Source organism: Planktosalinus lacus, assembly GCF_014640155.1.
In the GTDB taxonomy this organism is placed as follows: domain Bacteria; phylum Bacteroidota; class Bacteroidia; order Flavobacteriales; family Flavobacteriaceae; genus Planktosalinus; species Planktosalinus lacus.
The window spans coordinates 1-57,671 of sequence record NZ_BMGK01000013.1 but is presented as its reverse complement, the minus strand read 5'-3'; the positions used below and the strand labels follow the sequence as shown (position 1 = coordinate 57,671).

The 57,671-nt window shown below is 33.8% G+C and carries 52 protein-coding genes (1 of these 52 running past the window's edge); 16 read left to right on the top strand and 36 right to left on the bottom strand.

Annotated elements, in window-relative coordinates; translation table 11 throughout:
- From IEV69_RS13090 to IEV69_RS13030, 13 genes are all read right to left on the bottom strand, one after another.
- On the bottom strand, positions 1–1,292 hold the 5' portion of the coding sequence (locus IEV69_RS13090; protein WP_188443178.1) for a fasciclin domain-containing protein. 547 nt of this gene lie to the left of the window's left edge; the window shows 1,292 of its 1,839 coding nt (coding positions 1–1,292); the start codon lies at positions 1,290–1,292; its stop codon lies off the left edge, out of view.
- 155 nt (positions 1,293–1,447) lie between these two features.
- A complete protein-coding gene (locus tag IEV69_RS13085; protein ID WP_188443177.1) occupies positions 1,448–2,665 on the bottom strand; it encodes a glycosyltransferase family 4 protein in 1,218 nt (405 codons plus the stop codon).
- Between the two features lie 50 nt (positions 2,666–2,715).
- Positions 2,716–3,933 carry a hypothetical protein gene (locus IEV69_RS13080; protein WP_188443176.1) on the bottom strand — a complete coding sequence of 406 codons (1,218 nt, stop codon included), beginning with the start codon at positions 3,931–3,933 and terminating at the stop codon, positions 2,716–2,718.
- 12 nt (positions 3,934–3,945) lie between these two features.
- Positions 3,946–5,247 (bottom strand): 30S ribosomal protein S12 methylthiotransferase RimO, encoded by a 1,302-nt coding sequence (gene rimO, locus IEV69_RS13075; protein ID WP_188443175.1) that lies wholly within the window; start codon positions 5,245–5,247, stop codon positions 3,946–3,948.
- Positions 5,248–5,347: 100 nt separating this feature from the next.
- On the bottom strand, positions 5,348–6,958 hold the full coding sequence (locus IEV69_RS13070) for an amidase family protein (protein ID WP_188443174.1): 1,611 nt from the start codon (positions 6,956–6,958) through the stop codon (positions 5,348–5,350).
- Positions 6,959–7,016: 58 nt separating this feature from the next.
- Positions 7,017–7,970, bottom strand: a complete 954-nt coding sequence (gene ftsY, locus IEV69_RS13065) for a signal recognition particle-docking protein FtsY (RefSeq protein WP_188443173.1) — start codon at positions 7,968–7,970, stop codon at positions 7,017–7,019.
- A gap of 153 nt (positions 7,971–8,123) precedes the next feature.
- Complete coding sequence (locus IEV69_RS13060) at positions 8,124–8,279, bottom strand: DUF4295 domain-containing protein (protein WP_188443172.1); 156 nt, start codon at positions 8,277–8,279, stop codon at positions 8,124–8,126.
- Between the two features lie 45 nt (positions 8,280–8,324).
- Positions 8,325–8,513, bottom strand: coding sequence for a 50S ribosomal protein L33 (rpmG, locus tag IEV69_RS13055; RefSeq protein ID WP_188443171.1), 189 nt, complete (start codon positions 8,511–8,513; stop codon positions 8,325–8,327).
- A 22-nt stretch (positions 8,514–8,535) separates the two neighbouring features.
- Positions 8,536–8,775 (bottom strand): 50S ribosomal protein L28, encoded by a 240-nt coding sequence (rpmB, locus tag IEV69_RS13050; RefSeq protein ID WP_188443170.1) that lies wholly within the window; start codon positions 8,773–8,775, stop codon positions 8,536–8,538.
- A gap of 78 nt (positions 8,776–8,853) precedes the next feature.
- Positions 8,854–10,101 carry a competence/damage-inducible protein A gene (locus IEV69_RS13045; protein ID WP_188443169.1) on the bottom strand — a complete coding sequence of 416 codons (1,248 nt, stop codon included), beginning with the start codon at positions 10,099–10,101 and terminating at the stop codon, positions 8,854–8,856.
- A complete protein-coding gene (locus IEV69_RS13040; protein ID WP_188443168.1) occupies positions 10,101–10,442 on the bottom strand; it encodes an Hpt domain-containing protein in 342 nt (113 codons plus the stop codon). Before IEV69_RS13040 ends, IEV69_RS13045 begins: the two co-directional genes overlap by 1 nt.
- Before the next feature lie 7 nt (positions 10,443–10,449).
- The gene (locus IEV69_RS13035) at positions 10,450–11,061 is read right to left on the bottom strand and encodes a fumarylacetoacetate hydrolase family protein (protein ID WP_188443167.1); all 612 of its coding nucleotides are present in this window, start codon (positions 11,059–11,061) and stop codon (positions 10,450–10,452) included.
- A gap of 17 nt (positions 11,062–11,078) precedes the next feature.
- Entirely contained in the window at positions 11,079–11,855 is a 777-nt protein-coding gene (locus tag IEV69_RS13030; RefSeq protein WP_188443166.1) for a 3'-5' exonuclease, read from the bottom strand.
- Between the two features lie 151 nt (positions 11,856–12,006).
- On the opposite strand from IEV69_RS13030, the gene IEV69_RS13025 reads away from it, so the two are divergent.
- Positions 12,007–12,432 (top strand): BLUF domain-containing protein, encoded by a 426-nt coding sequence (locus IEV69_RS13025; RefSeq protein ID WP_188443165.1) that lies wholly within the window; start codon positions 12,007–12,009, stop codon positions 12,430–12,432.
- Here IEV69_RS13025 and IEV69_RS13020 read toward each other — a convergent pair.
- From IEV69_RS13020 to IEV69_RS13005, 4 genes are all read right to left on the bottom strand, one after another.
- Positions 12,429–13,742 carry a dihydrolipoamide acetyltransferase family protein gene (locus tag IEV69_RS13020; protein WP_188443164.1) on the bottom strand — a complete coding sequence of 438 codons (1,314 nt, stop codon included), beginning with the start codon at positions 13,740–13,742 and terminating at the stop codon, positions 12,429–12,431. The two genes, IEV69_RS13025 and IEV69_RS13020, sit on opposite strands and share 4 nt — an antisense overlap.
- A 104-nt stretch (positions 13,743–13,846) precedes the next feature.
- On the bottom strand, positions 13,847–14,998 hold the full coding sequence (locus tag IEV69_RS13015; protein WP_188443162.1) for a glycosyltransferase family 2 protein: 1,152 nt from the start codon (positions 14,996–14,998) through the stop codon (positions 13,847–13,849).
- 18 nt (positions 14,999–15,016) lie between these two features.
- The gene (gene recR / locus IEV69_RS13010; protein ID WP_188443160.1) at positions 15,017–15,634 is read right to left on the bottom strand and encodes a recombination mediator RecR; all 618 of its coding nucleotides are present in this window, start codon (positions 15,632–15,634) and stop codon (positions 15,017–15,019) included.
- An 11-nt stretch (positions 15,635–15,645) separates the two neighbouring features.
- The gene (locus IEV69_RS13005) at positions 15,646–18,141 is read right to left on the bottom strand and encodes a T9SS type A sorting domain-containing protein (protein WP_188443158.1); all 2,496 of its coding nucleotides are present in this window, start codon (positions 18,139–18,141) and stop codon (positions 15,646–15,648) included.
- 87 nt (positions 18,142–18,228) lie between these two features.
- Between IEV69_RS13005 and IEV69_RS13000 the strand changes: the two genes are divergently transcribed.
- Positions 18,229–19,677: a sodium:solute symporter gene (locus tag IEV69_RS13000; protein WP_188443156.1), complete on the top strand. Its 1,449-nt coding sequence runs from the start codon at positions 18,229–18,231 to the stop codon at positions 19,675–19,677.
- Here IEV69_RS13000 and IEV69_RS12995 read toward each other — a convergent pair.
- Positions 19,648–20,010 carry a CoA-binding protein gene (locus IEV69_RS12995; protein WP_188443154.1) on the bottom strand — a complete coding sequence of 121 codons (363 nt, stop codon included), beginning with the start codon at positions 20,008–20,010 and terminating at the stop codon, positions 19,648–19,650. The genes IEV69_RS13000 and IEV69_RS12995 overlap by 30 nt on opposite strands.
- 306 nt (positions 20,011–20,316) lie before the next feature.
- Here IEV69_RS12995 and IEV69_RS12990 point away from each other — a divergent pair, with 306 nt between their 5' ends.
- The 3 genes from IEV69_RS12990 to IEV69_RS12980 all read left to right on the top strand — a co-directional run bounded on the left by IEV69_RS12990 (position 20,317) and on the right by IEV69_RS12980 (position 25,333).
- Entirely contained in the window at positions 20,317–22,749 is a 2,433-nt protein-coding gene (locus IEV69_RS12990) for a TonB-dependent receptor (RefSeq protein WP_188443152.1), read from the top strand.
- Between the two features lie 127 nt (positions 22,750–22,876).
- Positions 22,877–24,562: an AbgT family transporter gene (locus IEV69_RS12985; RefSeq protein WP_188443150.1), complete on the top strand. Its 1,686-nt coding sequence runs from the start codon at positions 22,877–22,879 to the stop codon at positions 24,560–24,562.
- Positions 24,563–24,616: 54 nt separating this feature from the next.
- On the top strand, positions 24,617–25,333 hold the full coding sequence (locus IEV69_RS12980) for a DUF4369 domain-containing protein (protein ID WP_188443147.1): 717 nt from the start codon (positions 24,617–24,619) through the stop codon (positions 25,331–25,333).
- A 33-nt stretch (positions 25,334–25,366) separates the two neighbouring features.
- Here the strand turns inward: IEV69_RS12980 and IEV69_RS12975 are convergent, their stop codons facing one another.
- Complete coding sequence (locus tag IEV69_RS12975) at positions 25,367–25,633, bottom strand: hypothetical protein (protein ID WP_188443145.1); 267 nt, start codon at positions 25,631–25,633, stop codon at positions 25,367–25,369.
- Positions 25,634–25,876: 243 nt separating this feature from the next.
- On the opposite strand from IEV69_RS12975, the gene IEV69_RS12970 reads away from it, so the two are divergent.
- The 4 genes from IEV69_RS12970 to IEV69_RS12955 are packed head-to-tail and all read left to right on the top strand — an operon-like array spanning position 25,877 to position 31,049.
- Positions 25,877–28,891, top strand: coding sequence for an ArnT family glycosyltransferase (locus IEV69_RS12970; RefSeq protein ID WP_188443143.1), 3,015 nt, complete (start codon positions 25,877–25,879; stop codon positions 28,889–28,891).
- Positions 28,892–29,596 carry a glycosyltransferase family 2 protein gene (locus IEV69_RS12965; protein WP_188443141.1) on the top strand — a complete coding sequence of 235 codons (705 nt, stop codon included), beginning with the start codon at positions 28,892–28,894 and terminating at the stop codon, positions 29,594–29,596.
- 5 nt (positions 29,597–29,601) lie between these two features.
- Positions 29,602–29,955 carry a DUF2304 domain-containing protein gene (locus IEV69_RS12960; protein ID WP_188443139.1) on the top strand — a complete coding sequence of 118 codons (354 nt, stop codon included), beginning with the start codon at positions 29,602–29,604 and terminating at the stop codon, positions 29,953–29,955.
- Positions 29,952–31,049: a glycosyltransferase family 4 protein gene (locus IEV69_RS12955; protein WP_188443137.1), complete on the top strand. Its 1,098-nt coding sequence runs from the start codon at positions 29,952–29,954 to the stop codon at positions 31,047–31,049. Before IEV69_RS12960 ends, IEV69_RS12955 begins: the two co-directional genes overlap by 4 nt.
- On the opposite strand, the gene IEV69_RS12950 is transcribed toward IEV69_RS12955, so the two are convergent.
- From IEV69_RS12950 to IEV69_RS12910, 9 genes are all read right to left on the bottom strand, one after another.
- On the bottom strand, positions 31,046–31,450 hold the full coding sequence (locus tag IEV69_RS12950; protein WP_188443135.1) for a hypothetical protein: 405 nt from the start codon (positions 31,448–31,450) through the stop codon (positions 31,046–31,048). The two genes, IEV69_RS12955 and IEV69_RS12950, sit on opposite strands and share 4 nt — an antisense overlap.
- 15 nt (positions 31,451–31,465) lie before the next feature.
- Positions 31,466–32,782 (bottom strand): NAD(P)/FAD-dependent oxidoreductase, encoded by a 1,317-nt coding sequence (locus IEV69_RS12945; RefSeq protein ID WP_188443133.1) that lies wholly within the window; start codon positions 32,780–32,782, stop codon positions 31,466–31,468.
- A gap of 30 nt (positions 32,783–32,812) precedes the next feature.
- Positions 32,813–33,958, bottom strand: coding sequence for an acyl-CoA dehydrogenase family protein (locus IEV69_RS12940; RefSeq protein WP_188443131.1), 1,146 nt, complete (start codon positions 33,956–33,958; stop codon positions 32,813–32,815).
- Positions 33,948–35,447 (bottom strand): AMP-binding protein, encoded by a 1,500-nt coding sequence (locus IEV69_RS12935; protein WP_188443129.1) that lies wholly within the window; start codon positions 35,445–35,447, stop codon positions 33,948–33,950. Before IEV69_RS12935 ends, IEV69_RS12940 begins: the two co-directional genes overlap by 11 nt.
- Positions 35,444–35,698, bottom strand: coding sequence for an acyl carrier protein (locus IEV69_RS12930; RefSeq protein WP_188443127.1), 255 nt, complete (start codon positions 35,696–35,698; stop codon positions 35,444–35,446). The genes IEV69_RS12935 and IEV69_RS12930 overlap by 4 nt, the downstream gene beginning before the upstream one ends.
- A 65-nt stretch (positions 35,699–35,763) precedes the next feature.
- Positions 35,764–36,993 carry a cation:proton antiporter gene (locus IEV69_RS12925; protein WP_188443125.1) on the bottom strand — a complete coding sequence of 410 codons (1,230 nt, stop codon included), beginning with the start codon at positions 36,991–36,993 and terminating at the stop codon, positions 35,764–35,766.
- A gap of 16 nt (positions 36,994–37,009) precedes the next feature.
- Positions 37,010–37,834, bottom strand: a complete 825-nt coding sequence (locus IEV69_RS12920) for a sulfotransferase family protein (RefSeq protein ID WP_188443123.1) — start codon at positions 37,832–37,834, stop codon at positions 37,010–37,012.
- The gene (locus tag IEV69_RS12915; protein WP_188443121.1) at positions 37,831–38,688 is read right to left on the bottom strand and encodes a hypothetical protein; all 858 of its coding nucleotides are present in this window, start codon (positions 38,686–38,688) and stop codon (positions 37,831–37,833) included. Before IEV69_RS12915 ends, IEV69_RS12920 begins: the two co-directional genes overlap by 4 nt.
- Entirely contained in the window at positions 38,660–39,685 is a 1,026-nt protein-coding gene (locus IEV69_RS12910; RefSeq protein WP_188443119.1) for a glycosyltransferase, read from the bottom strand. Before IEV69_RS12910 ends, IEV69_RS12915 begins: the two co-directional genes overlap by 29 nt.
- A 189-nt stretch (positions 39,686–39,874) precedes the next feature.
- On the opposite strand from IEV69_RS12910, the gene IEV69_RS12905 reads away from it, so the two are divergent.
- Genes IEV69_RS12905 through IEV69_RS12875 form a run of 7 tightly spaced genes read left to right on the top strand, consistent with a single transcriptional unit; the run spans position 39,875 to position 46,789 of the window.
- The gene (locus IEV69_RS12905; protein WP_188443117.1) at positions 39,875–40,600 is read left to right on the top strand and encodes a class I SAM-dependent methyltransferase; all 726 of its coding nucleotides are present in this window, start codon (positions 39,875–39,877) and stop codon (positions 40,598–40,600) included.
- Positions 40,601–40,614: 14 nt separating this feature from the next.
- The gene (locus IEV69_RS12900) at positions 40,615–41,463 is read left to right on the top strand and encodes an ABC transporter permease (RefSeq protein ID WP_188443115.1); all 849 of its coding nucleotides are present in this window, start codon (positions 40,615–40,617) and stop codon (positions 41,461–41,463) included.
- A gap of 5 nt (positions 41,464–41,468) precedes the next feature.
- Positions 41,469–42,257, top strand: coding sequence for an ABC transporter ATP-binding protein (locus tag IEV69_RS12895; protein WP_188443113.1), 789 nt, complete (start codon positions 41,469–41,471; stop codon positions 42,255–42,257).
- 6 nt (positions 42,258–42,263) lie between these two features.
- Positions 42,264–42,947 (top strand): sulfotransferase family 2 domain-containing protein, encoded by a 684-nt coding sequence (locus IEV69_RS12890; RefSeq protein WP_188443111.1) that lies wholly within the window; start codon positions 42,264–42,266, stop codon positions 42,945–42,947.
- Between the two features lie 3 nt (positions 42,948–42,950).
- A complete protein-coding gene (locus tag IEV69_RS12885; protein ID WP_188443110.1) occupies positions 42,951–43,616 on the top strand; it encodes a sulfotransferase family 2 domain-containing protein in 666 nt (221 codons plus the stop codon).
- 21 nt (positions 43,617–43,637) lie between these two features.
- Positions 43,638–45,689 carry a glycosyltransferase gene (locus tag IEV69_RS12880; RefSeq protein ID WP_188443108.1) on the top strand — a complete coding sequence of 684 codons (2,052 nt, stop codon included), beginning with the start codon at positions 43,638–43,640 and terminating at the stop codon, positions 45,687–45,689.
- Positions 45,677–46,789, top strand: a complete 1,113-nt coding sequence (locus tag IEV69_RS12875) for a glycosyltransferase family 4 protein (RefSeq protein ID WP_188443106.1) — start codon at positions 45,677–45,679, stop codon at positions 46,787–46,789. Before IEV69_RS12880 ends, IEV69_RS12875 begins: the two co-directional genes overlap by 13 nt.
- Positions 46,790–46,803: 14 nt before the next feature.
- Here the strand turns inward: IEV69_RS12875 and IEV69_RS12870 are convergent, their stop codons facing one another.
- The 8 genes from IEV69_RS12870 to IEV69_RS12835 form a co-directional block, all read right to left on the bottom strand.
- A complete protein-coding gene (locus IEV69_RS12870) occupies positions 46,804–49,314 on the bottom strand; it encodes a hypothetical protein (RefSeq protein ID WP_188443104.1) in 2,511 nt (836 codons plus the stop codon).
- 11 nt (positions 49,315–49,325) lie between these two features.
- Complete coding sequence (locus IEV69_RS12865; protein ID WP_188443102.1) at positions 49,326–50,297, bottom strand: type I phosphomannose isomerase catalytic subunit; 972 nt, start codon at positions 50,295–50,297, stop codon at positions 49,326–49,328.
- A complete protein-coding gene (locus IEV69_RS12860) occupies positions 50,297–50,755 on the bottom strand; it encodes a peroxiredoxin (RefSeq protein WP_188443100.1) in 459 nt (152 codons plus the stop codon). The genes IEV69_RS12865 and IEV69_RS12860 overlap by 1 nt, the downstream gene beginning before the upstream one ends.
- Positions 50,756–50,757: 2 nt before the next feature.
- Positions 50,758–51,168 (bottom strand): 6-pyruvoyl trahydropterin synthase family protein, encoded by a 411-nt coding sequence (locus IEV69_RS12855; protein ID WP_188443098.1) that lies wholly within the window; start codon positions 51,166–51,168, stop codon positions 50,758–50,760.
- Positions 51,169–51,170: 2 nt separating this feature from the next.
- Positions 51,171–51,683, bottom strand: coding sequence for an isopentenyl-diphosphate Delta-isomerase (idi, locus tag IEV69_RS12850; RefSeq protein WP_188443096.1), 513 nt, complete (start codon positions 51,681–51,683; stop codon positions 51,171–51,173).
- Positions 51,684–51,798: 115 nt separating this feature from the next.
- Positions 51,799–53,730, bottom strand: a complete 1,932-nt coding sequence (locus tag IEV69_RS12845) for an OmpA family protein (protein WP_188443093.1) — start codon at positions 53,728–53,730, stop codon at positions 51,799–51,801.
- 18 nt (positions 53,731–53,748) lie between these two features.
- Entirely contained in the window at positions 53,749–54,687 is a 939-nt protein-coding gene (locus IEV69_RS12840; RefSeq protein ID WP_188443091.1) for a PorP/SprF family type IX secretion system membrane protein, read from the bottom strand.
- Positions 54,688–54,743: 56 nt separating this feature from the next.
- A partial coding sequence (locus IEV69_RS12835) for a CLIPPER-2 domain-containing protein (protein WP_188443089.1) occupies positions 54,744–57,671 on the bottom strand: 2,928 nt, incomplete at its 5' end.

Genomic DNA, 57,671 nt, shown 5'->3' with positions numbered 1-57,671 from the left:
ATACTTAAATTATTGTCTGTATTTGCATAGGTTGCAAGTGAGTTGGTGTAAGAATTTGTCAATTCAACAGAAAGTATAGAACCACTTAATACGTGATTTAACAGAACTTGTGTCAAAGCTTCAACAGGGATGTCATTCAACGAACTCAATCCATTGGCTGTCAAAAATGCATCGAAAGAAGCGTTTGTGGGAGCAAATACAGTGTATTCTGAATTTCTATCGTCTAAGACATCATCTAAGCCTGTAATTTGGAGAGCTTCTGCTAAAGTGGATAGATCTGGTGTCATCATGGCTAAACCGGCTATGGTGGGGTCAACAATATCAATTGCTGCTTGAGGCAATAAGACCTTATCGATGGCATGTACTACTCCATTATCAGTTTGAACATTTGTAACTACTATGTTAGATGGATTTCCTGTAGCATCAATAATTTTAGCACCCCCATCTAAATCAATAGTGAAACTTTCACCTTGAAAAGTGGTTACAGACTGACCATTTACCAAGTCTTCTACCCTTACGTTGGCTCCAGCAATGACGTGATAATTCAATATTGTTTGTAATAAATCCTGAGGAATGTCTTCAAGAGAAGTGAGTCCTAAGGCATTCAATAGTGCTACAAAAGAGTCATTAGTAGGTGCAAAAACAGTAAATGGTGCAGCTGAAGTACCTGATAGTAAATCTACATAGTTAATATTAGAATCACTTGCCGCTACTAGAGCTTCGACCAAAATCGAAAATTCTGGATTAGCTAAAGCTTGTGTTGTTATATTAGGAATCCCTATCACAGCATCGACCTGGTGAACCACTCCATTATCAGCATTGATATCCGCTTGAGTAACTTCAGAAACACCATTGATTTCTACTCCTGAAGTTGTATTAATAAATAAACTCAGGTTTTCTGTAGAGCTACTTCCGGTTGCTAAAGAAGTAATATAACCGGTTGTTAAATCCCCGGAGGTATTTACTCCTTCTACTACATGATTTAATAAAATTTCTCGTAAAACTTCAACAGGCACCTCATCAAGACTTGCAAATCCATTAGCACTTAAAAAGGTGGAAAAAGCAGTATTGTTTGGTGCAAAAACAGTAAAATTGCCTTCGCTCGCCAAAACTGCGGTTAAACCGGCTGCATCTAAAGCAGCTGCAAGGGATGAATATTCAGAATTGGACGCCACAATATCAACAATTGTGTTTCCTTCAGGCATTGGTGTACCATTGTCATCATCATTAGAACACCCAATGAATGTAAAAGTTGCAATTAAAATTGCAAAAAGGTGGATTAGTTTTTTCATAGCTCTTAATTTTTTGTTTAAACAAATATCATATTAATTAAACAATATTGCAATAAACAAAATATTATTTAAGTAATGTTTAACTTAAAAATAGTTTTAATTAATCATTCTTTAAGAAAAATATTAGAATTTAAATGAAAATTCAAAAGGGAGAATCAACTTTTACTTTTTGCTTCTATCCACTTACTTAAGTATTTTGTGCTCTGCAAGTTATGGTATCGGAGCATGGCACCAATAAAGTTATCCTCGCGATGAGAATTTAAACCTGAGCTTAACTTTTTAAGTTTCTGGAAAAATAAGCTTTCAAAATCTTGATTTAAAAATTGTTCTATGAGGATTTGAAAACCTTCTTTTTGATAATTAGCCCAAAGAAATTCGTCACTATAAAGTTTGATGGCATTTTCTGAAAAGGTTCTTATTTCATCTGTAACTGAGAAAGAAAGGTTAGAATAGTTTCCAAAACCTTCAAATCCAACCGAAGTTGTAACAAATGGAGTTCCGCATTGCATAGCGTCCACGAGCTTTCCTTTTAAACCTGCTCCAAAAAGAAGTGGAGCAAGCATCACCCGTGCATTTTGAATTTGCTGATGTGCATTTTCAGTCCATCCATTTATAAAAAAGCGCTCACCAGCATTGTGAAGTTGTTTGATTTGCTCTCCTGCATATGCACCATAACAATACAAAGCTGCTTGAGGCAGTTCTTTTGAGATAAGAGGCCAAATTGATTTTTTTAGCTCCAGTATTGCGTCCACGTTGGGCTGATGCCTATAATTTCCTATAAATACAAAATGTTGTCGTTGATTAAAACCCGGCAAAACATCTATTTTGATTTTGTTTGGAATAAAAGGAACATATTGTAAAAGTTCGTTATCAATCTTAAATTCTTTTATTAAAACTTCAACTTCTTTAGTAGAAATAATAAGAGACAGATCACAGCGGTAAATACTTGCTAGTTCACGAAGTGCGATCTTTGAATTTTTAAAATTTACCGCTTTCTTCTTTTTTACAGCTTCTTCCCTTGCAAATCTGATAAAGTGAAGATCTTCAGTATCTAAAATCCGGATGGCAAGGGGACAGGATTCTGCTACACGCCAGCCATATTGCTCCTCCGTATAAAACCGATCAAAGACAACCACATCGGGATTAAGTTTTTTTACAAAACTATCAAAAGTAGAATCATTGAGTTTGATTAATTGTTCACGAACTCCAAACGCATTTAAGTCCTCTGAATATTTTGTTTTATCAGCTGCTGAAGCAAATGTTATTTTGAAATCGTGATTTAAAAAAGAGTGGATTAACTGCATCATCCTTACACCGGCACCGGTAGTTTTTGGTTCCGGCCAAGTATAACCAATTATGAGAAGTGATTGCATTTACCTTTTTCTTTTTCTGCTAATAAGACTTACAAGAATATTAGCTTATTTTAAAAGTTTTCTGATGCTAAATATTTCGTTTTCACTGATAGATTTTCATCTTTAATCGAAGTCCACGCAAAATAAACCTTTTCATTTAAGACCGCCATTTGAGGAAATCCAGAAGTTCTGGACGCATCTGCAGAAGTAAGTGTCATCACATTTCCCAGTTTACCATCAACAGTGACTTTTCGGAATTTCACAAATGTATTCTGTCCATCATCTTCCATCCAGCTAATAACTGCATTTTCTGAATCAATAAATGCTACATCCACCCGACCCAAAGGTACACCAGAATTAATTTTTAAAGGTTTTTCAAAGCGTTCACCATAGTTTTTGGAAAATGCCAACTTTACAGCACTTTCTCCATTGGCTGCCGTAAACCAGGCTACAGCAACATTATTATCTTTTGCTGCAATTCTTGGTCCGTTTACCGGACAGCCTGCAATTTCCCAGTTATCTTCATAAACCACAACAGGCTTCGTCCATTTATCACCTTCCATTCTAACAAAAGAGATGTCCCTTACTTCCTTTTCTGAGCGGTCTCTGTAAACAACAACCGGGCCCTTTGAGGTCATTGCAGTTGAAGTCTGGCAACAATCACATACACGATTATCTAATAAATATTCATTTTCAAGAGTTCCATCAGAATTCACAAGTGCTGCTCTTATTGTCATTGCTCCCCCATTGTGGTCGTGACCATTGCCTGAAGTGTTTCTGCCATCGAGCCAGCTAACCAGAAATTGACTTTCGCCGAAAGGAGAATAAGAAACAAAACCATGTTCGGTCTTCGTAGTATCACTATGAATTTTAAAAGGAATTGACCACGCACCTCCCTCCTGCTTTTGCGTGATCATAACATCATAAGCATAGGTGGCCTCATCTGATTTTTGAAGAATATGAGCTATATAACTTTTTCCATTTTTACCAATTTGTGGATAGTCAGCCCAGTTGATAAACCAATCACTGCCTGAGGTTATTGCTTCGGGATTTGACCAGTAGTTGTTAGTTAACTTTGAATAATAAAGTGTTACCAAACTATCCTTTCTTGAAACAAAAGATAGCAACAAATCGTTTCCATCTGAAAAAAGATAAGGCAATGAGCTGTTTTCCATTTCAGGGAGATGAATATTGGTAAAAGGAGATCGTGTTTTTTCCTGTGGTTTTTCTTGAGTTTTTTTACAAGAAAAAAATAAACAAACAAAACCTAGAAAGAGAATTCTATACATAATAGTTAATTTTTAAACCGGCTCTCCATATAAATCAAAATCGGCAGCATCAGTAATTTTTATTTGAGTAAAATCACCTGTTTTTAAATAGTGTTTTGAAGCGTCAATCAGCACTTCATTATCTACATCAGGTGAATCAAACTCGGTGCGACCCACAAAGTAATTGCCTTCTTTGCGGTCGATGACCACTTTGAATTCATTGCCGATTTTCTCCTGATTGAGTTCCCAAGAAATTTGGGACTGAATTTCCATAATTTCGTTGGCACGTTCTTGCTTTACGTCTTCCGGTACATCATCTTCGAGATTGTAAGCATGGGTGTTTTCTTCATGAGAATAGGTAAAACAGCCCAAGCGTTCAAAACGCGTTTCTTTGACCCACTTCTTAAGTGTTTGGAAATCTTCTTCTGTCTCACCCGGATAACCAACAATTAAAGTTGTTCTAATGGCCATTTCGGGAACGGCCTCTCTAAAATCCTGTAATAATTTTGTGGTTTTGGCTTGTGTTGTCCCGCGTCTCATAGATTTTAGAATAGGGTCTGCAATATGCTGTAACGGAATATCGATATAATTACATATTTTAGGTTCATTTCTCATCACATCTAAAACATCCATAGGAAAACCAGTGGGGAATGCATAGTGTAAACGTATCCATTCAATACCTTCAACTTTAACTAAGCTTTGGAGTAACTCGGCCAGGTTTCTTTTTTTGTAAAGGTCCAAACCATAATAGGTTAAGTCCTGTGCAATAAGAATAAGTTCTTTTACACCATTAGCCGCAAGGTTTTCAGCTTCTTTTACTAAATCTTCAATGGGTGTGCTGCGGTGTTTACCGCGCATAATGGGAATGGCACAAAAAGAACAAGGACGATCACATCCTTCGGCAATTTTTAGATATGCATAGTTTTTTGGTGTGGTGGTCAAACGCTCGCCAATGAGTTCATGCTTGTAATCGGCTCCTAAAGCCTTTAACAAGCCGGGAAGTTCAGTCGTGCCAAAATATTGGTCTACAGATGGGATTTCCTTTTGTAAATCGGGTTTATATCGCTCTGAAAGACATCCGGTAACAAATACTTTGTCAACAATACCGGCTTCCTTTTTTTGCACATATTCCAGAATAGTGTTTACGCTTTCTTCTTTTGCATTGGCGATAAACCCACAAGTGTTGATGACAACAATGTTACCTTCTTCTTCATGAACCACTTCTTTATTGTTGGCTTTGAGTTGACCCATCAAGACTTCTGAGTCATACACATTTTTTGAGCAGCCCAATGTGACTACATTTATCTTATTTTTCTTTAAGGTTTTTGTGCGCATATTTTATTTTAAAGGATTGCAAAGATACAATCTTAAACAGATACAGTCATTAATAAAGCACTTTTTGGCAACTTATTCTACAATAGCCATAATTGATACCTTAATTTTTGTATTCTTGGGGAATTTTTCTCAAAGAAGTTGCTTTCTCGAAGGCATAGCCCCACTGGAGCAATTCCATTTCGCCACCGGTCTTTGTAATAAAGGTCAATCCTTTTGGTGTATTGGAATTGTCATAACCCATCGGAACAGTGAGTGCAGGATATTTAGCAACTGCTGCATAACCCGCGTGATAGTTATTTATAGAAAGGATTCCATCAAGGCGGTATTTTTTCATAGGTATGTCAAAAAACTTCCTTCCATTTCTGAATAATGTATCCTTAATAGCTATAAACTCTTTTTCGCTAGCTGTATCAGAAACGACCCCTAGAAATAACTTTTGTCCGTAGGGAGCTCTGTTCAACGAGTCTTTCTGGTTGAAATTTATAATATCATTCACAGTTTTATACCCAAGATTTTGATTGCCATAATATGAAAAATACAATGGAAGGTCCTTTTGCATATCCAGATTTAGCAGACGTAAAAAATTTGGCAAAGAGCTATTTTCTTGCTCAATTTTTATGATTACTCCACCCAGACCTTCTATATGTTTTACAGCATTGGCATATAGTGAATCACCGAGCAAGTGGTTAAACACCCCCAAACGCTTTCCGCTTATAGATGCCTTATTTAGATTTAAATAATAATTTGAAGTGTTTTCAACGGTATATGAGGCCTCGTCCTGAACATCATACCCTGCCATTGCAGAAAGTAAAATTGCATTGTCAACTACAAACTTTGTGATTGGCCCGGGTGTATCGAGCGTTGAAGAAATGGGTATAATGCCACTCCTGCTTAGGAGTCCGACGGTTGGTTTCATTCCCACTACAGAGTTTTGTGAAGAAGGTGAAAGTATAGAACCTGAAGTTTCTGTACCCACCGACGCAACAGCAAAATTCACTGCGGTAGCAACACCACTTCCTGAGCTGGACCCTCCAGTGTCAATGTTTTTTCTTCCGTATGGATTGAGTGTCTGCCCTCCAATTGCCGAATATCCGCTAGGGCAATCGCCACAGAAAAAGTAGGCCCATTCACTAAGATTTGTTTTTCCCAGAATAAGAGCTCCGTGGGCTTTAAGTTGCTTTACAATATGAGCATCTTCAGAAAAGTTTTCGGCTAAAGCTACCGCTCCGGCAGTTGTGGGCATCTCTAGAGTGTTGATGTTGTCTTTAAGCAGAACAGGCATTCCAAAAATGGGATGCATCTCTGAACCATCTTTAAGTGAAGTATCTAAAGAGCGTGCTTCATCTATAACGTTAGGATTAAATGAAATTATACTGTTAAGTGATTTGTCATTATTTCTATCGTAAAGTTGGATGCGTTTAAGGAAAAATAGTGTGAGTTCCTCATAGGAAAAGACTCCATTCGCAATATACTTTTGAATAGTAGGAATATCTTTTTCTAAAATGTATGATCGCAAAGTATGGTATCGTTCGTCTGAAAAACTTTGAAGTTCCTTCTCAAAGGGTTTCCACATAGCTTCGCTATTGAGATATTTCGAGTCTATAACCTTAAATGATAATTCATCTTGAGTGTTTATTTGATCTTTTTGCTTTTCAGAAGAAGCACAGGAAAAAAGAATAAAAGAAACAATTATAAGGCCAACTACTTTCATTAATTTGATTTCTGATTTTATCAAAAATAATGAATATTTTGGTTCTCCTGACAAAAAGCTATTTGAAGAAAGAGTCAATAAATTCAAATTTATTAAACACCTGAAGGTGTTCCATGCCTTCACCAACCCCAATATATTTTACAGGAATTTGAAACTGATCGCTAATACCGATGACAACACCTCCCTTTGCTGTACCGTCGAGTTTGGTAACTGCAAGTGCAGTAACTTCAGTAGCTGCAGTGAATTGTTTGGCTTGTTCAAATGCATTTTGTCCCGTTGAGCCATCGAGTATCAAAAGGACTTCGTGAGGTGCATCAGGCACAACTTTTTGCATCACACGTTTTACTTTTGTGAGCTCATTCATCAAGTTGACTTTATTGTGTAGTCGTCCAGCGGTATCTATAATCACTACATCGGCATTTTGCTTTACTGCACTCTGTAGCGTGTCAAAAGCAACTGAAGCAGGATCGCTGCCCATGCTTTGTTTTACGATTGGAACCTGAGCCCGATCTGCCCATATTTGTAATTGATCGATGGCTGCAGCACGAAAGGTATCTGCTGCTCCCAGCACCACACTTTTTCCGGCTTTCTTAAATTGGTAGGCCAATTTACCTATAGTTGTCGTTTTTCCCACTCCATTCACTCCCACGACCATTATGACATATGGTTTCTTATCTGATGGAGTTACAAATTCAGTTTCTTCACCGGTTTCAATTTCAGATAATAAACCTGCTATTTCTTCACGAAGGATCAGATTGAGTTCATCTGTCCCCAGATATTTATCTTTTGCTACTCTCGCTTCGATGCGTTCAATAATTTTTAATGTAGTGTTTACCCCCACATCTGATGCAACTAGAATTTCTTCCAAATTATCTAAAACCTCATCATCTACTTTAGATTTTCCGGCTACAGCTTTACTTAATTTACCAAAAAAACTAGTTTTTGATTTTTCAAGGCCCTTGTCTAAAGTTTCCTTTTTTTCTGAAGAAAATATTTTTTTAAAAAAACTCATGGTTTATTTTTGATTATTATACAACTGATCAAGAAATAGAAACGGTATATAGTGTCTTAACTAAAAAACTTATAAATTTAGTGAACAAAGATACATAAAAAGGAAAAGCCGTCTCACCAAAAGGTGGACGGCTTTTATATAAATTGTAAGAGTTTATTTTTGCTTGCTTAACCAGTCATTTACCAGTTCAGGAGCAGTAATGGTCTCAACAAATGTATAGGCTCCAGTTTTTGGAGACTTTACCATTTTTATTGCTTTAGTTAAACGTTTTGATCCGGTTTGTAATGATGCTACTGATTTCTTTGCCATGACTTTGGGAATTTATTGACAGTTTTACGTTAGTAAAATGCCTTATTACTTAATTTCTTTGTGAACGGTCATTCTTTTTAAGATAGGGTTGAATTTTTTCAATTCCATTCTATCAGGAGTGTTCTTTTTGTTTTTAGTAGTGATGTAACGAGAAGTCCCGTTCATACCTGACTCTTTATGTTCAGTACACTCTAAAATTACTTGGATTCTATTTCCTTTACTTTTCTTTGCCATTACTTTGAACTATTTTATAAGATTACTTGGTTAAATAACCTTTTTCTCTTGCTTTCTTGATAGTTGCAGAGATTCCGTTTTTGTTGATTGTTTTTAAAGCAGCTGCAGATATACGTAGGGTAACCCACTTGTCTTCTTCTGGTATGTAAAACCTTTTCTTTAGCAAATTTACTTGAAACTTACGTTTCGTTTTGTTCATTGCGTGAGAAACATTGTTTCCAACCATTGCTCTTTTTCCTGTAAGCTCACAAACTCTAGACATTTCTATAAACTTTATTTCGTTATTTTAAAACAGGCTGCAAATTTAATACATTTTTATATGTTGCACAACAATTAAAGATTAGTTTTTTAAAATTTCTTTTCTAAGCAGTTCAAAGCCTTTGTTTGTTGCACTTGTTATAACGCGTTGACGTTCTTTTCCAAAGTTGAATTTTTCTGAAAAAACTCCCTGAGGTGTTGCTATACCAATAAAAACTGTACCAACGTCTTCATTAGCATCTCCTTTAGTTGGTCCTGCTATTCCGGTGGTTGAAATTGCAAAATCTGTTTCATAGAGTTGTTTAGCACTTTTGGCCATGGCTTCTGCTACTTCTGAACTAACAACGGTATGTTTTTTTATCAACTCTTTAGGAACGCCTAAAATTTTAGTTTTGCTGGCGGTTGCATACGTTACAAACCCTCCTGTAAAATATTGCGAAGATCCACTCATCTTGGTTAGTTTGCGAGCCATTTGACCTCCGGTACAGCTTTCTGCCAGACTTAAGGTTTGATGGTTTTTAACTAATAAATTTGCTATTACTTCTTCTATTGAAGTCTCTTCATCAAAACCAATAATAATATCACCAATCAAACCCTGCAATTGCTTGACGTGATTATCGATTGCAGCATGTAATGCAGCCTCATTCAGTCCTTTTGTTGATAATCGCAACCTAACTCTTCCTAATGAGGGTAAATAAGCGAGCTTGATTTCTTGGGGTAAATTATTTTCAAATTCTTCGATTATTTCAGCAATAGCGCTTTCACCCATCCCTGTAGTTAGCAAAGTTTTATGGACAATTACAGGTCTTTTAAACTTTTTCTGAAGTCTGGGCAGTACTTCATTTTGCATCAAACTTTTCATTTCATAAGGCACACCAGGCATTGAAACAAATACTGTATTGTTTTTTTCAAGCCACATTCCTGGGGCGGTTCCAAATTTATTTTCTAGTGCAATTGCTTTTGAAGGAAGTTGTGCTTGCAACAAGTTTTGTTTATTGGGAGTCCGGTTCAGATGCTTTTCAAAAAGATATTTTACATTTTTAAGAGCTTTTTCATTTAAGACCAGTTGATCTTCAAAATATTCACAAAGTGTGTTCTTTGTAATGTCATCTTTTGTTGGACCCAGTCCGCCTGTCAAAAGTACAATTTCTGCTCTTTTTTCGGCATTTGACAAACTTTCGAGTATGTGCTTTTTATCGTCTTGAACTGAAGTAATTTGGACAACCTGAACACCAATTTTACTTAGCTCAGTAGCAATATAAGCTGAATTTGTATCGACAATTTGACCAATGAGAATTTCATCTCCTATGGTGATTATTTCTGCGTGCATTATAAATTAAAATCTTCTTTAAGCTCTTTAAATACTTGTCTTAAAATAGTTTCAATCTTTTCTACCTGCGGTTCTACAGCAGCTTTACTTTTGGAAGTATTGGTCCACGATTCTATTGAAGTTACGTCCTTTGTTAAATTTAACCCTAACATCTCAAGGTTGGGTTTCATTTTATGTGCAAATTGATAAGCGAGCGCTTTATTGTTATCATTGACCGCTTGTATCATTGCATTTAAATCAGGTGGGATTTCATCCAAAAATGTTTTAGCAATTATTGCCATAAATTCTTTATCGCCACCGGCAATTTCTTGTAAACTGTCAAAAGAATATGTTTTACTCATTGTGATTTTATTTTACTTTGATTGAAAAAACTTGCTGATCTTCAATATATCCTGTGAGTTGATCTTCAGGATTGACCTTAGCTACGCCTGCAGGAGTGCCTGTAAAGATAATATCTCCTATCTTTAAAGTAAAGTATTTTGAAATATATTCGATTAAAGCATCAATTTTCCATAACATTAAAGAGGTGTTTCCTGCTTGAACTATTTGTCCGTTTTTGTCTAAACTAAAATTAATGTTATTGACATCTTTAAACTTTGCCTTGGAAATAAAATTACCTACAACTGCTGCTCCATCAAAGGCTTTCGCTTTCTCCCAGGGAAGTCCTTTCTCTTTGAGCTTTGACTGTAAATCTCTTGCGGTAAAATCGATTCCAAGTCCAATTTCATCGTAATATGTATTTGCAAATTTCTCTTCAATGTGTTTGCCCACTTTTTTGATTTTAACTAAAATCTCAACTTCATGGTGCACATCTTCTGAAAATTCAGGGATAAAGAATGGTTGTTTCTTCAATAAGACAGACGTGTCGGGTTTCATAAAAATAACCGGATCTGCGGGTCTTTCATTCTTTAACTCATCTATATGAGCGACATAGTTTCTTCCAATACAAATTAATTTCATTGTCTAAGTTCAAAATGTTAATCTAACTTATTATTCAGTTTTCTTAACTTGATAGCTGTGAGTATTTTTTTGGTATACAATGGAAAATCAGCATTCAGCAACCATCCAAAATAACCAGGTTCATTTTCTAAGATATCTTCTACTTTACTTCCACGGTGTTTTCCAAAAGCAAACACTTCATTGCCTTGTTTATCAAAGCCTATGAAACCCGCAAAATCAGCAAACTTTTTATGAGAGCTGAATTGTGCTAAATACTTTGTATTGTTTTCAAGTGCATCATATCTTTCAATTTGAGCTTCCAGCACTTCAAATGTAGCCATTGTATCAGCTTCAGCACTGTGTGCATTGGTCAAGTCTTTGTTACAGTAAAACTTATAGGCAGCTTCTAGAGTGCGTTTTTCCATTTTATGAAAAATGGTTTGAACATCAATAGAAAGTGTGTTTTTCATTTCAAAATCTACCCCTGCTCTCAATAACTCTTCTGCTAAAAGCGGAATATCAAATCGGTTTGAATTGAACCCTCCCAGGTCTGAATCTTTTATCAGGCTGTATACTTTTGGTGCCAGCTCTTTAAAAGTAGGTTCATTTGCAACCATTTCGTCTGTAATTCCGTGAATTGCTGAAACTACAGGAGGTATGGGCATTTCAGGGTTTACTTTCCAGGTGTGACTTTCTTTATTTCCGTTTGGAAAAACTTTTAAAATTGAAATTTCAACAATCCTATCTGTGGCTATATTGGTACCGGTGGTTTCAAGGTCAAAAAAACATATGGGTTTGTCGAGATTTAATTTCATTCTATAATTATTTTTTAAGAAACAAAATTACTATTAATCATTGATATGGCTGTCCCTATTTTTGAAAAGATTACAAATTGGATGGGTTTTAATTCATTTTCATTTATTTCTGCGAAATATTTTATATTTTTAAAATCAAAACCTAACCATTTTGCTAAAATACCTTGCATACGTAAGCCGTCAATCTTACATTTTAACTAACGAAGATATTTCAAACTTGTTAGTTACATGTAGAACAAACAATACCCGAAATGAAATAACCGGGATGTTAATTTATTTTGATGGCACTTTTGTACAATTCCTGGAAGGGCCTGAAAACACTATCAATTTACTATTTGATAAAATAAAAAATGACAAACGGCATCAGGAAATGATTCTTCTGGTTGAAGGCATTGCAACTCAACGGGAATTTGGTGACTGGTCGATGGCTTTTAAAAAATTAACTACTGAGGACACCACGAGAATTGTGGGTCAAAAAGACTTTAAAAAAGAGGATTTATTTAAAGGAAAAGACCCGAATAGTGAACATCCGGGTCTTGTTTTGATAAAGTCGTTTGTAAATAATTTACATATTTAAATTTCTCTGTTCACATCAAACGCTTCCAGATATTCTGCCACTCGTTTTACAAATTGACCGCCTAAGGCTCCATTAACTACTCTGTGGTCATATGAGTGTGAAAGGAACATTTTATGTCGAATACCAATAAAATCACCTTCGGGAGTTTCAATTACAGCAGGCACTTTTCTGATAGCTCCCAAAGCCAGAATCCCAACTTGGGGTTGATTAATAATGGGTGTACCCATCACACTTCCAAAGGTTCCTACATTGGTTACGGTATAAGTTCCTCCTTGGGTATCATCAGGTTTCAACTTCCCTGTTCTTGCTCTGTCAGCCAAATCATTAACAGCCTTCGCCATTCCAAGAAGATTGAGTTGATCTGCATTTTTAATTACAGGCACTATTAAGTTTCCATCAGCCAATGCTGCAGCCATTCCCAGATTGATATTTTTTCGTTTGATGATTTTATCACCATCAACAGAAATATTAATCATTGGGTAATCTTTGATTGCTTTGGCAACAGCTTCCATAAAAATTGGAGTAAACGTGAGGTTTTCACCTTCTCTTTTTGCAAATGTTGCTTTTACTTTATTTCTCCAGTTCCAAATATTAGTAACGTCTACTTCAATAAATGACTGAACGTGTGCTGAAGTTTGAACACTTTCGACCATATGGTGAGCTATAAGCTTGCCCATCCTAGTCATTTCGATTATTTCATCCTGACCATTGACAGAAACGGGTGTTGCTTTTGGAGCAGGTTGTGTGCTTACAGCTTTTGGCTGTGATGCAACAACAGGCTGAGCTGCCGGTTGATCTGTTCTGTTTTCTAAATAAATAAGTATGTCATTTTTGGTCACTCGACCATCTTTTCCGGAGCCGGCAATTGCATCGAGTTGTTCTTGTGATATATTTTCTTTTTTTGCAATGCTTTTTACCAATGGTGAATAAAATCTTTCAGTAGTGCTTTGCACGGGTGTTTGAACAGATTCTTGGGCAGCAACAACAGTTTTTTCAACTTCAGAAACTAATTCTTTAGAAGGTTCTGCTTCATTGGCTTCTACTTTTTGAACAGCATCTTTACTTTCAGCGGCAGTTTCAATGATTGCTATGGTTTGTCCCACCTGCACTACATCATCTACCTGAAATAAAATTTCAGACAAGACACCTTCAACTTCACTGGGCACTTCAGAGTCAACTTTGTCTGTGGCTATTTCTAGTACTGCTTCATCAAGTTCTACGGTATCTCCAACATTCTTAAGCCAGTTTGTAATAGTTGCCTCAGCTACACTCTCACCCATTTTGGGTAATTTTAATTCGAATTTTGCCATAATTTTTAAAGAAAGTACATTGGTTTATGCGTGTGCAAAATTAATAATTTTTTATCCTTTCGAGCTGTTTTTAGGATTTTATCTCTTGTTTAGGTTTTAAAACACTATTTAGTCACCTGATCATTAGAAAAATCAAAAACATCTCCTTTGGTATTACTGCTGTCGCTTCCAATAATGAAATCTGAATCCACAGGTCTTATTCTAAAAGTGTTTCCTTTATTTTTAAGAAAATCCATTGCTTTGAATATTTTCTCGTAAGAGATGTAATTGGCATCAAAAATAAAGTATGAATTGAATGTTTTCACATCTGTAACAGCACTTTTTGAGAGTGACTTTAATTCAATCTCTGATGCTTTACTAAGCTTTTTTAGAAACCCAATGTTATCGCTTAGAAGGAAATAATTTTCAGGGTTGTTTGAAGTAGATACTGAAGAGGAATTTCTAAATATATTTACAAATTTCGCCATTGAAACACCTAAAAACACTAAGGTTTTAAAGATGCTATTTGATTTAAAATGTTTTTTGTAAAAAATATGCATCGCGCCATAAAAGCGTTTTAAGTACGTTTTATCTTTTGTGGTGCTTTCACCTTTGTAGTGTAAAACTGTTATATCTCCTAAATAATAATTTTTATAACCGGCTTTGAGCAGTTTAAAGGAAAGGTCAATATCTTCGCCATACATGAAGTAATCTTCATCAAAACCATCTACTTCCTTATAAACAGTTGTTTTTAAAAGCATAAAAGCCCCGACCAAAACCGAGACTTCACCGATTTCAGTTTGATCAATTTGAGAAGCGTAATAACTATTTTTTGTTGATTTTATTCCAGTAATTTTATTGAAAACAACTTTAGGTTTAGGAATATTTCTTTTGCTTTCAGGTAGAAAATTTCCAGTTCCATCAATCAAACGAACCCCTAGTGCTCCCAAGTCAGATTTTGTATTTGCAAACTCAAGCGATTTTTTAAACACATTTTTAGGGACCGCTATATCAGGATTTAAAATACAGACATAGGCTCCTTTTGCAATAGCAACACCTTGGTTATTTGCCTTGCTAAAACCAACATTTTCCTTATTTTCAACAAGTTTTATTTCGGGAAAATACTTTTTCACCATAGCACAACTATCATCTGATGAGTGGTTATCGACAATTATAATTTCTGAGTCAATTCCCACAAGTGCTTCTTGAACCGTCAGCACACATTGTCTTAAAAAATAAGAGACATTGTAATTGAGAATGATAACAGATAATTGCATTAAGCGGTGAGTGTTTTGTTATATTTTTAATGAGTTCTCAAAAGGTATCCTGTTGACTATACTTCTTCCCAGGGTAACCTCATCAGCATATTCCAGCTCATCTCCTACTGCAATTCCTCTTGCAATCGTTGTAGTTAAAACATTGAAAGGTTCTATCTGCTTGAAAATATAAAAATTAGTGGTATCACCTTCCATTGTTGAGCTTAAAGCGAAAATCAATTCTTTTATGGTTCCAGATTTCACTTTTTCAACCAATGAATGTATCGTTAAGTCATTAGGCCCAATACCATCCATAGGGGAAATTTTTCCACCCAAAACGTGGTATGTTCCTTTAAACTGGCTGGTATTTTCTATAGCCATCACATCTCTTACATCCTCAACTACACAAACAACTTCTGGATTGCGATTAGGATTTTTACAAATTTCACATAATTCAAAATCAGAAATATTATGGCAACGTTTGCAAAACTTAATTTCACTTCGCAATTTTGTTATTGCTTCTGCAAGGGAAGAGGTGTTTTCTTCCGGTTGCCTTAATAAATGCAACGCAAGCCTTAGAGCCGTTCTCTTGCCAATTCCCGGTAGTTGAGAAATCTCGTTGACTGCGTTTTCTAGTAATTTTGAAGAAAAATCCATTGCAATTTAAACTATTTGACACTTATTTTTTTAGTAAAAATGCCTTTTTCATTATTAATCCTTAAAAAATAAATGCCGGCTGAAAAATCAGCTACACTAATTTGAGGGTTATTGGTAAGGTTTACATCATTTTCAAAATAAACCAATTTTCCGGTACTGTCAAAAACCCTTAATTCTGATAGGTATTCTTCATTCCATTCAATATTTAAATAATTCTTTGCCGGCACCGGATATACTTTTAATGAATTAAAAACTTCTATTTCATTTATACTTAACACTCCATCATATACCGGTGATGTCCAAAGACCCCTCCCATATGTAGCGGCATATATTTTATTTTCAGAATAATTTATTTCCAGTTCGTTGATAATCACATTGGGTAAATTATTATTAAAAACCTGCCACTCATCAAAAGTGTTATCAATATAATAAATACCATAATTCATGCCCAAATAAAGACCATCCAACTGGTTGTCTTGCCAAACTAAAGCCAATGGTTGAAAATTAGGAAGTCCGGAATTATGCGTCTCCCAAGTTTGTCCTCCGTCTTCAGATACAAAAACTTTTAAAACACTAGTGGTTGCTATTGCTACTTTGTCAGGATTTGTGGGATGAATCGCAATTGAGTTTATATTACCACCAAACCCTGAAAGTTGTTGCCAAGTACCGCTTCCTGAAGTTGTTTTATAGAGTTGGCTCCCTCTGGCTGCATACATTACATTTGGATTGCTGGGTGCAATTTTAAGATGGTCGGCTGAGCCACCTAAAAATTGTGAAATGGCTGTCCAGCTTGAACCACTATTTTGTGATTTATAGATACGGTCATAGCCAAGGTAAATTGTATTGGGAGCAATTGGATCTTGCTCTACAGGGGTTACCCAATTTCCTTCTCCGGGTCCGGGCTCACTTATTCCTGTAAAAGTGATTCCACCATTAGTTGTTCTGTATAATTGACCAAACTGTGTGGTGCCATACATAATATTGTTATTGTCTTTATCAATAAAACTTTCCATACCATCTGCACCTAACCAATCCCTCCAGCCCTGGTCTGCTGTATAAAATGAAGTGCCATTGTCTTGAGATCCACCTGAAACCACAACAGGAGTTGTTTGAGAAATTCCAATTTTATAAAATTGTCTGATTCCCAAACCTTCAGTAATATCAGTATAATAGTTTGAATTTATATCTATGGTGTTAGTTGCTTTAAAAATTCCTCCATCAGTTCCGGTGTAGAGTGTGTTGCCATAAAACTCAATAATATCTACATCGGCATGATTATACCCAATGTCATTTGCTGAAGCTGTTCCGGGAACCCAATGAGAGGTTATTGTAAAAGATTGCCCTCCATCTGTTGACATCCAGGTATGAATGCCCGCAATATGAACTTCGCTACTATTATTTGGGTTCACCGCAATGTCCATGTCACGAGGTGCCTGACCGGAAGTGTCATCTGCTTCTAAACTATAACCAAAATAATTATTATTGCCATGGTCTAATTTTAAAAAATTTTCTCCTGCATCGTTTGAAACATATATACCATTAAATCTTGATTCAGTTGCTTCTATGATATAAACAACCTCAGGATTATCTTCAGAAACACCTATCATTTTGGCCCCGGTATTGTCAAACCCTGAGATCACAGAAAATGTATCTCCCCCATCTATCGATTTATGAAAAAATGATCCTGATGCAAAAACAACATTTGGGTCGTCTTGTTTGAATTCAATATCATAGCCCCTGTTGTCAGAAATAACACTAGTCCAGGATTGTCCTCCATCAATTGACTTATAAACTCCTGAATTTTGTGAACTGGCAAACATAATGTTTGAGTTGACAGGATGTATCAGAATTTTATTTACAACTGAATTTCCTGCTGAGCCTATTTGTTCCCAGGTTGATCCACCATCTGGTGATTTATAAATTCTACCCATGTTGGATCCAAAAAAATAAACATTATTGTTTTCTGGCATAATAGCAGTTGAATAGACATAAAGGTTTGAAAAATAATCGGTGAGTGGTAACCAGTTTTGGCCTCCATCAATTGACTTCCATACACCCCCTGTTTCTGCACCAATAATTATATGCTCTTCATTAGCCTCATCTATAGAAAAGGTGGTAATTCTTCCTACACCCGGATTCCAACTAGTTGTTGCATTCCAGCTAACCGGGCCCATTTCTTCCCAATTATCATTTAAAAATAAACTTCTATTTTCATTTAATCGGGCATTCAGCTGTTGCAATTCATTGATATAAAATTCAGGTGCTTTAAGATAGCCTGACTCATCCATCATTCTCAAAGCCATATACTCCCATCGCTTATATTGTTTGTAGCCAGACCCCCTACCTTTAGGCTTATCCATAAAAAATGTCTCGGCACTTTGTTGTACATCAGACACTTTGTGAACACCTTCGTCAATCATTAATTGGTATTCTGCTTGAGCCTGTGAAGTAATAAATGTCAGGGAAAATGTTATTGATAAAAATAACAGAGCTGTAATCGATTTCATTTCAATTTTTTTACCAAAAGTAAAAAATTAATTACCATTAGTGAACAATATTTGTACTTTTATCGCTTCAATTTTATTATCAAAAAAATGCAACCATCTCATATTCTATTGCTTATTCTGTGTTATTTTGGAGTACTACTACTAATCTCACATTTTACAAATAAAGGAGGCAGTAATGCCGACTTTTTCAAGGCTGGAAAACAATCACCCTGGTATTTGGTGGCATTTGGAATGGTGGGCGCATCTTTAAGCGGAGTTACTTTTATTTCGGTTCCCGGTTGGGTTGAAGCTTCACAGTTTGGATATTATCAAGTTGTTTTAGGATATATTTTAGGTTATGCAGTAGTTGGGTTGGTGTTGCTTCCTCTTTATTATCGTTTAAATTTAACCTCAATATACACTTATCTTGGTGACAGGTTTGGAAAAGTTTCACACAAAACAGGAGCATCATTTTTTCTTTTATCACGGTTAATTGGTTCTAGTTTCAGGCTGTATCTGGTCGCTGTTGTTTTTCAAACCCTAATTTTTGATGCTGCAGGTTTCCCATTTTGGGCAACAGTTTCAATAACCATTTTGTTTATTTGGCTTTACACTTTTAAAAGCGGAATCAACACCATTGTTTGGACAGATACCCTGCAAACACTTTTTATGTTGAGTGCAGCAGGCATTGCTATCTATTATTTATCTAATAGTTTAGGAATTGCCGGAAGTGACTTGATTGGCTATGTTAGCGAAAGTGAAATGTCAAAAATGTTCTTTTTTGATGACTTTAAAAGTGCTAATTTCTTTTGGAAACAATTTATCAGCGGTGCATTTATAACAATTGTAATGACAGGACTTGACCAAGATATGATGCAAAAAAACCTAACATGTAAATCATTGAAAGATGCTCAAAAAAATATGTTTTGGTTTACAGTGGTGCTGGTTATTGTTAATTTAATTTTCTTGGTTTTGGGTCTTTTGTTGATTTCATTTGCTCAAGAAAATAGTATCTCTGTTGAACGTCCCGACCTGTTATTTCCAACTATAGCTACTCAATCAGGGCTTGGTCTAACTATGGCTATATTTTTCTGTTTAGGGTTGATTGCAGCAGCTTTTTCAAGTGCAGATGGAACGTTGACTTCACTAACAACTTCATTTTGCATTGATATACTAAATATCGAAACCAAATACAGTCAAGAGCAACAATTAAAAATTAGAAAGCAAGTCCATAAAGTTGTAGCGCTGGTATTTATTGGTACCATGCTCATTTTTGAATACATCATTAAAAATGAAAGCGTCATAGAGCGACTCTTTACATTTGCTGGCTATACTTATGGACCATTATTAGCACTTTTTGCCTTTGGACTTTTTACAAAATGGAATGTAAAAGACCAATGGGTTCCAATAATAGCAATTCTTTCGCCAATCTTGTCTTATATTATTAGCGTCAATAGTTCAATATGGTTTGGTTTTGAGTTTGGATTTTTTATCCTGATTCTAAATGGCTTTCTTGCTTTTATGGGCTTAATATTGATTCGTGCCAAGCAGCACTAAAGTACAAGCAACTTCAACCTCAATATTGTTTTTTTGGAGTAGCTCATAAAGCTCAGGATTTTCTGTTCCAGGGTTAAATATTACACGTTTAGGTTTTAAGTCTAGGATATAATTGTAATATTCCTTCTGTCGTTGTGGGTTTAAATACAATGTAACGGTATCAATATTTTGAAAAAGAATTTTATCTGTTTTAATCTTAATACCTGCAACAGTTCCTTCCTTCAGTCCAATTGCAACTACATCGTGCTGATTCTCGACCAGCCTATTGATTGCCAGGAATGAATATCTCGAAGGGTTTGTACTGGCTCCTATTACTAAAGTTTTTTTGTTCATAATGTAAAGTTAAATAATTAATGTGAGTGTAACACTTTAAAAAAACAATCGTCTTTAATTTAGAAATATATTTCGCTTTACCCAATTTATTTTCGTTGATGGTTAGTGTTAATTATTGGGTATAAGTAGAACTCGGGGGTAATTCCCCGGGTTTATTTTTGTTAATTTTTTCTTAAGCTGTAACAAAACCAAAAAATTGAAGTCATACAATCAAATCTTGTGCTACAATTTTAAAAGCTTTCATCAAGCAATTAGGTATAACAAGGTATTATATTAAACCAATAAATTCATCAAAATCAATCAAAAATGAAACAGTTATTAACTCTATGCATGATTTTAGCATCAATTGGAATTGGTGCTCGACCCACATTAAATGACCATCAATCAAGTGCAAACAGAACAACCATAAGTACAGAAAACATTGGTAAAATTCAAGGCACTGTCATTGACCAAAACCTTAACCAACCTCTTCCTTATGTTACCATTGTAGTTGAAAACATGGCCGGTGAAATTTTAACTGGAGGTATTACAGACGACTTAGGAACTTTTAACATCAACAGTCTAAAATTAGGCAATTACACGGTGAAAATTCAATACATTGGCTACAAACCCTATGTGAACGAAATTGAAGTCACCAAAGAAAATCCTTCCATCAATTTAGGAACTATTGCGCTTGAAGAAGACATTGCTAGTCTCGATGAAGTAGTTGTAGTGGCTGAACGTTCAACAATAGTTCAAAAAATTGACCGCAAGGTAATCAATGTTGGTAAAGACTTAACCACTACAGGGGCTTCAGCAAGTGAGATAATGAATAACATTCCATCAGTAAATATTGATCAAGATGGAAATATTTCCCTTAGGGGAAACCCAAACGTTAGAATCCTAGTAGACGGAAAACCTACAAACATTGATGCTGCACAATTACTTAAACAAATTCCATCAACATCAATCAAACAAATTGAACTCATTACCAACCCATCAGCTAAGTATAACCCTGAAGGGATGAGCGGAATTATAAACATTATTTTACACAAAAATATGAACGACGGTTTTAATGGTGATATCACACTGGGTTTGACCAAATATAATAATGCCCAGTTCAACACCTCTGTAAATTTAAATTACAGAACCGGTAAATTTAATTTTTACACTAACTATGGTGCCCGTGTAGGTAAACAAGCAAATCTTGGTAAAATAAACCGCTTTGATAATCCATCAACGACAGACTATAATGAACGATCAACTGAAAACATCGATATGCTCAATAGCTACAAATCACACTTAATGAAGTTTGGCTTCGATTATTTTATCAATGATTTCAATACACTTTCTGTTTATACAAATCAAAATATTTACAACGATAAATTTCAAGCTCTTTTGCGAATAGATTATCCTGGGCAAGATAGAGAAAGTTTAAGTCAAAATGTGTTTGTTAAAAACGAAAATGACAATGCTTCCTACAACCTTGCTTATAAGCATAAATTTAAAAATGAAGGTCATGAGATTCAACTGGAAGGGGATTACAACACCTTTGAAAATGATGAAGTTGCAAATGCCATCTACCCTGATTTTTCTGATTTAAGTTATACCGACCTTGTTTTTAATGAGCGTGAAAATATCACTTTAAATATAGACTATACAAACCCCATTTCTGAAAACGCTAAACTTGAACTTGGTTTAGAAGCCCGAATTCAAAACACCAAAAACAACTTTGATACAAATAGTTTAAGTTTTACAGATGCACGTTTTTTCTATGACCGTGAAATATTTTCAGGATATGCCACTTTTGGTCAAAATTTCGAAAAATGGTCTTATCAAATTGGAGCACGTATTGAAAACTATACAGTTGATGCCGGATTTACTGAATCCAATGAAGATGAAGTTCCTTTTGAAGATGAAATACTCAGCGTTTATCCTTCAGGGTTTATTTCCTACAACATCAATGAAAAAAACACCCTGCAAATGAGCCTCAGCCGAAGAGTTGATCGCCCGGGAATAAATCAAATCAATCCTATAAGAGAATTCAGTACTCCTCAAATTTCACAAATCGGAAATCAGGAGTTAGTACCACAATTTACCAATTCTGTTGAACTCAATTACACTAAACAATTAGAAAAAGGAAGTATTACCGGCGGTGTATTCTACAGAATGATTCAGGATGAAATCAACCAAAATATTTCAATTGATCCTGAAGACCCAACAAGAATCATACTTTCATATACAAATTTTGAAGACAACAATGCTTATGGAGTGGAAGTCTCAGCAAGTTATAAACCCACAAAATGGTGGAGTTTTAATGCGAGTTTTGATTTGTTCCAACAAACAATGAAAGGTGTTGTTGCCAATGAGCAAACTGAAGTAGACAATACATCATACACGTTCAGGGTCAATAATAGCTTTAAAGCGACAAAAGATTTAACATTCCAGGCATTTGGTTTTTATCGTGGACCTTACAATGGCTTACAGTTTAACAGTAAAGAGTTTTATTTTGTAAATGCTGGTGTTCGTTACAACGTGATGCAGGGCCAAGCAACTATAAGCTTTAATTATAATGATCTTTTGAATACCCGAAAGTTTCAATTTGACACAGATAAGCCAATGCCGGCATCAGGTCAATTCAACCCGGAAAGTCAAGGTTGGAATGTGGGTCTTTCTTATCGATTTGGAGGTGCCAAAAACAGAACGATGGCACGTAAACAAAGAGACAACAATGAAGCGCAAGGAGGCGGTTTGTTTTAGGTCAAAACATAAGAGCTATTCCATTTTATTTTATATTTTAGCTACCTGAAAAATCATATGGGTTGGATATCATTCCAATCCATATACTTTTTATCAGCATTTAAACCATAGCTAAAATTTATCATTTATGGCAACTGAACAACCTGAATCACCACAACAGCAAGAGACCCCTAAAAAAAAGAACTTTTTTACCCGCTTTCTTGATTTTGTAGAATGGATGGGTAATTTACTCCCTCATCCGGTCACTCTATTTGCGATTTTCGCTTTGGGTGTGATTTTAATCAGTGGTTTGGCAGACTGGTTAGGCTGGAACGCAGTTGATCCAAGACCCGTAGGTGCTCCCGGGAGAGCCCCTGATGGTATTATTGAACCAGTGAGTTTATTAAACGGTGAAGGATTAAGGCGCATTGTGGCTAACCTTGTATCTAACTTTACCAGTTTTGCGCCTTTGGGCGTAGTATTGGTCGCGTTACTTGGTGTAGGTGTTTCAGAGAGATCAGGATTAATAAGTGCCTGTATCAGAGGTTTGGTTTTAAAAGCTGCTTCTTTCAAACCTAAATCTACAGGAAAAGGATTTATGGCATTGATTAAAAAACCCATAAACTTTATACTCACACCAAAAAACCTTGTCACCATTGCCATCTGTTTTGCTGCTGTTATTTCAAATACGGCTTCAGAGATGGGTTATGTGGTATTAGTTCCTCTTGCTGCTGTTATTTTTCACTCGATGGGAAGGCACCCGCTTGCCGGACTTGCCTGTGCTTTCGCTTGTGTTTCAGGTGGGTACAGTGCCAATATTTTAATAGGAACAATTGATCCCTTGCTTGCCGGATTAACTCAGGAAGCAGCAAATATCATAGATCCTGAATATATGGTTCACGCAGCGGTAAACTATTACTTTATGTTTATCAGTACTTTTTTGATTACAATAGTGGGAACGTTTGTAACCCTCCGCATAGTTGAGCCTAAACTGGGAGTATATAACCCCAAAGAAGCTTCAGAAGACCTTTCTGATCAATCCATGATGAGTCCCTTGACACCCTTGGAAAGAAAAGGATTGAGAATTACCGGGATTGCAGTTCTAATTATTTTAGGGTTACTGGCACTCACTATTGTTCCTGAAAATGGGGTTTTACGCAACCCCGAAACAGGTGAAATATTAAACTCACCCTTTTTGAGAGGTATTGTAACTTTCATTTTTATTTTCTTTTTGATACCCGGTTTTGTTTATGGAAGAGTAACAGGTAGTATGAGAGATGACAAAGGTATTATTGATGGTATGGCCAATGCTATGTCTACACTTGGACTTTATATAGTAATTGTCTTTTTTGCAGCTCAGTTTGTGGCTTATTTTGGATGGAGTAACCTCGGACAGATATTTGCCGTTAAGGGAGCCGAGTTTTTAACAGAAATCGGGCTCACTGGACCGGCTGTTTTTATTGGTTTTATAGCCGTGTCTGCCATGGTAAACCTAATGCTTGGTTCAGCATCAGCTCAATGGGCAGTAACAGCACCTATCTTTGTGCCCATGTTGATGCTAATTGGTTATAGCCCTGAAGTTATTCAAGCAGCCTATCGCATTGGTGATTCAGTGACTAACATCATCACACCCATGATGAGTTATTTTGGGCTCATATTAGCTTTTGCGGCAAAATATAAAAAAGACATCGGTATCGGAACCATTATTAGTATGATGTTGCCTTATAGTATCTTCTTTTATATTGGATGGATGATTTTATTTTATCTATGGGTTTTTGTTTTGGAAATGCCGGTAGGTCCTGAAGCACCCACATATTATTTAATGAATCAATAAAACTGAATTATTCATTTAAAATATAGATATTTGCGCCCTTTTAAAATTCACTCAATGAAAAATTATTTATTGGTTTTTTCTACAGCATTTTTATTGTTAGTTTCTTGTTCAACCGAGACTAAAAACACTCATATTACCGGAGTTGTAAACGGTTTAAAAAAAGGAACACTATATCTGGAAAAATTTCAGGACTCCACTTTAGTTACTTTAGATTCTGTGGTTTTAAAAGGGTCTTCAGACTTTAATTTTTCTATACATCTTGAAAGTCCTGAAGTAGTTTATATGCTTTTAAGAAAAACTGAAGGAACACAAATAGAAGACGGTATTGAAATATTTGCTGAACCAGGCACTGTTGAAGTTAATACGACTTTAGAAAATTTTGAAAGTGATGCTGAAGTTAAAGGATCCACTAATCATGAAAAACTCGTAGATTATAACAAATTAATGCGGCGTTATTCAGACAGAAGTTTACAGCTATTTGCAGATAATATTCAAGCCGAAAACAACTCTGATGAACTTAGAAAAGTAGAAATCAATAAAGAATATGAATCACTTATAAAAAGCAAATATATGGCTACCATCAATTTTGCTTTAAATCATAAAGATTATGAAGTTGCTCCTTATTTAGCATTGACTGAAATTTTTGATGCAAACGTAAAATATTTAGACACCATTTATTATTCACTCGATGAAAAAGTTAAAGTGTCAACTTATGGGAAACAACTGGAAACTTTTATTCAGGAAAGAAAACAACTCAGCGAAAAACAATAAAAAAAATCCCTTGAAATTTCAAGGGATTTTTTTTTAAAGCTTATTTACTTTATCAATAAGTTTAGAGGCTTTTTCTTCAAGCTCCCTGCTTATTGATTGAAAATGTTTTTTAGAGTTTTCAACATCTTTTTGGTTGATTTTTTCAACTAACTCATCAAACACAACAATGGTTTCATCAATGATTGCCTGAGATTTTTTAGTATCCTTATCAGAGTTTGTCAATTCCCAAACATACACTGCTTCAATGATATCACCCAAAACGTAGTTTATATCTTTCTTTAAATTTTTTACGCTAGCCATAATTAAATATTAAATTGGGTGCAAAATTACCATTTTAATTAAATATCTCGTGAAAAAATCTAAAGAATTAATAATAAGTTTCTTTTTTTTATGACCTATCCATTAAAAAGAAAGAATATATCTTATATTTATTGAATAATTAATCACCTTTATATGTGGACTAAACACTTACATTTTTAAAATTTATGAATTTCATAAACCATAGTATTTTAAATTTTAATACTCCTAATTTTTATTTCTGATATGGCTGAAGTTTTTAATAATTTTAAAAAAAATATCGGAAAGTGGTTGACTGTTTTTTTCTGTGCCTATTGGCTATTCGTTGTTTTTTTTGATTTCATTGCTAGTTCCTCTAGTTATGTTTACGCTGTAAGGTTTTTCAAGTATTGGGATTTTTTAATTGCAGCCTATGCAACCGGGTTTTTATTTTCTATGTTTTTTATCAAAAAAAAATCCAGCTGGAATACCATAAATATTAGTGGTTTTAGAATTATCTATTTCTATCCCATTTTACTGGCTTTTATGACAATGGTAATGTGGTTTTATTTTTATAAAAACGATCTTGAGTTTTCTGCTTTTCAATTTCTTCTAAAAACAGTATTAATTCATATCAGTGTTATAACCGTTTTTGTTTCAGCAATATCATCGGGTGTCTTCATATTGAAAGCAATCAAACTACCTGAGAGTTTTAGTTCAAATATATTTTTACAAATCAGTGTAGGATTTGCAATTATGTGTTTTGGAATTTTTTTATTAGGTGTAATTAACCAACTTAATTTTTTCACAGCTTCAATATGGTTGCTTCTTTTAATTATAACTGGCTGGAAAAGTTTGTTAGATAGCTTAAAAAATAACCTATTCAAAAAACAGCATAAAACCACAATAAAACCATTTTCAATATTCTTGATTATTACTGTAATTATTTTGGCCTCTGTCAACTTAATTACTGTAACCTCGCCTTTCCCTTTAGGCTTTGACTCACTTACCTTGTATATGAATATTCCAAAGTTAGTAAGCAATAATGGAGGATTAATAGAGGTTTTATATCCTTACAATTGGTCATTAATAGTAAGTTTGGGTTATGTCATTTTTGAAAGTAACGCTGTTGCACTTCATTTGGGTTCTGTTTCAAGTATTTTATTGATTTTTTTGATTTTTAAAATTGCGAGAAATTATGTTTCCACCGATTGGGCAATATTTTCTGCAGTACTATTTTACACTTTACCTTTAATTGTTTGGCCATCAAGTATTGAAATTAAAACAGACTTAAGCTTGTTTTTAATTATGCTTACAGTGCTACATATTATAATTGAATTTTACTTTCGGAATCAAAATAGTCAAGTTGAAAATAGTTCAAATAGTATCGTTGACAACGAGTCCAAACTTTGGTTAATTGCCGGTATCTTAGTTGGTTTTTCTTTAGGAATAAAGTATACTTCCCTAATAGCCGTTTTGGGGCTTATAGTCTTTCTATTTTATTTTTACTGCGGAAAATTTGTGGCATTTGCCTCTTTATTAGCTATTATTGTTTTTATTTTTATTTTTAACTTATACACATTTGCAGATTTATCTTTTTCAAATATTGAAATTTTTTCTCTTATACTTGTGTTGGCAGTAGTAGCTTTATTTTTCATTTTTCTTGCAAAAAAAAATGGAAGAATTTCAACTAAAAAACCATTAAAATTAATTTTCATTCTAATGATTGGCTCAGGTGTTGCTCTTTTACCTTGGGGAATAAAGAATACTGTTGATTCAAATTCATTAAACATTTCAGAATTATTAAAAAAGACTGAATCATTATCTGCAAAATTTAATATTGAATTAAATCACTTTCCAAAGCACGAATTATTTTCACCTATACTTACTCAAGTTTTAAATAAAAATGATAATGTTTCAGATGTTAATCAAAATAATCTGGATATTTATACTGCTAAGAAAGAAGAAATAAAACGTTATTTAGGTTATGAAGGAGGTTTTATGAGATTTCTCAGTTTGCCTTATGATCTTACCAATAAAGTCAATGTAGATTTATTTTCAACTGATATTAGTTTTTTATTTTTAGCTTTTATTCCACTTATTTTGTTTGGTCACCAAAGAGCCAGGCTTTTACCAGTATTAATTAGTATTTCATCATTGGTAGTTTGGTTTAGTTTATGTTTTTGGTCTGCTCATAATCCTGATAATTCATTAAGTGTTTACGAGATTAATGAAATATTGATGAACAAAAATTATGGTTTTGCATCTGATTTTTCTGGTCATTTCGCTTCAGTTTACTCAACACTTATTTACCCGTTTTTATTGCTTGGAAGTTATATAGCTCCATTGTATTTGTTACTATCTTTTGATAGTGACATTGCAAGTATAACCGGAGTTTTGGTTTTTTCTGCCTTGTGTTACTTATTGTTTAAAAATGTGCTGTTGAAAAAATTAAATTTAAAATCTAAATCTTTACTTCTTTATGTTGTAACTTGTTTTGTCTTTTGGTTAATACTTTCAAGTGGTATACCCTGGTATGGCATTATTGGTTTTGGATTACTACCCCTAATACTCGCTGTTTTTTTCTTTACAAATCAAAATTCCATTTTTCAAAACAGTCAAATAATAAAAGGAATCAGTTTTTCATTTATTTTTATTTGGATTTTCATCCTTTTACTCTTTAGGTTATCACCACTATTGATGGGAAAAACTCAAAATCCCGAATCAACCGATTTTAGAAATTTATTTTTAAATTCTTCAGCTCTTTATGCTAGTGGTCAAATAACCGAAATAAAGGCATTTAATACTGCTTTTAATCTTGAAACAAGAAAAATTATTCATGAATTAAATAAAAATAAAAACACTAAAATTCTTAATGTAGGGACATTGTTTGCTTTTTTTATAGAGGAGAACGATAAACGAATTTATAACGACAACCAGTTAGATTACTTTTCGACTTTATGGACAAGTTCTGAATTCAATAAAATTACTACAACTCACGGATTAAAGCAACAAGGTTATGACTATATACTTATAGATTTAGAAGCTCACACCCTGGATGTAACTCCTGATCAAACACTTGTAAAAAAAGTGATTGAGCTTTTTGATTATCTAAACGAAAACCCATATGTTGAACTTATTGCTACTGATAGATTATTGGTCCATCCACAAGGTGATAAGCAAATAATGCTAAACGGAAATGTTGTCAAGGCAAAATACGATGTATTTGGATATGAAACTATTGAAAGAGGTAAAACAGCCCTCTTTAAAATAAATTTTTAAGTGATTGAGCAATTGATAAATAAGGATAATATTTTAATAATAATTCCCGTTTTTAATGAATCGGGAAGAATTGGTATTCTTATAGAAAATTTAAAATCAGTGGGGTTTCAAAATATTTTGGTGATCGACGATGGCAGCCTTGATAATTCAATAAGTGAGGCTATTTTTAATGGCGCAATAGTCATCAGGCATCTTTTAAATAGAGGTGCTGGTGCAGCAACTGAAACCGGGCTTGAATATTTTAGAACAAACGAGAAATATAAATTTGCAGTTACCATTGATGGGGATAACCAGCATGACCCCATTGATATAGAGTTTTTATTGGATAAACATATTGAAGAAAATGCTGACATAACCATTGGAAACAGATTTATGTCAAAAGACAATAACATTCCGGGTATTAGAAGGTTTTATAATTTTCTGGCTGATATTTTAACTTCCTTTTTTGTGCTGAAAAAAGTGAACGACTCTCAATCCGGGTTCAAAGCCTGGAGCAGAAAAGCAACAAGAACAATTCATATAGAACAGGATGGATATGACTTTTGCAGTGAAGTGATTATTAAGGCTTATCATAGTAAACTAAAGATTATAAATGTCCCTATAACTGTTTACTATCCTGAGAATTATTCTGATAAGGGTCAAAACTTAAATCAGGGTATAAAAACCGCATTAAATATTGTATATCATTCTTTGTTTAAAAACTAACTACTATGAATTTTGAAGTCTATCAAATTATCGTTCCAATAATAGGTTTGTTTTCAATTGTACTTACTCTAAAAAGCCATAGGGGTGGCAATAACACTTTATTTGAAACGCTTTTTTGGGTCCTTTTTTGGTTAAGTGTTTGTGTACTTGCAATCATTCCAGATCAAATCACTTTCTTTTTATCTGATTTACTTGGAATTAAGGACAATGTAAATGCGATAATTTTTATTGGACTAGCCTTGTCATTTTTCATTCACTTCAAAACCTTTGTAACCATTAAAAAACAAAATAAACAAATAACAGATTTAGTAAGAAAAACAGCATTGGAAATTGAAAAACTTCAAAATTTCAATCAATGAAATTTGTCTTTATTGTTGAGCATTACTATCCATATATTGGAGGAGCAGAAACCCTTTGGAAAAATCTTTCAGAACAATTGGTTATCAACAATCATCAAGTTACTGTAATTACAACAAGATTTCAAAAAAAGTTAAAAAAACAAGAAACTTTGAACGGAGTTGATATCATTCGATTAGCGATTCCCAATCGATTTTTATTTACCATCCTTTCGATAAAGAAGTGTGTGCAGATAGCCAAAAAAGTTGATTTAATACAAACATCATCTTATACTGCTGCAATTCCGGCCTATATTGCATCAAAAATCACTAAAACAAAATGTGTAATTACATTTCATGAATATTGGGGAAAATTATGGTTTAAAGTCCCATTTGCTTCATTGTTTTCAAAAGTTCTCTATTTTAGTTTTGAATGGTTTATACTTCAATTGAATTTTGACAAATTTATAGCTGTATCAGATTTTACAAAAAACAGACTTATTGATGCAGGTGTCAATCAAAACAATATTACACGGATTTATAATGGATTGGAATATAGTCATTTCAATAACTATATTTTGGGAAATTCAAATCAATTTGCATTCTGTTACTTTGGAAGACTAGGCGTTTCAAAAGGTCTTGATATTTTACTTGAAGGGTTTTCATTATTCATAGAAAAAAACCCCGAAGTAAAATTAAAAATGATAGTACCTAACTACCCCAAAAATATTTTTTTAAAAATAAAGAAATTAACCAAATCCCTAAAAATTGAATCCAACCTAATTTGGAAACACAACCTCTCTTACAATGACTTGATTAATGAAGTAAGTGCTACAAATGCAATAATTATCCCATCATTAAGTGAGGGATTTTGTTTTACAGCTGCAGAGAGTGTTGGTTTAAAAATGCCAATAATTAGCTCTGAAAAAGGGGCGCTAAAAGAAGTTACAGGAGGCAAAGTCATTGCTATTAGTAGCTTTTCACCCATAGGTTTGAAGCAAGCTATGGAAAAAGCTTACAAAGACAATTGGGATGAAAAAAAAGTCACTCTTTTCCCAATAGGAAAAACTGTAAAACAATATCAGGATATGTATGATTTGACATTACGCAATTCTTAGTCTTTTATATACCTCAGGTAAATATTTTGTTGGTCTGTATTAAGGAGGTTAACCACATCATTTTTTGTGTTTTTGATAATTTGATGTCTAATTTTCTGTGCTTGATCCCTGACTAAAATATCACCGGTGTTTCCTCCCATAGAGATATAGGCTTCCATATAAATCTTCTGAATTGATGAATTTGTTTTACTGTCAATCTTTAGTCTATACTCTAAGGATTCAACCCAAGTTTCAATGATTTGCTCAATGGATCTGGACGTTTGTGACAGATTTGTTCTGTCATTTCGTTCTACTCTTTCAATATTGTTCTTAGTATTTTCTTCTATGTTTTTATTTCCTTGACAAGAAATCATAAAAACAGTCAATAAAAATAGTAACCCAAAGTTATAAATTTTAGACATAAATTAAAGTTTTAGTTAGTTATTAGAAGTAATTTTTTTTGATTTTATAAAGTTAACATATTTTTGAAACTGATTGTTATCTTTTAAAATATCTACTGCAGCTTGATATTTTTTATGGTTTAACAAAAAGTCTCCTTGCAACAGATAATGATAAATTGTATATGCTCTGTCAAATTGCTCATAACCTGCATCCTTAGCCTCTGTTAAATTTGATAATGACAATGCATTGGGATCATAAAATACTCTAATAAGTTTTTCAATCAATTCATAAGCTCCATCTAGATTATCATAAACGGGTTTCAGATAACTTTCAGGATTTTGATTTTCTCTAAAAGCTTCATCAAGTTTTTCAGCTACAAATTTTGCGCTCATCATACCCACATATATTCCACTTGAGAAAATAGGGTCAAGGAAAGCACTGGCATCTCCAATTATTGCAAAGTTTTTTCCATATTTTGAGTTTGTATAGTATGAATAATCTCCGTGAGCCATAGCCGGCTCTTCTTTGACTGAATTTGAAAGTATTTTATCAAGTAACTTTGATTCACTAAGCTCATTTAAATATATTTTGTCAAGAATTTTTTTCTCTCCTGAAAATCTTTTTCTTTGAGATAAAAAATATGAATTTGACATAACAACTCCAACACTCAGTCTTGTTTTAGATAATGGTATTGCCCAAATCCATCCCATTTTTTCTCCCCCAAGATGAATGATTTCAATACACCCTTCTTCCAGTTCTTTATCATAAGTGGGGTTTTGCCAATGCGAATTAATAGCCACCCGCTCCAATCCATCATAATTTTTTTTATCGTTAAAACTATTTGCCAGAAAGGTGGATTGCCCACTTGCGTCAATAATGAATTTTGTGTAATAATCTTCTTCTACTCCCTCTTTATTGCATGTGGAGACTTTTACAGTATCATTTTCTTGGTTGAATTCGACCTCCTTTACCGTAGTTTCTTCAATAACTTCTACTCCCAATTCTTTAGTTCTATCAAGTAACATATTGTCAAAATGAGCCCTGTCCACGTGAAATGAAAGCGAACTTGGATCTTTAATGGAGTGGTTAAAGTACCAAACCGTGTTTGAGGAACCATCAGAGTTTGTAAATTTTACCCCTGGCTTTCTGTGATATGTTTTTTCCATGGTGTCCAATACACCCAATTCATTGAATAAATGATAGTTGAAAGGCAATAAGGACTCCCCCACGTGAGGCCTTGGAAATTTTTCTTTCTCAAAAAGCAAGACTTTATGCCCTTTCAAGGCAAGAAGTGAAGCAACTGAAGAACCAGAAGGGCCTCCCCCAATTACAATAATTTTATCACTTTTCATAGTTTATGTTTATTGATTCACAAATCTAATTTAAATTTTTAAATATCCTGAAATTATGTTTCGTTGTATTTCTGAAGTTCCTGAATAAATAGTTGAACTTAATGAATCCTTAATGTAATTTTCAATAAAGCTTCCTGATAAATAAGCACTTCCACCCATTATAGAAAAGGCGTCATAACACATAGTCCGATAGGCCTCGCTTATATACAACTTTGCTATAGAAGCTGTTATTCCTGTTTCTTTGTTAGAATCTAGATTGGATGCAGCTTTGTAAAGTATTAATCTTGATGTTTCAATTTTAATTTTCATATCGGCAATCTTGTGTGAAATACTTTGATATTTACTTATCGGATTACCCCCTACATTTCTATTTTTAACAAAAAGGATTAAAAAATCGATAATTTTTTTCATTCTGCCTAAATGAACAGCTCCCAGACAAGCCCTTTCCCACTCCATACTAGACTGGAATATAGGGCCTCCGGAACCTAATTTACCCAGTAAATCTTTTTCGCTAACTTTTACATTTTCAAAACTTTGATTTCCCATTTGAACGCTTTCCAAGCCTAATTTTTTAAGAGCTAAATTGGAATTTACACCGCTTAAACTATGATCGATTATAAAGGCAGAAACACCCCCAAAGTACCTTTTTTCAGGATTTGTAGCAACGTAGACCAAAGACCAGCCAGCCAGTGGTGCATTTGTTATTAATGTTTTTTGAGCTTGAATAATAAAATCACCCCCTTCCTGTTTAGCGGTAGATTTCATTCCATAAATATCAGATCCTGTTTCTTGCTCGGTAATACTGTTTGCAATTATGTATGAACCATCACAAAGTTTTGGTAAAAAATTATTTCTTTGACTGTCACTTCCATTTTTCCAGATTGGAATCAAACAAGATAACATCTGTGCCGCAATAGCAAAAGGCAGTCCACCATCCTCACAGTGATAGCTTAATTCTTCCAAGGCAATAGTTGATGACAGCGCATCAAAGCCTCTCCCTCCAAATTCTACAGGTATAGGTAAACCATGGATTTTGAGATTACCAACTTCCTTCCACTCTTCAGCGTTGAATGGTCTTTTTTTATCAATAAACCCCATTTTATTGATTGTATGCTTTACAAAATGAGAAATTTCATCTTGCAGCTCCAGTTGTGCTTTGGTGTATTCAAAATTCATTTAAGTGATGTAATTTTTGATAGTCAGTTTTATCAGTACTTGTTTTGGGGATATTTTCTAAAATTACAAATACATCGGGTGTCATATAATGTGGCATATTCTCCAAACAATATTTTTTGAGTTCCAATATATTGCCTTCTTCATCATTTATTTGAATAAATGCAATGATTCTGCATTCAAAATCTGAATTGATTTTTCCAATTACTGCAACGTCAATTATTTGCTGATTACTGTTGATGGTATTTTCAATTTCATCGAGTTCAACCCTAAACCCGTTTTTCTTAACCATCCGGTCTTTCCTGCCTAAATAAATGTAGTTTCCTTCTAAATCCTGGTCAACCAAATCACCTGTTTTATACCAATTTACTCCTTCAGAATTTTCAAATGAACTTTTATTCAATCCCTCATTATTCCAATAACCTTGGCTAACATTAGGTCCAGAAATATACAACTCGGGTTTTCCTTCAAATGTGGTTATAGTTTTTGATTTAAGCCCCTCGCAAATTTTACCGATAGGAAAAGGTTCAATTCTGTTTACGTCAACAGGCAGTTTTACTTCATAATATGTACACACGTTTGTTTCGGTTGGTCCATAAAGATTAAAAAATCTAGCGGTACTCCAAAGTAAAGTTAATTTTTTTAATGGATTGACGGGAAAAACCTCTCCGGCAAATAAAACATATTTTAATGAACTGTGGTCGTGTCGTTCAATTTTTCCATAATTAACCATCAGTTTTAATATGGTGGGGGTTGAATACCAGTGAGTTATTTTTTTGGTTTCTATTAAATGAGAAAGAGCTAAGGGATTTTTGGATTCTTTGGAGCTAATCAAAATTAATTTTGATCCGTGCTTTATGGACAGGTATAGGTCTAAAATTGATAAATCAAAATGGAAGGATGCATGGGACGAAAAAACACTGTTCTCATCAGGAAAAAACTGATTTGAACACCAATTTACAAAATGCAGTGCATTGCTGTGTGAAAACATAACCCCTTTTGGTTTTCCTGTAGAACCGGAAGTATATAGCATATAGGCTAAACCATCCGGCTGAATAGGATTAGTTTGTATTGGTAATAATGAAACTTGATTTAAACCGTCAATATTCAAATCCTGTATGCTTCCTGACAAAGATTTTTTTAATGAAGGACATTTATCTGATGTAGTAAAAATTACTGACACCGCACAGTCTTTGATTATAAATAGATTTCTAGATTCTGGAGCTTCATAATCCAAAGGAATGTATGTCCCTCCGGCTTTTAAAATTCCGAAAAGTATCGCAACAGATTCAATGGATTTCGGGTAATAAATAGCAGCTCTAAATTGACTTTCACCAAAAGACTCCTTTAAAGCCCTTGCTATTAAATTTGAAACTTTGTTTAGTTTTTCATAATTGATGGAACGCCCCTCTTCTTCCAGTGCGGTTTTAGACGGCCAATTTTGTGCAGATAGTTCTAATAAATTTTCAAGTCTCTTGATTTGAGGGTTCACTGTTTTTTTGATTTGATAAATTCCCACATCAAATTGACAGAATCTAAATTCTCCTGATCTACTTCGTGATGAAAAAATTCAACTTCAAATTCTTTTTCAATAAAATCAACCAATTGAATGGTTGAAATTGAATCCATAATCCTGCTTGAAACTAAGGGGGTATCTTCATTAAAACCCTCAATTTCTGTATTACTTAAAAATTCTGTTTTAATGTAATCCAGTAAGAATTGTTTATCTTTTACTTGTTCCATAAATCTTGTTTGAAAGGTTACAATTTAAAAATAATTATTATTAAATGAATAAATTTTTTTGTGTTTTAATTTTTAAACTTTTGGCTTAATTTATAAAGAGGCAATGCTGAAACTGTAGTAAAAATAGCTATGGCTACCAAAATGGCATAAAGTGTTTGATCAATCAATCCATACATCATTCCAATATTTGCAATTATTAACTCCATTAACCCTCTTGCATTCATCAGAGATGCTATTGAAAAAGAGTCTTTTTTAGAATAACCCCTTAATCTCATTGACCCAAATAAAGGTAAAATTTTACTTGCAAATGCAAATATCAAAATAATGATCGTTGGCCCAAGAATTCCTGACTTGGAAAGTATAGTCATATCTGTATTAAGCCCCGAAAAAGCAAAAAACACAGGAAGAAAGAGTACTAAAGTAATGTCTTTTACTCTAATTGAAACTGCTTCAATAAAATCTTGTTTTCTTGGCATGGCAAGTCCAAGCATAAATCCTCCAAAAACAGAATATAACCCCAGATAGTCAGTTAAAATAGCACAAACTATTAAGAGGAATATTACCACACTAAATGCGGTATTATCCTGATTTGGATTTTTAGTTTTATTAATAAAATAGGTGAGAAACGGTCTGACCATATAAAACAAAAAGAGAACAAAAATAATGGCCCCAAAAATCATTATTAAAATTTTAGTGTAACTATCACCTATTGACAAAACAGTTACTAAACCCAGTAACATCCAGCTTATAACATCCTGAATACTTGCTGAAACCATGGCAAGTCCTCCAATTTTTGTTTTTATTATATTATTGTCTTGTAAAATTCTTGCTAACATCGGAAATGCTGTTATTGCAAAGGCGGTTCCCATAAATATGGTAAAAGAAAAAGTGGATATTTCTTTAGTATTGAGAGCATCTCCAAAAAATATCATTGCCAAAAACCCAAATATAAAGGGCGTTAATAAGGCAGATGCTGAAATTACACCGGCATCTTTCAAGAGTTTTTTATTGAACAACGACAAATTAATTTCACTACCTACTAGAAACATATAAAAAGATAGACCAATGTTTGCTATTACAAACAAGAATGGCATAACATCTTGTGGAAATACTTGAATGTATAAATCAGGAAAAAGGTTTCCGAAAATTGTTGGACCAAGCATTACGCCCGCTATCATTTCACCTACAACTCTTGGTTGTGAAATGTATTTAGCTAATCCTCCAATTATTTGACAAGCAGCCAGAATTAAAGCAAGGGCAACTGCAACTTTGACAAATATTTCTAAGTAGGTCATTTTATCCAGTATAACTTTATTGATTGTAAAATTTTAATGTATCTAAAATTTCTTGTTCAGTGTAAAAATCCCTCCAGGCTCCTTGATCTCTTAATATTTTGTTTGCAATCATTTCCATTTGATCAAAATTATAACTATTTACTTTGTTTTTGTTAATCAACTTTACCTGTAGTTCGGTTGCTACTTCTGTTATTGCTGATAGCACTTTGCCAGATGAAGTAATAAGGTCTTCATATCTGATAATATTTTTTTCATTTAATAATGAATAGCTTTTTACAATTTCATTATAAAGTGCAATTTGCCTCAAAAACAAGTCACCGATGGTATTTAAATCTTCAAATAAAACCGGATTTAACCCTTTTAAAACGGTTAAATTTCCTTTTGAAACCGGGACATTGATTGAATTCCAGGAGGCTATAGTTGACACTGGATTTCTGATAACTGAATAACAAGGAAAATGGTTTTTGAGTTCTTTTAACAAAAAAGTGAAATGGCCATTATGTTTGATAACAAGAACATAATCTGGTGATAATTGTTTATTAATTTTAAATTTTCCTTTTTTTACAATACTGGTTCTGTTTGATGCTCCTTCTTCAAAAGGGTTGGTCGGTATTACCCCGTCTTTTACTTTTGAAATTGCAAAGCCTTCTTCATCAATCATCGTTCGCATGTTCTCAAAAAAATCAATCGTGTTTTTTAATCCTTCTGTTTTGTCAGGAAACAATTTTAAATTCATAGGCTCATGCAATGCAACTACATTTGGTAACCTGTTTAACAAATTACAAGTCAAAGTAGTTCCTGAACGTGGCGGACCTGTTAGTATGATATTTTTTTTAATCATAAATCAATTTGAATTGCAAAACGCTCAATCTCTTCTATTGAGTAAAAGTCTAAAAATGCTCCTTCGCTACAAGTTAGTAACATTTGGAGATAACTAGCCATTGCTTTTTTATTATATAAAGAATTTTTATTATGATTACTCAATGTATCCTTGGAAAAAGTATCTTTCCCTGAAATAATAGAAAGTTCTGTACCTTGAGATGCTATTATATCTTCATATTTGATGATGTTTTGTGTTGGCAACATTGTAAATTGTGAAAAATACCAATTTAAAATAAATATTTGTTTGTCTTTTAGGGATTTTATTCTTTCCAATTGAATGTGAAAATCGGAGTTTAAAATTTCTGATTTGTAAACTCGTCCTTCACTAACCGGAACATCTACACTATGCCAGGAAGCTAATACTGAGAGAGGGTTTCTCACTATAGCAAAGCATTCATAACTTTTAACCAATTTATCTAAAATTAGAGTAAACTCGGCACAATGTTTTAAAATTAAAGTAAAATCTGAATTTAAGTTTTTATCAAACTCTACCAAAGTTCTCTCAAGCACCTTTTTTCTTGTTTTATTATCTGTGGAATATGCATTGTCTGTAATCTTTCCTGCTCTTGTTCTTATAGGGACGGCTTGATTTTTTAATAGTTGCTTTCTATAGGTTGCAAAGGCATTTTTAACCACTTTTTCAGGAGTTAATTTACTTTTGAAATGGTGTGCCGCAATGGGTTCATTTAAAGCTATTTGATTTTCAACCTCAAGCAGTATTTTACAGCAAAGTGTAGTGCCGGAACGTGGTATTCCCGTCAAAATCACATTACGCCCTGAAGGTCTAAGTTTTGTTAAAAAGCGTTTTATCATTCCAGATAGTATCAACTTGGTTTAAAAGATTAATTAGTGCCTTTTGCTCATTTTCCAAAAGATGGTTTTTCGTAATCTCACTTGCATTTGTAATTAACCCTTCTCTTTCATAGCCAGTCATATTTACAGCCTTTTTAATTGATAAAAGTATGGAGAGAAAGTTATATTTTGGCATAATACAAGTTTTACCATCTACACAAAAATCAATATTTCCTATGGCAAAGGGACAAATAACTAGTTTTTTCATAAACATAGCCTCAAGTGCAGGCAAATAAAATCCCTCAGAACCAAATTTTTCCTCCAAGGGTAAAAAAACAATTGTTTTTGAGTTATTGACTAAATTTAAAAAATTGGCTCGAGTGGGCAGCTTTGGGGGAAGTTGTACCTTTATGACAAGCTTTTTCTTTCTGAAATTATTTAAAAATAGCAGAGATTTATAAATTTTTTGTGCCAATTCAGGATTTTTTAGTCCTACAATCAAAATATCGTTTTCAGGATTTTCATTGGGTGCAGGAATATCTTTAGGATCAATGGCATCTGGTATTAAAAATACTGGACCATTCACTCCATAATTTTCCAGAATGCTTTTGCTCAAGCTGCTTTTTGTTATTCTAATTGCCGGATATTTGAGGAATTCATTTCTTTTATCCTGTAATCTTGCATGACGAGGGTGAGCAATATTTATTACCGGAATGGGAGGATTTAGTTTTTGTTTTTCATTAAGAATCATCCAATCTATTCCTGCCAAAAGAAGAATGTCATTTTTTTTTAATTCCCACGTTTCAATTTCATCTTTAGAATTTCTGTATGAAGTCCAGACATTTCCGGGGTTATCAAACCAGGTGGTTTCGGGATTGAAAAATACTTTTGGTGTAAAACTTTCAGAGTTTTTAAGGTGTTCAAAATAATCTCTTACTTTTATTTGACCCCCACTAGTACCGCCATTATAAATATTAAAAAACCTATGAAAAATTACTCTTCTTTTATTTAATTCCATGTGTTTTTTAAAAATATTACTTATCTAAGTATTAATTCATGAGGCTCATTTAAATATATATAATTCCTATAAGACAAGCTTCTAAAATATTTTGGCCACTAATTTATCAAAAAAAATAGCATTTATAACTTCTTCCATTAAATTTGAGGATATAAAAAACACTAACTTTGTTATTAATCAACCTAAATAATGAACACAGATTCTACTTCACAATATTACAAATCAAATTGGGAGGCCTATTACAAATCAATGGCTAATGATACATCTCAAATTCCCTGGGATGTTACACCGGACAAAGCAAGCAAGCTTGATTTGGATATCATGTCAAGCTATTTCAACCTTTCATTGCCTTTAGTTGATATTGGTTGTGGCATTGGCACACAGTCCATGTTTCTCAAAAAACATTTTGATGTAGTTATCGGAACTGATATTTCTGATGAAGCCATTAAAATTGCGAATCAAAACTATGGAGACCAGGATATTGCATTCTACTATTTAGATACACTGAATTTAGATGAAATAAAAGCATTTTCTAATAATTATGGCCCATGTAATCTTTATATGCGTGGAATGTTGCAACAAATTCTCCAAGACGACAGAAAAACATTTACTGAAGCAATAAAAATACTTCTTGGTGGTATTGGTAAATTGTATTTTACAGAATTATCACCAGACGCCGGTGTGTTTTTTTTAGACTTAAAAAGGAAATTAGGTCAATTTCCACCTCAACTGCAAAGGGTGTTGACTGAAAAAGTAACTAAAATGGAGGGTGTAAACCTCAATGACATTGATCATATTTTTGATGTTGAAAATTTTAATGTTTTAGAAAAGGGAGTAACAACCATTTCATTAAAGATGGATGAAAATAATCACATTGGTGTGCCAGCTGTTTATGGATTGGTTTCTTTGAAATGAATAAAAAAATACTAATGAGAAGAAATGTATATACATCAAAAAGTTATCAGGAGAAAGGCCTGATTGGCAATTTGAAAGAAATATATTTTGATTTAAAACTTTACAGACACCTTCTTTATAGTTTAGTAAAGTTATCGATAACACAACAATACAAAAAATCCTTGCTTGGCTACACATGGATTATTATTTCACCTTTACTTTCTGTTGTAATTTGGGTCATTCTTCAGATTTCAGGATTGTTTGACCCGGGTGACACACAAGTACCCTATCTGGCATTTGTGCTTTTAAGCAATTCCATTTGGGCCTTTTTTATTAGTTTCTACAAGGGAATAAGTGAATCGCTTACTGCAAAAGGGGGTGAAATTATTCAAAATAACTTTCCTAAAATAATCATAGTGGTTGAAAGAATTATAATTTCCTTTTTTGATTTTATGATTCCACTTATTTTGTCCATTTTAGTTTTAATGTTTTTTGGGGTTGAGTTTACCTGGTCTTCACTTTTATTCCTGCCTGCACTATTGCCACTTATAGCCATAGGTATTAGTTTAGGACTTCTATTTTCAGTAATTAAAGTAATTGCTGTTGATTTTAATCTTATTTTCAATAATTTTATGGATGTACTAAAATATTTGACCCCTGTTGTTTATTCAACAGCAGTTGCAAGTGATTTAATTTTAACTATTATAAAGTGGAATCCTTTGACTTATCTTATTGACTTTCCAAGAAATTTACTTCTTGGAGGCGGTATTGAAAATTGGGACATTTATTTATGGATTTCGTTAGGCAGTTTGTTTTTATTATTACTTGCTATACGGTTTTATTATTTAGCAACACCTTGGGTAATTGAAAAAATGACACTTTGATTTAAATGGAAAAAGAGCTATTGGTAGAAGTAGAACACGTGAGCAAAAAGTTTTCCAAAAACTTAAAATGGAGCATGTTGCATGGCATTTCCGATATAACTAAAATTGCAGTAGGAAGTGACTTAAAACGTGATAAACTCAGAAAAGAGGAATTTTGGGCTTTAAAAGATGTTAGCCTAAAAGTGCACAGAGGTGATTTGCTGTGTATTTTGGGGAATAACGGTTCCGGCAAAACAACTTTAATGCGATTGATTTCAGGCATCTATCCGGTTGATAAGGGACAAATTACTGTTAATGGTAAGGTATCCAGTTTGTTTGCAATTAAGTCAGGTATGCACCCCCACTTTAGCGGAAGAGAAAACATTTACATTAAGGGCGGTATGTTTGGACTCACTCTTAAGCAAATAAAACAAAAAATTGACTGGATCATCGATTTTTCAGAGCTTGGAGATTTCATAGATTCGCCTTTAGGCACCTATTCATCTGGAATGAGGTCAAGATTGGGGTATGCCATTGCCGTGGGTACACAACCGGATGTGTTGATTATTGATGAAGGCCTGGCTGTGGGTGATGCCTCATTTAGATTAAAATGTTTTCAAAATCTCAAATCCATTTCAAAAAACTGTTGCATCATTTTTATTACACATAACATCAAACGAGTTAAAGTATTAGCAAACCGAATTATGGTTTTAGATCAGGGGAAATTTGTCTATGAAAGCACAAATATTAAGGAAGGTATGGAGTTTTATATAGAAGAATGTGCCAAACTTGTATCTAGAGAATTTTTAAGTTAATTTAAAATGATATTTTTTAAGAAGAAATACAAACTTGAAGTACTCTCGTTGCATATTCCCAAAACGGCAGGCACTTCTTTTAGAAACATTTTAAAAGAAGTTTATGGTGAAAATGCTGTGGTAAGATTTGATATTAATAATAAAGGGGTTGTGCGGTTAAATCAGGAATTTTATACTAACAAAAAACTCCCTCAAGCAAAGGTAATACACGGTCACTTTACATATAAAGACATCAATACTCAATTTGATTTACCTGAAGATATTCAAAAAATTACCTGGTTAAGAAATCCTGTGGAGCGTGTAATCTCAAACTATTTCTATCTTGAATCAAGATTAAAAACATTATTGAATGAAGAACAAAATAACTTAAATATTCTTAGCAAAATGCAACGTTCATTGATAGAGTATGCCAGAGACGATGTCAATAGAAATCGCCAATCCAAATTTTTGAGTGGTATAACACTAGAAGAATTTGACTTTGTAGGGATCCAAGAGGATTTTGAAAATGATTTAATCGAAATTTCGAAGACTTTAAAATGGGAAAAACTTCCAAACAATCTTCACCAAAACAAAACTACAGTGAAGAAAAATCACTTGGATATAGAAATAATAAAAGAAATCGAGTGGCTGAATCAAAATGATATGGAGTTGTATAAAAACGCTCTGCATTTAAGGGGAAAATCATTGTAAGTAATGTTAGAAATCATTCATATTCATATTCCTAAAACAGCTGGAACCAGCCTATTGAATGTTTTTCAAAAAAAATATTCCTCCAATGAAATTTGTACAATCAAAAGAAAAGAATTGAATGAAAATTCAATAAAAGATAATTCTGAAATAATTAAAAATCATATTTCAAACGAACATAAAATACTGCACGGTCATCTCTATTTTAAAGAAATTGACACCGTTCTCAAAATGAATACAGATGTGAAAATCATCACTTTTTTAAGAAGCCCTGTAGACAGAGTGATATCAAACTATTTATTTTTCAAGCAAAGAATCATTGAGGGAAAAGTAAATAAAAATGAATTGTCAAGAAAAAATGAAACTTTGATGGAATATGCCCGCCTAGAAGAAAGCAAAAACAGGCAAAGTAAATTTCTGGACGGTCTTAATCTTGAAAATATTTACTTTTTAGGAATAATGGAAAGCTTTTCAGAGGATATAAAAACCTTGTGTAAAGGATTGGATATAAATTTAACAGAAATACCTGAACTAAATAAAAACAATCACTTTGAAACCAGTGATTTAAAAGTCACTGAAGCTGAAGTTCAGGAAATAAAATCTTTAAATCAAAAAGACCTGATTTTGTATCAAAATGCACTTGAAATAAGACAAAAATTTAATTTAACTTGAATTGAAAAAATAAAATAATATATGAAATGCTGGATTGCTTCTTTTCCAAGGTCGGGTAATACATTTTTCAGAAATATACTCTACTATGTGTATGGAATAGAATCTAGCACCTGGCATAAAGAAACGACATACCCTGTAGACCAGAATTATGACAAATTTGATTTTGTTAAAACACACCTATTGCCGGAGGAATTAGAGCCAAGTGATGAAAACATTCCGGCGATTTATTTGATTCGAGATGGAAGAGACGCTTTGGTATCTATTGCCCATCACAGAAGTGATATTGTCGAACCGGGTTCCGATTTCAAAACCAACCTGAAAGAAGCCATATTTGCAGATGAAGGAAGCTATTTTGGGGGATGGTCAAATAACGTGACTCAATGGACAAAAAGAGCAGATATAATTATAAAATATGAGGACTTAATTTCCAATCCCAAAAAAGTATTTGAACGGATAGAAAAATTAATTTCACTTCCTCAAGGAAATTGGGAAAACTTACCGGATTTTAAAAGCATGAAGTACGGAAAGCCAAAGTATGGGGGGCAAACAACTTCAAAGATTATAAAAATTGAGGATTCAGATTTTGCTGAAAAATTCTTCAGAAAAGGGGTGTCAGGCACTTGGAAAAGTGAGATGCCCGATAATCTTTTGAATTTCTTTTGGCAATTTCACGGAGAAACTATGGAAAGTATGGGTTATGATCCAAGTCCTTCCAAAACACCTCAAAATAGTTTAATTGACGAATTGGAAATGAAAAAACTGGGACTTCATCCTGAGGGTATTTCCGTTGAAAAAAAGAAAATTAAAGTTTTGATTGAAGGAAATAAACTTTTAGACACAAAAAATGACGGAATAAAAGTGTATCTCTCACAATTATTAAAATATTTTGAAATTCTTGAGCAAAAGGGTAGTTCTCAATTCAGTTTTGATCTTTTGATTGAAAACAAGGTTATTCCAATAATTAACTATTTTGAAACCATTAACTCTCTGAAAAGTACAAAAAAAAACTACGAAATTTATCTTATGTCATTAAAGGGTTTGATAAAAAATTATCTTCCAAAAACAATTTACAATCCTCTTGCTGATATTTACAGAAATAGTCCGGTAAGAGATCTTTTAAGAAAAACTAAGAAAAGCACTTTGATAAAAGAAGAAAAAAAAATCCTTCAGCAACATTCGAAAATATCAGTAGATTATGATATAGTGCATCTTCCTTTACCTCAAAACTATGAAAAAATTAAACATTTTAACAGCAAAGTTGTTGTTACCATTCATGATATAACACACAAACTGTTGCCTCAGTTCCACACCAGACTAAATATTAATCAATCAGAAGAAGGTATATTGTTTTGTAAAGAAAAGGCTGATTCTTTCATTGCCATTTCCAATAATACCTCAAAGGATTTAAAACAATCCTATAATATACCGGAGAGTAAAATTGATGTTATTTATGAGGCATCAGATCCAAATCTTTTTTATCAAAATTTTAATTCAAACCACCTGGAGCACGTTAAAAATAAATACCAGATTTCCAACCACCCCTACTTTCTTTGCCTGTCAACCATTGAGCCCAGAAAAAACATTATCAACACAATCAAGGGCTTTAAAATATTTAGAGATAAACATCCAGCTTCTAACGTGAATCTTGTTATTGCCGGGGAGAAAGGCTGGAAAGTTGACAAGATTCTTGCAGAGAATTCTAAAGGTTCCCAAAACATTATTTTCACTGGGTATATAGAAGATATCGACTTAAAAGCAATTTACTCTGATGCCATTGCTTTTTGTTATTTGTCATATTATGAAGGCTTTGGATTACCCCCGCTAGAGGCTATGAGTTGTAAAACACCAGTAATTCACAGTGGTGTGAGTTCGCTTTCAGAGGTTATTTGTGAAAGTGGCCTTGTCGCTAACCCGGAAGATCCTCTAAGCATTGCAGATAAAATGGAATTATTATTTTTAAATCCAACATTAAGAAATGATTTAGCTATTAAAGGTTTTGAAAAATCACTGACTTTTAGTTGGAGGAAAACAACCTTTGAAACCCTGAAAGTATACAAGAAATGCGTCCATTAAAAATCGCTATAATAGCTGACGCCTTAGACAATCAAAACGCCGGAGTTCATGTCTTTACGAAAGAAATGATCCGTGCAATGATAAAAACAAATACCGTTCACGAAATCCTGCTAATCAGGCAAAAAAAAGGACCAAAAATTGAGGGGGTTAAAGAAATTATTGTCAAAAACACAAAGCTCCCGATAGGTTATGCAAGTTTTCGCTTGTTTTGTATTATTCCTTTTATTTTAGTCCGTCAGAAGGTTGATATCGTCATTGAACCGGCACACTTTGGCCCCTTTAATTTGCCTTCAAATATTAAAAGGGTTACGGTTATCCACGATTTAACACCTATTCTATTTCCAGAGTATCACAGATTTTTCAGTTGGTTTTTACAGAAATTATTTTTAGGTAAAATAATTGCCAAAGCAGATTTATTGATTGCAAACTCAAATTATACCAAGCAGGACATCTTAAAACATTATATCAAATCCAAAGATAAAGTTGTAAAGATTTATCCAGATAGCACTTTGTCAAATAAAAAAGAAATTTTGCCATTAAAAGCTCCATTCAATTTCCCTTATTTTTTAACTGTTGGTACTATTGAACCCAGAAAAAATCATTTATTACTTTTGGACGCCTTCGAAATATTTAAGATGAATAATCCTGAGTATAAACTTATTATTGTGGGAGCTAATGGTTGGAAGTCTAACCCGGTTTTTAAAAATATTTCAAATCATAAGTTTAAAGATGATATTATTGTTACGGGTTTTGTAGAAAATGAAACCCTATGTAGTTTATATCAAAATGCTGCAGCTATGATTTATCCTTCAAAATATGAAGGCTTTGGGCTACCTGTTCTTGAGTCAATCAGATTGGGAACTATACCTATTTTAGCAAACAATTCCAGCTTACCCGAGGTAGGAGGAAAAGATGCATTTTACATACAAAACGAGTCCCCGCAAGAATTAGCAAATGTGATGCATAAAGTTATATCTTTAGATACACAAGAAAGAGAGCAAATCATTCAAAAATTAAAAAATCACGCCAATATATTCTCTTGGAAGAATTTTGGAGAGCAAATTTGGAATGAGTTAAACGTATTGAAAGATTTGAATTAGAAAAGTCAATAATATCAATCCTCTTTATTTTCCATTGAATTTAAAATTTCAGGTGAGTTTTTAATTATTTCAAATAATTTATCAGCTACCAATGAATGACCTAACGCATTGGGGTGCCTGTCTTTAGGCGCAACAAATAAATCAGCCGGTTTATAATCTATATAAACATCCGTAAGATCAATGACTGTAAATCCGATTTCCTTGACCAATAAAGAGATATCCTCAGGATACATTTTTACAAATGGGTGAACATCTGTTGTTGGCCAGTAAACCCAAATAGGCTTGATGTTATTCTGAAGACTAAAATCATATAAATGTTGGTAAAGGCCGGTTACAAGTTCATCAGCAAAGGGTTCTAGTTTATCATAAACAGACATCGAAGATGTACTATTATCTAAATTGCTTTGGTCAATAATTTTCTGTACAAAACCATAAGGAATAGACCTTCCCGACTCTATGGCTGTCGCCAGCGTTCTTATGTTTTTAAATTTGTCTATTCCATGTGAAACATAAATCAAATTGTCAAAATCATATTTGACAGCTTCCTTCATTTCAAAGTCATAAATACATTGTATCAAATCAAATCCGGGATTACCAAAATTCCAGAATTCATAATCTACTTCTTTGTTCAAACTATCGAGTTTTTGTTCTAAAAGTTCGTCAAAAAGGTCGTCATCTGCTATTCCTGATCCATTAACATATGATCCTCCCAAAATACCGGTTCTAATGGTGTTTGAAGGTTTAATCCTGGAATAATTTTGATCTCTTATTCCTAAAAAATTTGTTGAATAAAGTTGGTCTTTAAATGTAAATGATATGTTGGGTTTGCCCAATACAATTCTGATATCATCAACTAATAAGGCACCTTCGGAATGTATAAACCTGCCTCTGTCTCTTCTTTCGACAATTTCACCAACAGGGTTTGTCAATTCATTTCCAATAAGTATTTCTTCATAATAACCATCAACAAGTAAATTTTCATCGGCTATATTTAGTTTAGGCTCTAAAAAACCAATTAAATCAATATTACTCTGTTTTTCAATAAAAGTTTGAACAGGTTGCAATTGAAAGACCAATAATAGAAAAAGCATTGCAATTGACCAATAACTAGCTAGTTTTGTTTTAGGATCTGGATCCATGACTTTTCCTAATTCTTTTAATTCAAAAAACCTGTAAATAACTGTACTTAAGATCCATGTTATAATTAATATGCTAAATAATGAAAGATATTGTAATTGATTTCCAACAAATATATTTTTAACAACATAAAACCAAGACCCCATTGTTGTAGACGACCAAATTGACCACAAAACACTCATAAATAAAAACATTCCCAGAATTTGAGTTGTCATTAAAGCTGAATACTTCCAGGATTTTTTGTCAATTTGATTGGATTTTCTTCTTGATTCCCAAATTGCATTTCCGGCCACTAAAACACCAAATACACCCCAGAAAACAATATCAACCATTCTAAGTGGAAAATAACCCCTTAACCAAAACCACTGAAAAGAATGTAAAAACCAAGTAATAAAAAATATAACTAAGATTGCAAAAACTTTAGCTTTTAAGTCTCCATATTTTCTTAGTTTAAAAAATAATGGGTAATAAAAAAGCTTTATCAAATAATCCCTAAAGTAAATATTAATCCTTCTCCATAAATCGGAAAAACCTGAGGCTAAAAAATAATTATCAAATACTCTTGGCAGATTAAAACCAAATAAGCATAAAACCCCTACAGAAATATGAAATAATCCTGAGAGCCTTATAATTAATAGATAATTGGTTGTCATATAATGCCACAATGAAACTACGTCTGTAACTTCAGTAGGTGGTAATAAAAAGTAATAATAAATTACACGGTACACCAACAGATGAAAAAGCCCCAAAACAATCCATTGTACCCCTTTTTTATAAATTGAAATTGCCGAGTCGTTATAGTAATTTCTTAAAAACAATTTGTAATCGACTGCAGGAAAAAGTAGTATTGCCATGTTTGGCAACATAAAAAAATAGGTGATATCTTTAATTAATTTAGGCCGTTCTTTTTGATACGTTTTATCAAAAAGAAAAATAGATAACCTAAAAATAAACATTGACCCTAAAGTTGAAACAACAACTAAATGAGGCGCTAACCAATCAGGTTTTAAAACCATTAATACTATTAGACCCAGAAAAATTGAAAAAAGTAAAAAGTTTCTTAAATGCTTATCTAGAAAAACTGAAATAAGTGTCACCAAGACCCCAATAGCCATAACACCAATCATTCCTGTTAACCCGGTTATAAGAAACAACAAACACAAACTAAGTAAAAAGAAAAAATACAATCTGTATGGATAAGAAATAAAGGTGTTCACAAGAAACCCAAAAGAAGCAACAATTAGCAGTTTATCCAGGTTCAAAAAAGTTTCAACCTCATACCAAACTACCAAAAGGTTAATCGCAATTAATTGTAAAATTATCAGCCCAAAAACAAAAGCATTTGATTTATTTAAAACTGAATCGCCGGAATCTTGACTTATGAGCATAAAAAATATTATTAATTATTTACTGGCACAAATATTTCCAAAAGTTTTGCTGAACCATTTTGAAAGTTTACCACTTCCACTGCCGCTGGAATCAAAACTGTTTCACCCATCTTCAAGTTCTCAGACACACCTCCACAATTTATTTCGGTTTCACCCGAAACACACATATATACTACAAAAGAATCAATTGCTTTCAGCACTCTAAAGGCATTTTGCTCTGTGCTCACTTGATTCACAGAAAAATAGGGATTCTTGATTAATTCTTCTTTTGCAACATTAAGTCTGAAATTTTTTAAAGGATTGAAATCAATGGCATCAATAGCTAAATCGAGGTGAAGTTCTCTCATATTACCATCTACATCTGGACGGTTCCAGTCAAATATACGATAAGTAACATCAGATGTTTGCTGAATTTCAGCTAGCAATACTCCGGCCCCAATGGCGTGAACAAATCCGGGTGAAATATAAAAAGCATCCCCTTGCTTAATTTTTTCTTTGTGAAGAATCAGCTGTATATTTTTGTTCTGAATGGCGTTTAAATAGGTTTTCTTGTCAATTTTTTGATTAAAACCTAAAATCAATTCTGCATTTTCATCTGCCTGAATGATGTACCACATTTCGGTTTTACCAAATGAATTGTGTCGTTTTTTTGCCAATTCATCACCCGGATGTAACTGTACTGAAAGTACTTCTTTAGCATCAATAAATTTAAACAACAACGGAAATTGAGTTCCATAAGTTTCAAAGACTTTTTTTCCTAGAAATTCTTCCTTATACTTTTCAATTAGTTCATTAACTGAATTTCCATTTAGAAAGCCATTCTGTACAATAGAAATATCATTGTCAACTCCAGAAAGCTCCCAGCTTTCACCAATATTTACAGAAGCTGTATTCTTACCTAAAATGGTTTTAAGCTTATTGCCCCCCCAAACTTTTTCTTTTAATATGGGTGTAAACTTAATAGGGTAAAGGGGAAGTTTCATTAATCTTCTTGTTGCTTTAGAACCTTAAGCGCTTCTTTAATATGTCGCTCAGCATTCATCGAATTGAAAGTAAAAATAACAATTCCTTTTTTATTTACAACAAAAGTTTCCCTTCCCGGAATCAATCCGAACAAATTGTTTTTTACTCTAAATTTTCTCTTTACGGCACCATTGGAATCAGACAATAAAGTGAATAGCAAATGGTATTTTTTCGCAAATCGTTCGTGTGATTTTTTTGAATCTGCACTTATCCCTATCACTTGTGCACCCAATTCCTTGAAATCTTCATAACTGTCTCTAAAACTACAAGCTTCTAGGGTACAGCCGGGGGTAAAATTTTTGGGGTAGAAATAGATCACCAAGCTATTTTTGCCTTTGACAGAGTTGATGTCAAAAACTTTACCATTCTGATCTGTCAACTTAAATTCGGGAATTTTATCACCAATATTTAAACTCATTGTTAATTTCCGGTATAGGTTACGAAGTTTCTGGGGGTTTCATAAAGTGTAACACTTATTTCAAATTTTGATTCAAGACGTTTTCTCAACTTGTTCCAAATGACAACTGCAATATTTTCAACTGTAGGATTGAGGTTTTTAAATTCTTCTACTTCCAGGTTTAAGTTTTTATGGTCAAAAGGTTGTTCTACTTCTTCCACAATGATGTCTTTAAGTGTTTTTAAATCAATTAGATAACCAGTTTCAGGATCAATTTCTCCGGTAAGACCAACAATGAGTTCATAATTATGTCCATGATAATTCGGATTGTTACATTTGCCAAAAACTGCATTATTCTTCTTATCAGTCCAGTCTTTTCTAAAGAGTCTGTGTGCAGCGTTAAAGTGTGCTTTTCTGTATAATGTGATTGGCATAGTTAGAGGTGCTGGTAGTATTTATCAAATATAATCTTAAACCACTCTGTATATATTGACGGTTTTTTTTCAATATCATTTTTAATATCTTCAAGCGACATCCATTTCCAGTCTGCAACTTCCTCAGGGTTTATTTTTGGATGTCCATTGAAATAGCCTACAAGAATATGATCATATTCATGCTCGGTCAAACCATTATCAAAAGGTGCTTTATAAATAAATGAAATTGTTTCTTTTAGGTTTGTATCAAAACCCATTTCTTCTTGCAAGCGTCTTTTACCGGCTTCAATATTGGTTTCTCCATCTCTTTGATGGCTACAACAAGTATTAGTCCACAAACCAGGTGAATGGTATTTGTCAAAAGCCCTTTGCTGAAGCATAAGTTCATTTTTTTTATTAAAAACAAAAACTGAAAAAGCTCTGTGGAGAAGTGCTTTTTCATGAGCTTCCTGTTTTGGCATCAATCCTATTTTTTCGTCATTTTCATTGACAAGGACGACCATTTCTTCTGGCATGAGAATTTCTTTTTTCCCAAAAATACAAAATCGGTTTTAGTTTCAATACAAAAAGCATCTCGTTAACTGAAATTTATCAGTTTGAGATGCTTTTTACTCTAACTTAAAACTTAACTTAATTTTGAATAATAAACATTGATCGTCTGTTTAATTGATGTTTTTCTTCACTACACGAAACCCCGTTAGAGCATTCGTTAATTAATCTGGATTCTCCATAGCCTTTTGCACTTAGCCTATCTCTGCTTATTCCTTTGCTCACTAACCACTCTAGAGTGGACTGTGCTCTGCGTTCAGAAAGCAATTCATTATAAGTGTCACTACCTCTACTATCGGTGTGTGATTCTATATGGATTATCAATTGAGGGTATTCTCTCATTGCTGCTAAAATCTTAGCTAACTCAATTGCAGCATCTGGCCTTATATTATATCTATCAAAATCAAAGTAGATAGGTTGAAGTGTTAGTCTGCAACCTAAATCGTTTGGCGGACAAGGGTCTTTAGATTTTAACATCAAAGGAACATCTATGTTTGAAGAATTTTCAGGTGTGTTAATTATCTTTTCTGCTGGGTTGTAATTCTCTTTGGTTCCTATTATAGTATACTGTTTGTCACAGTTTGCCAAAAATTTATAACTCGCATCAGAGCCTACGGTCATGCTTGAAACAACTTCATTGTTCTCATCTATTAATGTAACGAGTGAGCCAGGTAATAATTCACCGGTATCCTCATCTGTAACTAATCCTGTAATTGTCACTTCACATATTCTTAGGACTCTATAAATATCGTCATTTATACTTCCGGCATCTCCACTTCTATTGGATGAAATAAACCCTAGATTCTTTTCGCTGTCAATTATAAAACCGAAATCATCTTGATTACTGTTAACCGGAGTTCCTAATGGTTTGATTTCAGTTGGTAACCCTTGGTTGTTTAGCTCAGTATAAAAGACATCAAAACCGCCTAGACCCGCTCTACCATCAGTAGAAAAATATAAAATATTTTCATCACTGATAAAAGGAAAAGACTCCCTGGCCTCAGTATTTATAGAAACTCCTAAATTCACCGGTTCACCATAGTTTCCATTTTCTAAAATATCAACATACCATAAATCTGATTGACCAGTTGTACCAGGCATATCAGAGGAAAAGTACAATCTTTTTTCATCAACACTTAAAGCAGGATGTGCTAGCGAGTATGAATCATTGTTAAAAGGCAATTCTTCGATGTTGGTCCAAGTATTCTCTGCCAACATTGTTGCCTTATAAATTTTTAATCTAATTAAATTTTCTTTGTCTTTTTTCTTTTTACCATCTATGTAATTATTCCTTGTGAAATAAATTGTTTTTCCATCTTTAGTAAAAACTGCGCTTGACTCATGGTACTTTGTATTTATATCGTTTGAAAAAAAAGATGTTCCTGACAATTTTCCTTCTTCATCTAAATTAGCAACATATAAATTTAAAAATGGCTGATTATTCCAATCATGAGTTTTAGGATTTACTACTCCTTGACCTGATGCTGATGAAAATACCAGTTTGCCATTAAAAAATGAAGGTCCAAAATCTGAGTATTCACTATTTATTTCAGCATTTTCTATAACATATTTATCTTCCATGTTCATTATGGAATTCAGGTAGTCCTTATTGTTTTTATAATCTTGTATAATTTGTTGAGAGCCACTGGTTTCAACAAATTTATCCATTAATAAGTCGGCTTTATTATAATTGTCTGTGCTTTTGAAGCTTTGAGATGCTCTGAAAAAGTATTCAGGTTCTGTTTCATCCGGGAATTCATTCACAAGTTTTTCATACCACTTTGCCGCATTTTTATAATCACTATTAAAGTAATAAGTGTTTCCTAATTTTTTATAAATCTCTGCAGATGTATAACCATCTTCTACAACTTTTAAGTAGATTTCCTGTGCATCTATGTAAGAATATTGATCATATGCTCTATCAGCCTTTTTAATCTGAGCTTTTTGAGCTAGCAAACCTGCTGCAGAAAAAAATATCACAAGAACTAGTATAATTTTAGTAACTTTTTTCATCACAAAGTGTTTAAGTTGTTAAAAGAATCTTGGTGAAAGCACCTTTTCTTTATTTTTAAATATTTCATACCGTAAATAAAACTCATAAGAGCCATCATTATACTTTGATAAATCTGTGGTTTCTCGGTCATATGCAAAACCTAACAATAGAGAATCTGTTATTTGAAATCCTACCATTGCACTCCAGGAAGCACTCCATCTATAGGCTGCCCCCAATGTGAACCTATCATAAAAGAGGAAATTTGCAGAGCCATCGATTTGAAGTGGAGAACCGGTTACTACTTTTGTTAAAATTGCAGGTTTAAACTTTACATTTTCTGACAAGTCAAATACATAACCTGTGATGAAAAAATAATGCAAACGCTCTTTACTTATTGCACTAGCATCAGCATTTTCAATACTTGCTTCATCAAAATGATCAGATTCTAAAAAGTTAGGAACAGATAATCCCATGTAAAATCTGTCAGTGTAATAATACGCACCTGCTCCAATTTGTAAATTTATCTTATTGTCAATATTGTTTTCAAAAACATCACCTGGATCAGAAATATTCAGCCTGGTAAAGTCAACATTTAGGATGTTTGCTCCTGCTTTTAAACCAAACGCCAGTTGTCCTTTTTCTGAAGTTTGAATAGTATATGAAAAATCAACATTTGCAAAAGTCTCTTCAGAAGGTCCAATTTCATCCCTAACAATCGATAACCCAATACCTGTTTTTCCATAGCCTATAGGTGTGTGGGCATTAAAAGTAAAGGATTTTGGAGCACCATCAAGCCCTACCCATTGTGATCGGTATAACAACCCTAAACTAAGAGCTTCTTTAGAACCGGCATAAGCGGGATTCACAACCTGAGTATTATACATATATTGTGTATACTGTGGATCTTGTTGTGCTGATACTTTTACAAAAACACCCAGTAAAAACACTACGACAACAACTAAAAACTTATTTTTCATTGTTTTGTTTATTTAATGAATTTTACTGCGGCAGTGTTACTACCGCAGTGTTTAATTTATCTGTTTAAGTATAAATAACCGGAATAACTGCTTTGTCCAGGGTTATTATCACCTATAAATCTAATTATATAGAAGTAGGTTCCAGTTGGCAATTCATCATCTTCCTTGACCGTTACTCTTCCTTCAGATCTTCCTCTAAATGCGTTTTCAGCATTGTTATAATTATCTCTTTCAAAAACAAGAACACCCCATCTATTGAATATCTGAACATTATTATTGGTATAATCTTCAATTCCTTCAATTCTGAAAAAATCATTTAATCCGTCATTGTTTGGTGTTACACCATTAAAGATTTCAAATGCTTCACCAGCGACCTGAGGTAGTATCACAATTGTTGGATCATCTGGGTTTCCGTTTCCGTTTATATCAATATCAGTCAAATCACTGGGATCGTCAGATAAATCTTCTATCATATTACTCTCAATATCCTCAGCAAAAACAGTTGCTTGATTAACTACTTCACCATTATCAAGATCAGTTTGAGTAACCGTATACACAGCTGTAAATGTAGTTGAATCTGATTCTCCTGGCGCCAAGCTGGCTATTGGTCCTCCTTCTACTTGAACTAATGGGTCATCAATAGTGATGTTATATAAAGTTACTGAACCGGTGTTGTATACAGTAAATGAGTAAGAAACTGTTTCACCCACTTGTGCAGACTCATCCCCGTTATTGTCATCAAAGATTCCTGCTTTTTCAAGTGCAATACTCATTTCCTGACATAATTCAACTAATGTTGGAGTATCATTATCTATAGCAGTACCTGAAATATCAGTTACAAGCATACCTTCTGGGTCTAGACCTTCAACAAAAGCCTGGTTCACAACTTGACCGGCATCTATGTCCTCTTGAATTATAGTATAGGTAGCTGTGTAAGTCCAAACTTCATCAACTTCCAATAATCCATTATTGTTTACGTCTCCGTCAACAAATTGAATATCTACAACCGGGTTTGGTGCCTCAAATAATGGATCACTTACATTAACATCACTAATAGTAACATACCCTTGATTACTTACTTCAAATGTATACGTAATCGTATCTCCTATTGCAGCACAATCTCCTTCGCCATTAAAAACTCCCGTTTTCACTAAAGCTATCGCTGCATCCTGACATAATTCTGTTACCGTTGGATCATCGGTCTCAATACTTGAACCGGACAGGTCGTTTACTTCGTCTCCGTTCGGAGCTTCTGCTACTGCCGTGGCCTGGTTCTCTACTTCTCCCGTATCTATGTCTTCCTGGGTCACTGCATAGGTCGCAGTGTAAGTCCATACTTCATCAATGTCAAGGTTACCATCCGTGTTGGTGTCGCCTCCTACAAAGGTGATCGCGCTGAGTCCCGCTAAAGGATCCGTCACAACCACATCGCTCAAGGTCACGTTGCCCTGGTTGGTGACCGTAAAGGTGTACGTGATTACATCCCCTACCTGGGTACAGTCGCCACTGTCTATCTCGCTCTCTTTTACAATCGCTATTGCTGCATCCTGACATAACTCGGTTATTGTCGCATCATCGGTCTCAATACTTGAACCGGACAGGTCATTTACTTCGTCTCCGTTCGGAGCTTCTGCTACTGCCGTGGCCTGGTTCTCTACTTCTCCCGCATCTATGTCTTCCTGGGTCACTGCATAGGTCGCAGTGTAAGTCCATACTTCATCAATGTCAAGGTTGCCATCCGTGTTGGTGTCGCCTCCTACAAATGTGATCGCGCTGAGTCCAACTAACGGATCTGTTACAACCACATCGCTCAAGGTCACGTTGCCCTGGTTGGTGACCGTAAAGGTGTACGTGATTACATCCCCTACCTGGGTACAGTCGCCACTGTCTATCTCGCTCTCTTTTACAATCGCTATCGATGCATCCTGACATAACTCGTTTATTGTCGCATCATCGGTCTCAATACTTGAACCGGACAGGTCATTTACTTCGTCCCCGTTCGGAGCTTCTGCTACTGCCGTGGCCTGGTTCTCTACTTCTCCCGTATCTATGTCTTCCTGGGTCACTGCATAGGTCGCAGTGTAAGTCCATACTTCATCAATGTCAAGGTTGCCATCCGTATTGGTGTCGCCTCCAACAAAGGTGATCGCACTGAGTCCCGCTAAAGGATCCGTCATAACCACATCGCTCAAGGTCACGTTGCCCTGGTTGGTGACCGTAAAGGTGTACGTGATTACATCCCCTACCTGGGTACAGTCGCCACTGTCTATCTCGCTCTCTTTTACAATCGCTATCGATGCATCCTGACATAACTCTGTTATGGTTTCTAAATCATCATTAATTGAAAGCCCGGATAAATCTGTTAAAGGAACATTTCCATTTGCGAATCCATTAACAGTTGCCTGGTTTATTACTTCACCAGAATTGATGTTATTTTGAGTAATTGTATAAGTAGTTGAATAAATCCAAACTTCATTAGGGTCTAATAATCCATCATTATTTGTGTCTCCTGAATCATAAGTTATTGAAATAACAGGGTTTGGTGCTTCAAATAATGGATCAGAAATATTTACATTTGATATTGGCACATCTCCTGTATTATACACAGAAAAGGTATAGTCTATTGTATCTCCGACAGAAGTACAGTCTCCACTATTATTTAATTGAGCTTCTTTAACTAATGCTATTGAACATTCATTTATAGTTACTACAAAACTGTTTTCAGCAAAACAATTAGGAGTCGTCCCAGTTTCAGAATACACATACAAGGTAGTTGTTGAGGTAATTTCAAAACCTTCATTTAGTTGTGTTCCTGTCCCTTCGGGGCCAGTAAAATAGTTACCATTAATTAATTCAGGAAGTACATAACTAAAACAAACACTCACGTCATTAGGATCATCTACTACAGGCGTATCGTTGATCGTAACAACAAAACTGATCTCATCCGAACAGTTCGGGCTCGTGCCCGTCTCATCATAAACCCA

Bases quoted from the DNA above. Each gene is read 5' to 3' on its own strand.
- IEV69_RS13085 (WP_188443177.1), bottom strand. From the start codon at position 2,665: ATGCAATCACTTCTCATAATTGGTTATACTTGGCCGGAACCAAAAACT.
- IEV69_RS13080 (WP_188443176.1), bottom strand. From the start codon at position 3,933: ATGTATAGAATTCTCTTTCTAGGTTTTGTTTGTTTATTTTTTTCTTGT.
- rimO (WP_188443175.1), bottom strand. From the start codon at position 5,247: ATGCGCACAAAAACCTTAAAGAAAAATAAGATAAATGTAGTCACATTG.
- IEV69_RS13070 (WP_188443174.1), bottom strand. From the start codon at position 6,958: ATGAAAGTAGTTGGCCTTATAATTGTTTCTTTTATTCTTTTTTCCTGT.
- ftsY (WP_188443173.1), bottom strand. From the start codon at position 7,970: ATGAGTTTTTTTAAAAAAATATTTTCTTCAGAAAAAAAGGAAACTTTA.
- IEV69_RS13060 (WP_188443172.1), bottom strand. From the start codon at position 8,279: ATGGCAAAGAAATCAGTAGCATCATTACAAACCGGATCAAAACGTTTA.
- rpmG (WP_188443171.1), bottom strand. From the start codon at position 8,513: ATGGCAAAGAAAAGTAAAGGAAATAGAATCCAAGTAATTTTAGAGTGT.
- rpmB (WP_188443170.1), bottom strand. From the start codon at position 8,775: ATGTCTAGAGTTTGTGAGCTTACAGGAAAAAGAGCAATGGTTGGAAAC.
- IEV69_RS13045 (WP_188443169.1), bottom strand. From the start codon at position 10,101: ATGCACGCAGAAATAATCACCATAGGAGATGAAATTCTCATTGGTCAA.
- IEV69_RS13040 (WP_188443168.1), bottom strand. From the start codon at position 10,442: ATGAGTAAAACATATTCTTTTGACAGTTTACAAGAAATTGCCGGTGGC.
- IEV69_RS13035 (WP_188443167.1), bottom strand. From the start codon at position 11,061: ATGAAATTAATTTGTATTGGAAGAAACTATGTCGCTCATATAGATGAG.
- IEV69_RS13030 (WP_188443166.1), bottom strand. From the start codon at position 11,855: ATGAAATTAAATCTCGACAAACCCATATGTTTTTTTGACCTTGAAACC.
- IEV69_RS13020 (WP_188443164.1), bottom strand. From the start codon at position 13,742: ATGGCAAAATTCGAATTAAAATTACCCAAAATGGGTGAGAGTGTAGCT.
- IEV69_RS13015 (WP_188443162.1), bottom strand. From the start codon at position 14,998: ATGCAATTATCTGTTATCATTCTCAATTACAATGTCTCTTATTTTTTA.
- recR (WP_188443160.1), bottom strand. From the start codon at position 15,634: ATGGATTTTTCTTCAAAATTACTAGAAAACGCAGTCAACGAGATTTCT.
- IEV69_RS13005 (WP_188443158.1), bottom strand. From the start codon at position 18,141: ATGAAATCGATTACAGCTCTGTTATTTTTATCAATAACATTTTCCCTG.
- IEV69_RS13000 (WP_188443156.1), top strand. From the start codon at position 18,229: ATGCAACCATCTCATATTCTATTGCTTATTCTGTGTTATTTTGGAGTA.
- IEV69_RS12995 (WP_188443154.1), bottom strand. From the start codon at position 20,010: ATGAACAAAAAAACTTTAGTAATAGGAGCCAGTACAAACCCTTCGAGA.
- IEV69_RS12990 (WP_188443152.1), top strand. From the start codon at position 20,317: ATGAAACAGTTATTAACTCTATGCATGATTTTAGCATCAATTGGAATT.
- IEV69_RS12985 (WP_188443150.1), top strand. From the start codon at position 22,877: ATGGCAACTGAACAACCTGAATCACCACAACAGCAAGAGACCCCTAAA.
- IEV69_RS12980 (WP_188443147.1), top strand. From the start codon at position 24,617: ATGAAAAATTATTTATTGGTTTTTTCTACAGCATTTTTATTGTTAGTT.
- IEV69_RS12975 (WP_188443145.1), bottom strand. From the start codon at position 25,633: ATGGCTAGCGTAAAAAATTTAAAGAAAGATATAAACTACGTTTTGGGT.
- IEV69_RS12970 (WP_188443143.1), top strand. From the start codon at position 25,877: ATGGCTGAAGTTTTTAATAATTTTAAAAAAAATATCGGAAAGTGGTTG.
- IEV69_RS12960 (WP_188443139.1), top strand. From the start codon at position 29,602: ATGAATTTTGAAGTCTATCAAATTATCGTTCCAATAATAGGTTTGTTT.
- IEV69_RS12955 (WP_188443137.1), top strand. From the start codon at position 29,952: ATGAAATTTGTCTTTATTGTTGAGCATTACTATCCATATATTGGAGGA.
- IEV69_RS12950 (WP_188443135.1), bottom strand. From the start codon at position 31,450: ATGTCTAAAATTTATAACTTTGGGTTACTATTTTTATTGACTGTTTTT.
- IEV69_RS12945 (WP_188443133.1), bottom strand. From the start codon at position 32,782: ATGAAAAGTGATAAAATTATTGTAATTGGGGGAGGCCCTTCTGGTTCT.
- IEV69_RS12940 (WP_188443131.1), bottom strand. From the start codon at position 33,958: ATGAATTTTGAATACACCAAAGCACAACTGGAGCTGCAAGATGAAATT.
- IEV69_RS12930 (WP_188443127.1), bottom strand. From the start codon at position 35,698: ATGGAACAAGTAAAAGATAAACAATTCTTACTGGATTACATTAAAACA.
- IEV69_RS12925 (WP_188443125.1), bottom strand. From the start codon at position 36,993: ATGACCTACTTAGAAATATTTGTCAAAGTTGCAGTTGCCCTTGCTTTA.
- IEV69_RS12920 (WP_188443123.1), bottom strand. From the start codon at position 37,834: ATGATTAAAAAAAATATCATACTAACAGGTCCGCCACGTTCAGGAACT.
- IEV69_RS12915 (WP_188443121.1), bottom strand. From the start codon at position 38,688: ATGATAAAACGCTTTTTAACAAAACTTAGACCTTCAGGGCGTAATGTG.
- IEV69_RS12910 (WP_188443119.1), bottom strand. From the start codon at position 39,685: ATGGAATTAAATAAAAGAAGAGTAATTTTTCATAGGTTTTTTAATATT.
- IEV69_RS12905 (WP_188443117.1), top strand. From the start codon at position 39,875: ATGAACACAGATTCTACTTCACAATATTACAAATCAAATTGGGAGGCC.
- IEV69_RS12900 (WP_188443115.1), top strand. From the start codon at position 40,615: ATGAGAAGAAATGTATATACATCAAAAAGTTATCAGGAGAAAGGCCTG.
- IEV69_RS12895 (WP_188443113.1), top strand. From the start codon at position 41,469: ATGGAAAAAGAGCTATTGGTAGAAGTAGAACACGTGAGCAAAAAGTTT.
- IEV69_RS12890 (WP_188443111.1), top strand. From the start codon at position 42,264: ATGATATTTTTTAAGAAGAAATACAAACTTGAAGTACTCTCGTTGCAT.
- IEV69_RS12885 (WP_188443110.1), top strand. From the start codon at position 42,951: ATGTTAGAAATCATTCATATTCATATTCCTAAAACAGCTGGAACCAGC.
- IEV69_RS12880 (WP_188443108.1), top strand. From the start codon at position 43,638: ATGAAATGCTGGATTGCTTCTTTTCCAAGGTCGGGTAATACATTTTTC.
- IEV69_RS12875 (WP_188443106.1), top strand. From the start codon at position 45,677: ATGCGTCCATTAAAAATCGCTATAATAGCTGACGCCTTAGACAATCAA.
- IEV69_RS12870 (WP_188443104.1), bottom strand. From the start codon at position 49,314: ATGCTCATAAGTCAAGATTCCGGCGATTCAGTTTTAAATAAATCAAAT.
- IEV69_RS12865 (WP_188443102.1), bottom strand. From the start codon at position 50,297: ATGAAACTTCCCCTTTACCCTATTAAGTTTACACCCATATTAAAAGAA.
- IEV69_RS12860 (WP_188443100.1), bottom strand. From the start codon at position 50,755: ATGAGTTTAAATATTGGTGATAAAATTCCCGAATTTAAGTTGACAGAT.
- IEV69_RS12855 (WP_188443098.1), bottom strand. From the start codon at position 51,168: ATGCCAATCACATTATACAGAAAAGCACACTTTAACGCTGCACACAGA.
- idi (WP_188443096.1), bottom strand. From the start codon at position 51,683: ATGCCAGAAGAAATGGTCGTCCTTGTCAATGAAAATGACGAAAAAATA.
- IEV69_RS12845 (WP_188443093.1), bottom strand. From the start codon at position 53,730: ATGAAAAAAGTTACTAAAATTATACTAGTTCTTGTGATATTTTTTTCT.
- IEV69_RS12840 (WP_188443091.1), bottom strand. From the start codon at position 54,687: ATGAAAAATAAGTTTTTAGTTGTTGTCGTAGTGTTTTTACTGGGTGTT.